Here is a 57,671-nt window from a genome sequence, read left to right as displayed (position 1 = left end):
GGATCAGCCAGGCAGCCGGATCAGTCGTCCTCCGGCTCCGGCCGGCCGAGGACCCCGCGCACGAAGGCGTCGAACTCGTCGCCCCACCCGGCGCGGTCCGTGCGGGCCAGGCCACCGAACTCCACGCGGGTGGCCGTGTCCGACACCGGGTGCAGGCGCACCCACAGGCGGCGGCGCTTCACGGCCAGCGACACGACCAGGCCGGCGAGCATCGCGATCGACGACCACAGCACCCACACCTGCGTCGGATCGTGCGACACCTGCAGGTTGACGAACTCCTTGGCGCCGAGGAACTCGATCTTCGTGCCGTCGTCGAGGGTGACGTCCTCGCCCTCCTTGAGGTTGACGCGGTCGATCTTCTCCAGCTGGCCGGAATGCATCAGGTCGCGGTCCAGCGAGAACAGCTGCTGGCTGCGGCCGGTGTCCAGGCCCGCGTCGCCGCGGTAGACGTCCACGGCCACGGCCGGGTCGTTCATGGCCGGGTACACCGACGTCAGCAGCGCGCCGGACTCGCCGGTGAACTCGGCGGTCGGGGCGAACAGGCCCTCGATGGCGATCTGGTTCTGGCGGCGCTCGTACAGGTCCGGGTACATGCCGGCCGGCGGGTCGAAACGCATCGCCCCGGAAGACAGGAAGAACGTCGGGTCATCCGGGCGGAACTGCACGATCGACGTCCGCGACTCGCCATTGGGCCACGTCACCCGCATGGCCGGGGCGAAACCGTGGCCCTGCAGGTACACGCGATCACCGGCGACGCGCAACGGGTGGTTGACGCGCAGCGTCTGCTCGTTCCACTCCTCCGTCGGCTCGCGCATGGTGTCCTCGTCTGCCCAGCGGATGTTCGACGTGAACATCTCCGCCTGGCCGTTGGGCAGGTAGTCGGCCACGAAGTCCTCGACCTGCACGCAGAACGGGTTCAGGCCGGTGCCGTCGAAAAGCAGGCCCGGGCGCAGCGAGTCGAAGTTGGCGGGCGCGGTGTTGCAGAACGGGGTGTTCACCGCGCCCTGCACGGCCTCGTCCTGGATCTCGGTGCCGGTGTCCGTGATCAGGATGATCTGGCCCTCGTAGTACAGCAGCTTGCCCGCGGCGATGGTGATCAGCAGCGCGACCAGGCCCAGGTGGAACACCAGGTTGCCGAACTCGCGGAAGAACCCGCGCTCGGCGGAGAACGACAGGGCGCCCGCACGGTCCTCCGCCGCCGGCGTCTCCGTCAGGTGCCACCGCTTGAGGCGGGAGGACACGTCCGCCTTGACCTCGTCCAGGGGCTTGTCGACGACGCCGTCGTCGTTCATGGGCAGGCGGCCCAGATTCTTCGGCGCGCGCGCCGGCGGCGTGCGCATCGCCTTCCAGTGCTCGATGGTGCGCGGGATGATGCAGCCCACCAGCGACGCGAACAGCAGCACGTAGATGGCGGTGAACCACACCGACGAGAAGACGTCGAAAAGCTGGAGCTTGTCGAAGATCTCCGCCATCGTGCCGTTGTTGGCCAGATACTCGTCGACCTTCGACTCCGACAGCGACCGCTGCGGCAGCAGCGCGCCCGGGATCGCCGCGAACGCCAGCAGGAACAGCAGGATCAGCGCGGTGCGCATGCTGGTCAGCCACCGCCACGCCGCGCGCACGGGGCGCATCGCCTTCGCGCCGGCCGTGCTTCGCGTGCCCTGCCCCTGCGGGGTAGTCGCCATCGTCGCTGCCATCTCCTTAAATCGGCGTCACCGTGTCGGTGATGAACGCCACCTGAATCCAATTGACGAACATATCCCAGAGGCCCGTGACCAACGCGATGCCCACCAGCACCAGCATCGCGCCGCCGACCATCTGGATCGTGCGGGAATTGCGGCGCAGCCAGTCCACGCCCTTCATGGCGCGTGCCGAGCCCAGCGCCACCAGGATGAACGGCAGGCCCAGGCCCATGCAGTACGCCACGATCAGCGCCACGCCACGGGCGGCGGTGAGCCCCTCCGTGCCGGCGGACACCGAAATGATGGCCGTCAGCGTCGGGCCCAGGCACGGCGTCCAACCCAGCGCGAACACCGCGCCGAGCATCGGGGCGCCCAGCCACGTGGTCCACCGCTTCGGCGCCATGCGGGTGTCGCGCTGCAGCGCCGGGACCATGCCCATGAACACCAGGCCCATGATGATGGTGACCACGCCGCCGACGACGGTCAGCGTCCGCGCCTCCACCCGCAGCGTCGACACCAGGCCGAACACCGACGCGGAGCCGAGGACGAAGATCACCGTGAAACCGGCGACGAACAGCAGCGCCGCCAGGCCCACCCGGGCGCGGACCTTCTTCTGGTTGGCCACCGCAGTGGCTCCGCGCGGGCCGTCGTCACGCGAAGGCGCACCCGACGGCGACGTGGCACCCGCCTCCCCCGCCGCGCCCGAAATGCCCGTCAGATAGGACACGTAACCGGGGACCAGCGGGATCACGCACGGGCTGGCGAAGGACACCAGGCCCGCGGCGGCGGCCGCCAGCAGCGCCAGCAGAATCGGGCCCTGGGACGCGGCGTCCGCGAAAGCGTCGCCGATGCCGGAGGCGAGGAGCATCTAGGCTCCCCCTCCCTCATCGGCGACCTTGCTCACGGCGTCCCACAGCTCCGACTCGCTGACCTCCTTGAGGAAGACCACCGCCGGGCGGTGCTCCCGGTCCAGGATGATCGTCGTCGGGATCACCGACGCCGGGATCCCGCCGAGCGCCACCGCGTTGACGAACGGCGGATCGTAGATCGACGGGTAGCTCAGGCCGTTGTCCTCGACGAAGTCCCGCGGCGCGGAAATGACGTTGTCGCGGACGTTGATGCCCAGCAGCGTGCCCAGGCCATCGGCCTGCATCTTCTCGTGCACGGCCTGCAGATCATCCGACTCCGAGCGGCACGGCGCGCACCACTGGCCCCACGCGTTGAGCACCACCATCTCGCCCTCGAAATCCGACAGGCGGATCTCCCGGCCCTCGTCCATCAGCGATTCGCCGAAGACCTCGCCGACGGGGGCGCGGTCCTCCGGCGCGTACTCGATGGTCGTCTGGCCGCCCGGCGAGACGAACTCGAACGTGCCGCCGATGGCCACGGCGTCATGGCCGACGGTGTCGTCGGAACAGGCCGCCAACGACGCGGTCAGGGCGATGCCCGCCACGGCGGCGATGGTGCGGAAGAGGGGGCGCATGCGAAGGGGCCGTCCATTCGTGTTCTGGGTTTACTGCAATCTAACGAAAAGAGGGGCCGGGAAACGAATCACGGCTCCCGGCCCCGGACCGGTCACAGATGCGCGGCCGGCTCCGCGTAGCGCACCTCGACGATCGTGTCGCCCAGGAAGACCAGCGAGGTCACCGACGACAGATCGCACTGGCGGTCCGCCGGATTGTGGGCCAGCGGCAGGTCGCGGGCGCGGCGGGCCGCGGCGACCACGCACAGCTGGTGGGTGACGATGACCGCCTCCCGGCCCTCCGCGGCCTCGCGCGCGCGGTGGATCGCCGTGAACATGCGGTCGGCGATCTCCTCGTAGGGCTCGCCCCAGCTGGGCACGCTCGGCCGGCGCAGCCGCGGCCAATAGCGGGGATTCCACAGGTCGGAATCCCAGCCGCGCACGTGCAGGCCCTCGAAGGAGTTGCCGGCCTCCAGCACGTCCGGATCGATGACCGGGTCCAGGCCGGTCACCGCGGTCATCGGCTCGGAGGTCTCGCGGGTGCGCTGCAGCGGCGAGCACGCCAGGTAGGCGACGTCGTGGCCCGCGAAGGAGCGGGCCGTGGCCTCCGCCTGCGCGCGGCCCCGGTCCGACAGGCGGTAGCCCGACAGTCGGCCGTAGAGGATCTTCGTCGGGTTGTGCACCTCCCCGTGGCGGACCAGGTGGACGATGGTGCGCGGCGAATGCACGGGCGTGCGCCCGTCGTCCGGCCCGGTCACTGGCCGGGCTCCGGGGTCGCGGCCGCGGCGGCCTTGGCGGCGACGCGAACGGCGGACTCGATGACCTCGAAGTCGGCGTCGGTCAGGGCCGAGGACACGAACCAGGTCTCGAAACAGCTCGGCGGCGCGTAGACGCCGTTTTCCAGCAGGGCGTGGAAGAACGCCGGGTAGCGGAACGTATCGGCGGCCTTCATGTCCGCGAAGTTGCGGCCCTCGCCCTCGGCGAAGCGCGGCGAGAAGAACGTGGCGGCGCGCTGGATGTGGTGGGCGACGCCCTCCGCGGTCAGCGCGTCCGACAGGATGCCGGCCATGCGGTCGGCGTTGGCGGACACGGCGGCGTAGACGGATTCGTCGGCGGCGCGGAGGCTGGCCAGCCCCGCGGCGACGGACACCGGGTTACCGGACAGCGTGCCCGCCTGGTAGACGGGGCCCTGCGGGGCAAGGTGCTCCATGATGTCGCGGCGGCCGCCGAAGGCCGCGGCGGGCAGGCCGCCGGAGACGACCTTGCCGAAGGTGGTCAGGTCGCCGGCGACGCCGTCGACGCCGTACCAGCCCTTGGCGGAGGTGCGGAAGCCCGTCATCACCTCGTCGAGGATCAGCAGCGCGCCATCGGCATTGGCGATGGCCTTGAGCTCCGCATTGAAGTTCTCGCCCGGTGCGACGGTGCCCATGTTGCCCGCGGCGGCCTCGGCGATCACGCAGGCGATCTCGCCCGGGTTCTCGGCGAACGCGCGGCGCACGGCCTCCAGGTCGTTGTAGGGCACCACGATCGTGTCGGCGGCCGATGCGCCGGTGACGCCCGGCGAATCCGGCAGGCCGAAGGTGGCCACGCCCGAGCCGGCCGACGCCAGCAACGCGTCGACGTGGCCGTGGTAGCAGCCGTCGAACTTGACGATCTTGCCGCGGCCGGTGAAACCGCGGGCCAGGCGCACCGCGGACATGGTGGCCTCGGTGCCGGAGTTGACCAGGCGGACCTCCTCGACGGAGGTGCGGTCGATGATCTCCTGCGCCAGCTCGGTCTCGCCGGCGGTCGGGGCGCCGAAGGACAGGCCACGGCCGGCGGCCTCGCGCACGGCGTCGACGACGGCCGGGTGGGCGTGGCCCATCAGCATGGGGCCCCAAGAGCAGACCAGGTCGACGTACTCGTTGCCGTCGACGTCGGTCAGGCGCGAACCCTTCGCCGATTCGATGAAGCGGGGGGTGCCGCCGACGGAGCCGAAGGCGCGCACCGGGGAGTTCACCCCGCCCGGGGTCACCGCACGGGCGCCGTCGAAGAGGCGCGCGGAGTTGTCCGTCTGCTGTTTTGAGGTCCGCTGGGGTGTAGTCACGCCGCCCATCGTAGGGAAACGCCCTCGCGGCGGGCCAACCCGCCCCCGGGGTCAACCACCCCGGGAGAAGCGGCGGGTCAGCGCGGGGCGGATGCCGCCGCGGCCCATGATCCGGTTGAGTCGGCGTGAACGCCATTCGATCCACAGCCCGGAGGCGACCATCAGCAGCGCGGCGATGAGCGGGTGCAGCACGCCGGCTACGGATAGCACCAGCACGGCGATGTTGTAGCCCCAGGCGAAGGCGATGTTGCCGCCCATGGTCCGGGTGACGTCGCGGGCCAGCGAGATGGCCTCGGGGATGGAGGAGACGCGGGAGCGCAGCGACACCACGTCCGATTCCTCGATCTCGAGGTCGTCGACGCCGGCGTCGGCGTCCATCATCACGCCCACGTCGGCGACGCGGAGGCATTCGGCGACGTCGGAGCCGCCGACCATGACCACGGTTTCGCCGCCGGAATGGACGCCGCGCACGGCGGCGGCCTTCCGGCCGGGCACGATGCCGGCATAGACGCGGGAGATGCCCAAACGGTCGGCGAAGCGCCGCGCGACCGGGTAGGGGTCGCGGGTGATCATGATCGTGTCCACGCCCATCTCCTCCAGTTCGTCGATGGCCTCGACGGCGTCGGGCTTGATGTCCTCGCCGACGGTGATCACGCCGCGGACCTTGCCCCGCCAGCTTATGACCAAGGGGGTGCCGCCGCCCATGGCCGCGACGGCCATCCGCTCGTCGAGGGCGGACATGTCGCGGGGCCGCCACAGGCTGGCCTCCACGAATCGCTTTTCGACGTCGCCGTCGGACGTGACCACCGGCAGTTCCGCCTGGCCGATGAACGCGCCATCGTCGTCGATTTCCACGTGGTGCACGTCGATCCAATGGGGCACGTCCCCGCCCGGGTCGGTGTCGCGGGAGACGCGGCAGGCACGGACGATGGCGGCGGAGACCGGATGGTCGCTTTCCATCATCAACGCGCCGGCGACGCGGAGGACCAGCTCGGGGTTCTCGCCCTCCACGGCCGCGACCTGCAGGACGTGCATCTCGCCGGCGGTGAGGGTGCCGACGCGGTTGAACATCACCGAATCGGCGCCGGCCAGCGACCGGAAGGCCTCCGCGTCGCGGATGAGCAGTCCCCTCTCGGCGGCCGACAGGATGCCGATGCGCAGCGCCGTCGACGTGGACATGGCCAGCGCCACCGGGGCGATGCCGATGAGGATGGCCAGCGCCACGGCGAAAGCCCCGCCCGCCCCGCCGGAGACCAGCCACCAGATGCCGAACGCCACGAGCGCGAGCAGCATCGACCAGGGCACCAGCACCGACGCGGAGCGGACCGCCACCTGGTGGGCGGCGTCCTCCTCGCGGATCGCCGCCTGCACCCAACGCTGGATCGCCGCGGCGCGGGTCTTCGACCCGGTGCGGGCGACGCGGACCTTCAGGCGCTGGTCCAGGTTCAGGGAACCCGCCCACACGCGGGAGTTGACCTTCATCTCCTTGGGCACCGGCCCGCCGCCGACCACGCGGGAGTCGACCCGCGACGCGCCGCCGACGACGACGCCGTCGACGGGGATGATCTGCCCGGGAGGCACCAGCACGTCCTCGCCGATGTTGAGTTCGGCGATGGGCACCCGCCGCTTCTCGGGCTTCGAGGCCTTGCCGGCCTTGCGGACCACCGTCACGTGACGGTCGGCGGGGATGCGCAGCACGTTCATGGCGGCGCCGGTGCGGACCCGGTTGTAGCGCGTCGCCAGTCGCCCACCCAACAACAGGACGGTCACGCCGCAGGCCACGTCCAGGAACAGCTCCGCCGGGGAACTGCGTTCATAGTGGAAGGCGAACCACGTCGGCGTCGTCGTGAAGCCGATCTTTCCCGCATCGCCCAGCACGATCTCCCCGAGGGACCACGCCCACGCCAGGAGGATCGCCGCGGCGCTGGCACCGTCGAGCGCGGACATCCGCCGGCGCATCGACGCCAGCATCGCCCGGTGGAACGGCCACCCGCCCCACAACGCCACGATCGTGGTCAGGCCCGCGCACACCCACTGCCACCAATCGAATTGCCACGGCACGTGGAGCGACAGCACCAGGACGGGGATGCTCAGCAGCAGCGACACGACGAACCGGGTCTTGGTCACCAGGGCGCGGGCGGTGAACAGGGCCTCGTTGGAGCCCTCCCTACGCTGCGTCGCTTCGCGGCGCCGCACCCGCGCCTCCGCCATCTGCTGCGCCGCGGCGGGCACCGCCGGGCGACGGCGCGGGGAGGCGTCGAGGCGGGTCGCGCGGCGCCGCAGCGAATTGCGGGTCAGGTACGCCCCGATGCCGTGCTCGGCCAGCGCCGCGATGAGGACGTCGGGGGCGATGTCGTCCGGCGCGGTGACCCAGGCACGGCCCGGCTGGTAGACGACCGTGGCGCGCACGCCCGGGAAACCGGCGAGGATGCGCTCGGCCTCGTCGGCCTCCAACGCGGACTCCAGGCCCTCGAGCACGAGGCCGAACGAAGTCAGACCGGTGCCCGTGCGGCGGGCCAGACGCTGGTGCAGGCTCTCATCGCCGTCGGCGCGGCCCCGCGGGCGGACCAGCTTCGCCGCCGCCAGCTTCGCCTCGTCGATGGCCCGCGTGACGCGCTCGTCGGTCTCGCGCAGATCGCGCGCCCGCTCCTGTTCCGGGGTGGAGCCGCGCGATTCCGCCGGCTCCGGATCCTTCGGCGCGGCCGGCACGCGCGAATTCGTCGAGGGGCTCATCACGCCTCGCCGTCCCCGCGCCCCCGGATGTCGCGGTAGAGCAGCACCAGACCCAGGATCATCACGCCGGCCGGCACCACGGTCCACGCGGTCACGGCCATGGCCATCGCGCCGGCCAGCGACACGAAGGTCATCAGCACCACCGCGCCGATGAGGACGCGGCGCACGGTCTTCGACGTCTCCGCCGACGGCGCCAGCAGCGCCACGAGGATCGCCACCACAATGCCCAGCACGCCGACGATGACGATGTCGCGCGCCACCTCGGGGCGGATGCCGGACCGGTCCCCCGTCAACAGCAACATGGACACCACCGCCTGCGCGATGGCCCCACCGACCAGCGTCAGGCTCCACGCCGGTCGGCCGATCCGTGCCTCAGCGGCCATCCCCGCCATCCTTTCCGCGGCCCTTGCGGGCGCCGTCGCCCGCATCGGGTCCCGGACCATCGCCGGAACCCTTTCCTCCGGCGCCAAAATACTCCATGGCGGCGCGCCCCGACGCCAATGCGACCGCGGCACCCGCCGCCGTGGCCGACGCGATGGCCAGCGCCCCGTCGCCCAACTGCAACGGAACCGGGGCCTGCGACCACGGTCCCGCCGGGCCACCGAGAAACAGGGTGAGCATCCGCACGATCAGGTACGCCGAACCGACGACCAAAACGAACCGGGCCCACTTGTTCCCGCGCTTCATCAGGAAGGCCAGGAACGCGAAGATGCCCGCGAAGACCAGCGTGATCAGCATGGTCATCACCGCCGAGCCACGGGCAACGAGAAGCTTGTCGTCGGCCCCCAGCTCGGGGAACGCGTCGCCCACCGACTGCCCGCCCATGCCGGGGACCTCCAGGAGCGCACCCGGGTTGAGCAGGTTGATGGCCAACGTGGTCAGGGCCCCCGCCACCTGCAGCACGCACGTGGCGAGCCACGCTTGCCAGGCGCCGACGATCTGCTCGGGCGGTTGGGGCCGTGCGCTCATCGGTCCGCGAGCTTCCGGGCGACGTCGACGGCGAAGTAGGTGAGCACCTGCTCGGCGCCGGCGCGGCGGATGCCCAGCACCGATTCCATCATCGCCGCCTCCAGGTCGATCCACCCGCGCTCCGCGGCCGCGTGGATCATCGCGTACTCGCCGGAGACCTGGTACGCCGCCACCGGCACCGGGGACATGTCGGCGACTTCGCGGACGATGTCCAGGTACGCCATGGCCGGCTTGACCATGACGAAGTCGGCGCCCTCGGCGATGTCCAGCTCGACCTCCAGCAGGCTTTCGCGGCGGTTCGCCGCGTCCTGCTGGTAGGTGCGGCGATCGCCCTGCAGCGAACTGCCGACGGCTTCGCGGAACGGCCCGTAGAACGCGGACGCGTACTTCGCGGAGTAGGCCATGATCGCCACGTCGACGTGCCCGGCGGCGTCCAGCGCGGCGCGGATGACCTCGATCTGGCCGTCCATCATCCCCGACGGCGACACGATGTGGGCTCCGGCGTCGGCCTGCGCGACCGCCATGCGGGCGTAATTGGCCAGCGTCGCATCGTTGTCGACGATGGTGCGGCCCCACCGGTCCTCGCGCAGGACGCCGCAATGGCCGTGGTCGGTGAACTCGTCCAGGCAGGTGTCCGCCATGATCAGCACGTCATCGCCGAACTCTCGGCGCAGACGGGACAGAGCCCGGTTGAGCACCCCGTCCTCCAGCCACGAGCAGGTGCCCTCCCCGTCCTTGTCGGAATCCAGCGGCACGCCGAACAGGTCGACGGCCGGGATGCCGAGCTCGGCGGCCTCCTCGACCGCGCGCACCAGCGAATCTTCGGTGTGCTGCACCACCCCGGGCAGCGAGGTGATCGGACGGGCCTCGTCCAGGCCATCCGCCACGAACATGGGCAGGATCAGATCGTCGACCGACAGCGACGTCTCCGCCGTCATCCGCCGCATCACGGGGTTGGCGCGCAGGCGCCGGGGCCTGCGCACGGGGCCGGGGACGTTGGCTGGGGTGTTACCGGAATCCGTCATGCCCCCAGGGTACGGTCGCCCGCCCCGAAACGGGCACCGGGGTCGGGCTCGCCGCCCGGCCCCGGGGCGCTACTCCGCGGGCTCGGCCGATGCGTCGGAAAGCGACTCGGCGGCGACCCCCGCCGGCTTGTCGTCGGCGGCGCGCTTGCGGCGCTTCTTGCGCGGCGGCGGCAGCTGGCCGGCGGCTCGCAGCGCGGCGACGTGGTCGGCCAGTGCATCGACCAGATCAGTGATGCCCGCGCGCTCCGGCATGACGTCGACGCGCAGCCCGTACTCGCGGGCGGTCGCGGCGGCCATCGGACCGATGCACGCGATGATCGTGCGGGCGTGCGGCTTGCCGGCGATGCCGACCAGGTTCTTCACCGTCGAGCCGGACGTGAAGCAGACCGCGTCGAACCCGCCGGTCTTGATCATGTCGCGGATCTCGGCGCTCGGCGGGGCGGCGCGGACGGTGCGGTAGGCGGTGACGTCGTCGACCTCCCAACCCAGGTCGATGAGGCCGTCGACGAGGACGTCGGTGCCGATGTCGGCGCGCGGCAGCAGCACCCGGTTGACGGGGTCCATGCCCTCGATGAATTCGGGGAAGACCTCGACGACGCCGGCGGCGTTCTGGCGGGCCTCGTCGGGAAGCAGCTCGGGGGTGATGCCCAACTCGCGGATGGCGGTGGCGGTCTTGTGGCCCACCGCGGCGATGCGCACGCCCGCGAACGAACGCGCGTCCAGGCCGAACTCGGTGAACTTGTCCCACACCGCGTTGACGGCGTTGACGGAGGTGAACACCACCCACTGGTACCGGCCGTCGACCAGGCCCTTGACCGCGCGTTCCATCTGCGCGGGGCTGCGCGGCGGCTCGATGGAGATCGTCGGCACCTCGATCGGGATGGCGCCATGGGCGGCCAGGCGGGTGCGCATCGGGCCGGCCTGGCCCTTCGCGCGCGGCACCAGCACGTTCCAGCCGTAGAGCGCGCGGTTTTCCCACCAGCTGTACTTCGAGCGCTTGTCGACGCCCTTGCCCAGCGTGACCACCAAGGGGCCGGACAGATCACCGGAGAGCTGGGCCAGCGTGCCCAGCGTGACGTCGTAGGTGCGCTGCAGGCGGGTGGTGCCGTGCACCGTCACCGACGTCGGCAGCGAATCCGGCAGGCCGCGATCGGAGAGCTCCTTGGCGATGGCCGCCAGATCGTCCTCGACGGCCTGCAGCACCAGCGGCTGCGGCGCGGCGGCCAGCTCGTCCCAGTCGACGTCGGCGCGGCCGAGGTCGGTTTCGGTGTACGTCGAGCCCAGGGCGATGCCGGCGAACGCCGGGACCGTCGACGGCACGGACATGCCCGGCACGATCTGGAACTCGATGTTGTTGCGTGACACGGCGTTGATCTCGGCCAGCACGTCATCGCTGGTCAGCGGGTTTCCCGCAACCAGGCGCACGACGTCGTGGCCGCGGCGGGCCTCGGCGACGAGCAGACGGCTCATCTCCGTGGCGTCCCCGACGGGCTCGCGGATGTCGGCGGCGGTCGGCGGCGCGGGGCGCTGCGGCTTGCGGCGCGACCCCGAGGCCTTGGCGTCGGCGCACAGGCGCTCGTACTCTTCCTCGGCGGCGCGCAGGACCTCCTCCGGGACCGGGAGATCAGCGGCGACGAGTTCGCGTACGCCCGGCATGACGTCCGGGTCGACGTAGGCGACGGACGTGCCGGCGAGGACTTCGCGGGCGCGCAGCGTCAGCAGATCCGGGTTGCCCGGGCCTGCGCCGACGAACAGGATGCGTCCGGCGGGCGTCGTGCGGGGGGTGCTCATCGTGGTGGAGTTGCTTTTCTTCTCGGTGAATCGGGGCGGGAACGGAGGCGGGGACGCCGGCGCGCGGGAGGCGCCGGGATCCCCGGGGGTCAACGGAGGGTGTCCCCCATGACGTCGTGGGCGCCCTGCTCCAGCAGGCGCTCGGCGACGCTGCGGCCGATGTCCTCGGCGTCGGCGGGGTCACCGGCGGCGGACTCGACCAGGCGGCGCGAGCCGTCCAGCGCGAACACGCCGGCGGTCAGCTCCAGCTGGCCGTCCTCGCCGATCTCCGAGTGGGCGGCGACCGGGGCGGTGCAGCCGGCCTGCAGCACCGACAGGATGGTGCGTTCGGCGGTGGCGCGGGCGCGGGACGCGGCGTCGTCCAGGCGGCCGACGATCAGCGCCAGGCGCTTGTCGGCGGCGCGGCACTCGACGGCCAGCGCGCCCTGGGCGGGCGCGGGCATGAGCACGTCGACGTCGAGCGATTCGGCGGCGCGGTCGAGGCGGCCGGTGCGGTCCAGTCCCGCGCGGGCCAGCACGACGGCGTCGAGGTCGTCCTCGACGCGGCCCATGCGGGTCTCGATGTTGCCGCGCAGCGGGCGGATGTCCAGGTCGGGGCGCACGGAGCGCAGCTGGGACACGCGGCGCGGGGCGGAGGTGCCCACCTTCGCGCCCTCGGGCAGCTCGGCCAGCGGCACGTTGCCGCGGGAGACCAGCACCTCGCGCGGGTCGACGCGCTGCGGCACGGCGGCGAGGACCAGGTCCTCCTCCGGCGCGGTGGGCAGGTCCTTGAAGGAGTGCACGGCGATGTCGCAGACGTCCTCGCGCAGCGCGTGGCGCAGCGCCTGGGTGAACACGCCGATGCCGATCTTCTCGACCGGGTCATGGCGGTTGGCGTCGCCCTCGGTCTTGACGATCACCAGCTCGGCCTCGTGGCCCATGCGGATCAGCGCGTCTCGCACGTGGCCGGCCTGGGTGGTGGCCAGCTCGGAGCCGCGGGTGCCGATGCGGATCACCGGGCGGTCGTCCCCGGCCACGCCGGCCGGCGAACCGTCGCCCTGGATCTCGTTGCCATGGACGTTGCTGCCCTGGATGTCGTTGTCAGCCACGGTTTCCTCCGGTTCCGGGTCGCAGAATGCCCTCGATGTCGGCCGGGCCGCTCATGCGGCCCATGCGGTTGCCGACCATCAGGTCGGCGGGGATTTCGGTGTCCGCGTACAACGCCTGGGGCGTCGACAGCGGCAGGTCGAACAGGCGCTGCAGCGCCTGCGCGTAGGACGTGCCGCCGGGCTCGCCCGACAGCTTCTTCACCTGAACGGTGGGCACGTGCAGCAGCTTGTCGACGACCCGTCGCACGGTGCGTCCGACCTCCTGCCGCTCACGGTCGGTGAGGCCCGGGGTCTTGGCCTCCAGGCGCAGCAGCTCGGCCGAGACGACTTCCGAGGCGCGCTCGCGCAGGGCCTTGACCGTCGGGGCGACCTCCAGGGCGCGCTGCGCCTGCAGGTAGCCGTCGAGTTCCTGGTCGACGATGGCGCGGGCGGCGGTTTCGTCGTCTCGGCCCAGCTCGCGGGTGGACGTCATCTGCAGGTGCTCGATGTCGAACAGCGCGATGCCCTGCAGTTCGCCGACGCCTTCCTCGACGTCGCGGGGCATGGACAGGTCGGCGATGGCCAGCGGGCCGGCGTCGCGGACGTCGTCGGCCAGCACCACGGGGCTCATGGCGCCGGTGGCGGTTACCAGGATGTCGACGTCGGCGAGGATGTCGCGGAAGTCGTCGAGCGCGATGGCGCGGGCGGGGATGCCGGCCTCGATGGAATGCGCGGCGAGGTTCTCCGCGCGGTCGACGGTGCGGTTGGCCACGGTGATGTGGGAAACGCCGGCGCGGCCCAGGTGAGTGGCGGCCAGCGAGCTCATGGCGCCGGCGCCGAGGATCAGTGCGTTGCGCCCGGCCAGGCCGTCGGCGTCGCCCGGCTGGTAGTCGGGGTTGATGGCGCGGATGGCCTCGTCGACGGCGACGGAGACCATGGAGGCGCCCGCCTCGTCGATGCCGGTCTCGGTGTGGACGCGCTTGCCGGTGTGCAGCGAACGCTGGGCGAGGTCGTGGAGGGTTCGCCCGACGGCGCCGTGCTCGTCCGCCTCCTGATAGGCGGTGCGGATCTGCCCGATGATCTGCTGTTCGCCGAGGACCATCGAATCCAGGCCCGACGCCACCGACAGCATGTGCTCGGCGGCGCCCTCGGCGTAGCGGACGTAGAGGTGGGGCGTCAGTTCGTCGACGTCGAGACCGGAGCGGTCGACTATTTCGCGGACCACCGCCGACAAACCGGCGTGGAAGCCGCGGGCGGCGACGTAGTACTCGACGCGGTTGCAGGTGGAGACCAGCATCGCCTCGGAGACCGCGTCCTCGGAGAGGAGGCGGGCGAGGGTCTTGGGCTGGTCCGTATCGGCCACGGACACGCGCTCCAGCATGGACACTGGGGCGGACCGGTGCGACATCCCGACGAGCAGCACACTCACGGCATAACCACCGCTATCCGTTCCTCCTCCATCCGGCGTCCGAATCGGCGGCCGGATCTCGATTTCCGCGGGGTCCCGACGGCCCTCGCCGTAGCAACGCGGATCTGGATCGAGGTGAAAACGGCGCGAACCGGGGCGCCGACGCCGAGCGCCGACCCCGGTGCGGGTGCCAGATCCACCGTGCCTTAGGCTCAGGACAGGCGTTGTGCGCCCTGCCCCCGGCCGTGGGCTCATTTTCAACAACGGTAGACCGTGGCGGGGATATTCCACAAACGCGCGCATCCCCCATGAAGCCCCGATCACGCCCATGCGGGGCGCTTATTCGCCGCCCACCCGGGGGAAGCGGGGGTCGATGCCCCCACCCCTATCCGGGCGCCCGGCGGCTCAGCGCAGGGCGTCGATGAGATCCTCGTCGTCGATCTCCCAGCAGGCGATCTCCTCGCCGTCGACGAGCACCACCGGCACCCGGTCGCCGAACTCCACCGCGTCCGAACCGTCTCCGGCATCGACGTCGACGATCTCCACCTCCGCGCCGAATCGCGCGGCGATGGGGCGGATCTGAGCCTCCACGCGGGCGCAGGAGCCGCAGGTTGCGCGGGTCATGAGCGTGACGACGGACATCGCGGTTCCCCTTTTCGTTGTTCGGTGGCGTCCCGGCCGTTCTCCCCGGCGGCGCGGTCGAAGGCAGCATACGATGAACGGGCACCCGGACGAACCACCGCGGGGGCCGATCGCCGGGCTCGACCGGCCGCAGATCCCGAGCTGCGCGGCGCATCTGAAGCATCTGAAGTACCCGAATCACCCGACGTACCCGAAGTACCCGAACTCACCGAACACCACTAGGACAGGCCCGTGCCCAACCCAGGATCCGATCGTCCGCCCCTGTTGCCGGGCGACATCTTGGCCGAACTGATCCCCTCGCACGGCAACGTCCGCCATTTCCTGGAAACCGTCGCGCTGCACCCGCTGGACCAGGAGTCCCAGCGGGCCGCCGGAGAGGCCGCCGCGCTGGCCGCGCTGGGCGAGCTGTACGGCATCGATTCGGACGAACTGCTCGTCGGGTTCCGGTCCGTGCACGGCGCCTCCCACGCGGCCGGCGGCATCGATCGCCTGTCCGAGCCCCACCCCGACATCCCGCAGGACGCCGGGGCCGCCGCCTTCTTCGACGTGGACAACACCCTGGTGCAGGGCGCCTCCATTTTCCTCTTCGGCGCGGGGCTGGCGCGGCGCGGGTTCTTCGACCGCGGCGAGCTCGCCGGGATGCTGTGGAAGCAGATCAAGTTCCGGGTCTCCGGGTCGGAAAACCCCGAAGACGTCGCGGAAGCGCGCGAGCAGGCGCTGGCGTTCGTCAAGGGCCACCGGGTCGACGACACGGTGGAGATGGCCGAGGAGATCTTCGACGAGATCATCGGCGACCGCGTCTACGGCGGCACCCGCGAGCTGGCGGACCTGCATCTGCAGGCCGGCCAGGAGGTGTGGCTGGTGACGGCGGCGCCGGTGCAGCTGGCGCAGGTCATCGCGAAGAGGCTGGGCCTGACGGGCGCATTGGGCACCGTCGCGGAAGTCGAGGACGGCGTGTTCACCGGCCGCCTGGTCGGCGACATCCTCCACGGCCCCGGCAAGAAGCACGCGGTGGCGGCGCTGGCGGCGTCATCCGGCCTCGACCTGTCCCGCTGCGCGGCCTACTCCGATTCCGTCAACGACGTCCCGATGCTGTCCATGGTCGGCACCGCCGTCGCCATCAACCCCGACCGGCGGCTGCGCCGCGTGGCCACCGAGCGCGGGTGGTCGATCCGGGACTACCGCAGGCTGCGGCGCAACGTGTTCACCGTCGCGCGGTGGACGGTTGCCGCAGGGTCCGTGTCCGCGGCCACCGCCGGCGCCTACCTGGCGTGGACGATGCTGCGGTCCCGGCGAGACCGGCCCCGGTAAGCGGCAGACGGACGCGCGGCCCTAATAGAAGGCGCTCTTCCGGTTGCGCAGGTTGCGCAGCAGCTGGGACTGGATCCGCCCCTTGACCTCTGCGGACAAACCCAGGATCGACACCGGGTCGTCGTCAAGCGAAGCAGGGGACGGCACTGCCCCGGAGCCCGGCCCGGGGGCCTCCATGAACTCCCCGCGGTAGCCCTCGGCCCACTCCCGCGGATCGATGGGATCGAGGACGTCGATGCGCCACTTCGACGGCAGCGGCACCGCGCCCACCGCACCCAGCCACGGGAAAAACGGCGTCGTGGGAATGTACGGGATGCCCAGGCCACGGGCGATGGACAGCACGACGTCGCGCATCAACTCCACCAGCGCCTTGCGCTCGGCCGCGCCCTCCGCCCCCAACGCCCACCCCGGCAGATCCCGCAGCGGCGTCGACGCCCCCTCGGCGAACACGTCGGCCATGCCCCACACCAGGGACTCCAGGGCCTCGTCGATCGGCGCCGCGCCTTCCGCCCGGCCGATGTTCGAGGCGTTCATGCCCTCGGCACCCAGCAGCGCCGACCCGCGCAGCACCGAACCGAGCTGCGGATAGATCTCCTCCGCACCCGTGATGGCCACCGGCACGATGGGGGCGCCGTTGCGCAGGGCCGTCGCCGCGAAACCGCCGCGGCCGAACGCCTGGAGCTGATAACGCTGGGTGTACGGCTTGCCCAGGCCGCGGTAGCCCTCGGGGAACACGCCGACCATCTCGCCGGCCCCCAGCAGATTCGCGGCGGCGTCCCGGCTCGCCCGCACCGCGCCGACCTTCACGGCCAGATCCGACACCACCGGCAGCGAAAACGCCACGTCGCCGGCCAACAACCGCAGCAACCGCCCCGACGCGCGGTGCAGCGACAACTGCGCCATGATCGCGTCGGCCGGCAGATTGCCGGAATGGTTGGCCACGATCATCGCCGGGCCGTCGGCGGGGATGCGGTCCCTGCCGTGCAATTCCACGCGGAACCAATGGTCGTGGAGCGGCGCGAGGGCGGGGAACCACGTCTCCTCGACGAACGCGAGGTCGGGGTCCGGGATCATGCCCACGACGATACCGGGGCGGGTCGGCGGCCACCGCCGCACGGCGAAGCTTCCGGACCGAGGCTCCGAAACCGCCCCCGGAAACGGCGAAACGCCCGCCCCACCGAGGTGGAACGGGCGCTGTGGGCCCTCGGGACGGGAGTACCCGCCGCGACGACCTACTTGCCGAGCTTCCGGCGCTGCACTCGGGTGCGTCGGAGCATCTTGCGGTGCTTCTTCTTCGACATGCGCTTGCGGCGCTTCTTGATGACGGAACCCATCGGCTCGACCTCGCTATTCGTTGACTTCTGTGCTGGTTATCGCGACCGACGCGTCGCCCCGGGCGCTACCACCGCGGCAAGCGGCGGGCGATGCATGGGGCGCGTCGGGCGCCAATCGGGTCAATCATAGCGGGGAGCCGGGTGCCGGGGTCAAACGGCCCCGGGCCCGCCACCGTGCGCGACGTGCGTCGAACGACCCGGGGTCCGACTATCCGGCGTCGTAGAAGGACGAATCCAGGTACGTCTTGACCGCGCTTTCGTGCACGCGGAAGGAACGCCCGACGCGAACTGCGGGCAGTTCGCCGGCGTGGACCAGGCGGTACACGGTCATCTTCGACACCCGCATGATCTCGGCGACCTCGGCCACCGTCAGAAACGTCCCGTTCTCGGCATTCGTCATTATCGTTTTCCCTTCAGCGCACTCCGCGCGCTGCAGGCTTCCCCTCCTGCAGAGACTGTGAACACGCGGTTGCTTGCTCAACCTTACCGTTATCGATGGTGCTAATGCGATACAAGGGCGCGAATGGGGCAACCGTTGCACTTGTTGCTGGTGCGCATTGCGCCCGGGGTCGGGCCCGGTCCCGCCCCTCAACTGCGAAAACCCCTCCGTCGCGTCGGGAGGGGTTTTTTCCGGCGAAATTCCGGGAGGGTGGCGCCGGGGGCGGCGGCACGGGCGTGCCGGGCCGCAGATCCCCTACCCGCCAATGCTTTACGACGGGCCGGCGTGGCCTACTTGGCGGCCGGGCGGCCCATCGAGGCGGATTTGTCGTGGCACGCGCGCATGGCGCGGATGACCGCGCGGCGCAGCCCCTCCTCCTCGAGGGTGCTCGTCGCCGCGGCCGTCGTGCCGCCCGGGGAGGACACGTCGGCGCGCAGGGACACCGGATCGGCGCCCTCGGCCATCATCATCTCCGCGGCACCGGCGGCGGTGGCCGTGGCCAGACGCTGCGCCTGATCGCGCTTGAGGCCGAGCATCACGCCCGCATCGACCATGGACTCGACGAACTGGAAGAAGTACGCCGGGCCGGAGCCGGACACCGCGGTGACGGCGTCCATCTGCTTCTCCTCGACGACCTCGACGTGGCCGACCTTCTCCAGCAGCGACTCGACGTGGGCGACGTGCTCCTCGTTGGCGAAGCGGCCGGGGGCGATGGCGTTGACGCCGCGGCCGACGAGCATCGGGGTGTTGGGCATGACGCGCACGACGGGAGTGCCCACCGCGCACACGGACTCCAGCTCGTCCAGCGTGATGCCGGCGGCCATCGAGGCGACGATGGTGTCGCCCTCGCCTTCGTCGATGACCCCGGAGATGTCCTCCAGCAGCCCGACGATGCCGTGCGGCTTGACGCACAGGAACACCACGTCGGCGCCGTCGACGGCCTGTTCCGCGTCGTCGGCGTCGACGATGCCGTACGTGTCGCGCAGCTCCTTGCGGCGCTCGGGCGATCGCTGCACCAGGTAGATGGACTTCGGGTCCACTCCCCCGTCGATGAGCCCGCCGATGAGCGCGCCGCCGATCTTGCCTCCGCCGATTACCGCAATTCGTGTCATGGTCGGCCAGTGTGCCAAAAGCGCCCCGCGTTGGCTAACCAAGGCGGGGCGCTTCGTGTGCGGCGTTCGGTCACGCCGGTGCGGTCGGGCCGATCACGTCGACCGAGTCGGCAGTGCCGACTACTGCGATCACATCATGGTGAGCACGTACGGGGCGAAGGAGACGACCAGGCCGACGACGCCGGCGAGAATCGGGGTCAGGCGGTCGCGCTCGCGGCGGAGCAGATTGACGATGATCACCAGGCCGAAGGCGAAGGCCACGGCGATGACGGCGACGACCGCCGTCGGCAGCACCATCCACAGCAGCATGAACAGCGCGAAGACCAGGCCGCCGAAGAGCAGGCCGACGATCGTCTGCGCGATCAGCAGGCCGATGCTCAGGGTGTTGTCCTCGGAGTAGTCCTCGCGGGACTTCTTGGTCGCCTTCGGGCTCGGATCGCGCTCCGGCTCCCGCTGCGGTTCGAACTCCGGCTCCCGTTCCCGCTCCTGCTCCGGTCGGGAGTCCCACGTCGCGGGGGCAGCGGCGGCGGGTGCGGCGGCGGCCAACGGATCGACGCCGCGATCGTGGGCGTCGTACTCGTGCGCGTCAAACTCTGGCGCGTCATACTCGTGCGCCTCGTGCTCGTGCGCGGCGAATTCCTCGTCGCGCTCGCGGTAGGCGGCGGGCACGTCGTCGGCGTGATCGGCCATGGCGCCGGCGCCACCCGCGGCGAAGGCGCCGCCGGCGATCGCCGAACCGTCGAAGGCCCGATCGTCGTCTCCGGAGGCGATTCCCGTGCAGTCCTCGTCGGCCGGCGCGATGTCCGTGCGCTCGCCGTCGCCGATGCCGTCACCGGCTCCGGCCTCGTCCAGGTCCTCGCCCTCGACGACGGGGATGATGTTCGTCGGACGATCGTCGTAGGCCAACGATCCCTCGAGGACCTCGCGGGCCATCGGCCCGGCCTCGGCGACCGGCTCACTGGCGGTGCGGGCGTCGTGGAACTTGGTGAACGTGAAAGTGATCTCGCCGGTTTCGTCGTTGGCCATCACGGCACGGGGGTCGACGGGAACGGCGGACGGGACGGAGAAGGGCTCGCGGGGCTCCACGGGCTCGACCGGCTCCACGGGCTCATCGGCGGGCTCCGCGGCGGCCAGTTCGTCGGCGTACTCCGCCTCGGCCGCCTCCGCGTCCTCGCCGGACTCGGCGACCGGAGCGGGCTCGTCGGCCTCGATCTGCGCGGGGTCGGCCGACTCGATCGGCTCGTCCCCGAACTCCTCGGCGGCGGCCAATTCGTCGGCGTACCCCGTCTCCGGGGCCTCGGGGGTCTCCGGGAGCTCCGCCGACGCGGTCTCCTCGACGGGAGCCTCGGCCGGAACCTCGACCTGATCGTCGTCATCGGCGACCGCATGAGCACCGCGACGCGGGCCCTCGGCCTCCACGCGCGGGATCGACCCCGTCAGCTCGGCGACGGAAACGCCGCCCTCTTCCAGGCTGCGGCGCCGCCGGCGCGGACGCTCGGCCGCGCCGTCGGAGTCACCGCGCTCCTGGTTGCGGCGCGCCAACAACTCGGCAACGGTGAGCTTTTCCTCGCTCATCTCATCCCTTTCCGTACAGGTTGCCGTCGAGTCGACGCAAAATCACGCCCTCGCGCAGCGCCCACGGGCAAATCTCCACCTGCTCGAGACCCAATGCTCGCATACTCGCCTCCGCCACGAGGGCACCGGCGACGATCTGGTGGGAGCGATTCGAACTGACGCCCTCCAATTCGGCGCGGTCCGCGGCGGTCATGCGCGAGATGAAAGCGATCAATTGACGCAGGCCCGGGGCAGTCAGCGTGCGCTTGACGCGCGGTCCCGCGGAGCTCGGCGCGGCGCCGGTGAGGCGGGCCAGCGTGCGGAACGTCTTCGACGTCGCGACGGCCAGATCCGGCTCGCCCAACGTCCGCAGATGACGGGCGGGCTCGACCAGCTCGGCGTCGATGTAGTCGCGCAGCAGATCGATCTTCTTGCGCTCCGGCGGATCGGTGTCGAACCACTCGTGGGTCAACCGGCCGGCGCCCAGCAGCAGCGAATACGCCGCATCCGGGTCCTCGTCGGTGCCCGACGTCAGCTCCAGGGAACCGCCGCCGATGTCCAGGTTGACGATGCGCCCGGCCGACCAGCCGTACCAGCGGCGGACCGCCAGGAACGTCAGGCGGGCCTCGTCCTCGCCGGAGAGGATCTCCAGGCGGATGCCGGTTTTCTTCTCCACGTGATCCAGCACGTGGTCGGAATTCCGGGCATCGCGGACCGCCGAGGTGGCGAAGCTGATCATCTCTTCGCACCGCATCTGGTCGACGAGGCCCTTGGCCTCGGCGACGTAGCCCGTGAGCTTGTCGATGCCCTTCTTCGACAGATCATTGTCATCGTCGAGGTACTCGACCAGCTTCATCGTCGACTTCGTATCGCTCATCGGGGTGGGGTGCCCGCCACGGCGGGCATCGACCATCACCAAATGAACGGTATTGCTGCCAACGTCCAATACACCTAATCGCACGAGTCTCAGGGTAGACGGTCTACCGTGATCCGGTGTGAATCAGCTCCACCCCCGCGCCGGACGCGGAACCGCTCCCTCGCCCGCGGAAGTCGCCCCCGATTTCCCCCGCGAGTGGTTCGAGTTCACCAACCCGGACGACCCCGACCACGTGATCAGCTGCGACCTGACGTGGCTGCTCTCCACCTACGCCTGCGTTTTCGGCACCGACGCCTGCCGGGGAATCGATTCCGGCAACGCGGACGTCGGCTGCTGCGGCCATGGCGCGTTCCTCTGCGACGAGGACGACCGGGACCGTCTCGTCGCCACGGTCCGGGCCATGGAGGCCGACGCCGGGGACGGGCCGTCGGAAAGCGGATGGTGGCAGAACCGGCCGTCCGCCGTCACCGGCTGGCTCCGCGACATCGACTCGGACGCGGAAGAACCGCTCGAACCCTGGCTGGAGTGGGATGAGCTTGACGACGACGACGGAAACCCCGAGCCGGCGCTGAAGACCCAAGTGCTCGACGGCGCCTGTATCTTCGCCAATCGCGCCGGGTGGCCGGGAGGGGCCGGCTGCGCGCTGCACCAGTGGGCGGTCGCCCACGACGTCGACCACGTCAAGGCCAAGCCCGACGTGTGTTGGCAACTGCCCCTGCGCCGCCTGGAGGCCTACGAGGAGCGGCCCGACGGCCACGAGATCCTGCGCACCACCATCACCGAATACGACCGGCGCGGCTGGGGCGGTGGCGGCGAGGACTTCGACTGGTACTGCACCGGGGATCCGGGCGCGCACGACCACGCGGACGCCATCTGGAAATCGCACCGGTCCGAGCTCGTCGAGCTCATCGGCGAGGCCTGCTACGCGGTGCTCGCCGACCACTGCCGCGCCCGCGAAGCCGCCGGTCGCGCGAAGGCCTTCGGGCCGTCGGGCTATCCGCTGCTGTCCATCCACCCGGCGACGCGGGCGGCAAAGGAGGGGCTGGCCGCCGACGAGGTCTGACGGCATCCGGGGCCGTGGATCATGCAACGGCCCATTGCAGCCCCCACCGCTGCCCGCCCGCTGCCCGCCCGCTGACCGCCCGCGGACCGCCCGCGGACCGCCCACCGCTCGCCCGACTATGGCTCTACGGCTCCCGTTATTCTTCGAACTTGTAGCCCAAACCGCGGACGGTCACCAGGTGGCTCGGGCGGGAGGGATTGACCTCGATCTTCGAGCGCAGGCGCTTGATGTGCACGTCCAGGGTCTTGGTGTCGCCGACGTAATCGGCGCCCCACACCCGGTCGATGAGCTGCCCGCGGGTGAGCACCCGCCCGCTGTTGCGCAGGAGGTACTCCAGGAGATCGAACTCCTTCAGCGGCATGGACACCGGATCACCGTCGACGGTGACGACATGACGCTCGACGTCCATGACCACGCGGCCACCGCGCAGGACGTCCTCCTCCAGCTCCTCCTCCTCGAACTCCGGCTCGCCGCCGCGGCGCAGCACTGCGCGGATGCGGGCGATGAGCTCGCGGGAGCTGTACGGCTTGGTCACGTAGTCGTCCGCGCCGATCTCCAGGCCCACGACCTTGTCGATTTCGCTGTCGCGGGCGGTGACCATGATGACCGGCACATTCGAGCGCAACCGGATGTTCTTGCACACCTCGGTGCCGCTCATGCCCGGCAGCATCAGGTCCAGCAGGACGATGTCGACGTGATTGGCCTCGAACTCCGCCAGCGCGGTCGGGCCGTCGCCCGCGATGCGGACCTCGAACCCCTCCTTCTTCAACAGGAACGCCAGGGGTTCGGCCAGGGCCGCTTCGTCTTCGACGATGAGAACGGAGGTCACGGGTGGATCATCCTTCCTTCTTCAGGGCCGGCAGCTCGAGGGTGAAAGTCGAACCCGTGCCGGGCCTGCTCCAGATCTTAATGGCGCCCTTGTGGTTGGCCACGACGTGCTTGACGATGGCCAGCCCCAGGCCGGTGCCGCCGGTGGAACGGGAACGGGCCTTGTCGACGCGGAAGAAACGCTCGAAAATGCGCTCCTGGTCGGCCAGCGAAATGCCGATGCCGCGGTCGGTGACGCGGATGGCGACGGTGTCCCCGTCCATCATCTTCACCGACACGCTCACCGGCGTCTGCTCCGGCGAATAATTGACGGCGTTGGTGATCAAGTTGGACACCGCGGTGATGAGCAGCGAACGATCGCCCATCACCATCAGCCCCTCCTCGCAATCGGTGCCCACCGCGATGCCGGCCTGATCCGCGAGGATCTTAGTCCGGTGCACCGCCGCATCGACGATCTCCGCCACCGACAACGGCTCCATGTCCGGCAGCGCCTCGGCGCCCTGCAGCTTCGACAGCGAAATCAGCTCGGTGATCATCATGGACAAGCGCTTCGCCTCGCCCGTCAGGCTCTCGCTGAACCGCTCCACGGCCTCCGGATCGCCCTTGGCCTCCGCCAGCGCCTCGACCAACAGGCTCATCGCGCCGACCGGGGTCTTCAGCTCATGCGAGACGTTGGCCACGAAATCGCGCCGCGCCGCCTCCATGCGCACCAGCTCCGACTCGTCGGTGGCGTACAGCACCACGAACCTGTCGTCCGCCAGGGTCAACGGGCTGACCAGGCAGCGCACCGACTTGTCCGGCGCACCGGACCGGCGGGCGGGGATGACCAGGTTGAGCTCCTGCTCCTCCTGCGTGTCGAACACCCGCAGCGCCGCCTCCCAGCCGAGATCGTGGAGCACGCGCTCGTGCATGAGCCCCAGCTGATGGGCCTGCGGATTGGACAGCAGCACGTCGCGCGAAATGTCGACGACGACCACGCCGGTCGGGGCGCCCTGGATGGCCAGGTGCAGGACCTGGGCGATGGTGGTCACCCGCTCCTCCGCGCCCGACCTCTTCTTCGACACCGATTTCACCACCCCCGCGACGGCACCGCCCCCGATGAGAATCGCGGCCATGACGGCCGCGCCCACTAGCGCCGCGAGAATGGTAGATGTCACGCGAACCACCATAACCCCGATCACAAACCCCCGCCGAGTGAGCGAAAGTCACCGATTCCGCGGCACCCGGACGCCACGCGGGCCGACGCAAAGCACCCGGACGCGCGAAAGGGCCGCACCCGCCATGCGGGCGCGGCCCCCAACGGGCTCTCGGAAGAAACCGGCGTTACTACTTGTTGCCCTGGTTGGCCACGGCGGCGGCGCCGGCGGCGGCGGCCTCCGGGTCCAGGTAGGTGCCGCCCGGGTTCAGGACCTTGCCGTCGGCGTCGAACTCGTAGATCAGCGGGATGCCGGTCGGCACGTTGACCTCGGCGATGTCCTCCGGCGTGATGCCGTCCAGGTACATCAGCATGGCGCGCAGCGTGTTGCCGTGCGCGGCGAGCATGACCGTCTCGCCGTTCTTCAGGCGGGTCATGATCTCGGCCTCGAAGTACGGGATCAGGCGCTTTTCGACGTCCTGCAGGCACTCGGTCTTCGGCGCGTTCTCGACGTTCGCGTAACGCGGGTCGTTGGCCTGCGAGTACGGCGAATCATCGGCCAGCTCCGGCGGCGGGGTGTCGTAGGAACGGCGCCACGTCATGAACTGCTCCTCGCCGTACTTCTCCTTCGTCTCCGCCTTGTTCAGGCCCTGCAGCGCACCGTAGTGGCGCTCGTTGAGGCGCCAGTCGCGGACGACGGGGATCCACAGGCGGTCGGCGACGTCCAGCGCGATGTGCGCGGTGTTGATCGCGCGGCGCAGCAGCGACGTGTACAGGATCGTCGGCTCGAGGCCGGCTTCGACCATCATTTCGCCGGCGCGGACGGCCTCGGCGCGGCCCTTGTCGGTCAGCGGGACGTCGTACCAGCCCGTGAACTGGTTGGATGCGTTCCATTCGCTCTGGCCATGGCGGACGAGAATCAGTTTTCCGGTGCTCATGACCCCAATTGTGCCCTATCCCGGCAGCTCTCGCCGCCGCTCCCCCTGATCGGAGAGCGCCCGGCGCGCCCGCCCCGGTACGCCGCGCCCCACTCCCTGCGCACCGCGCCCTACTCCCCGGCCAGGTGGCGGAACTGCTCGAGATTGGCCAGCGATTCGCCCCGGTCGACGCGCCACTCCCATTCCTTCTTGATGGACGACGCGAACCCGCGCTCGAGGATCTTGTTGAAGTCCCCGTCGGAGGCCTCCAGCACCTGCCCGAGCAGGCGATCGAGGTCCTCGTCGGCCAGCGACGGCGGCAACTGGCCCACCAGATAAATGTCGCCCTGCGCGTCGACGGTATACGCGATGCCGAACAGGCGGCGATTGCGCTGCAGCAGCCATTCGTGCACCCCGGCGTGGTTCTCCTCCGGATTGCGGCACACGAAGGCCTCGATGCGCAGGGAATCCGGCGCCGGCGTCAGCAGGCACACGGTCTTGAGCTTGCGGGTTCCCGGCAGCACCACGATCGCCGAGCTCTCGGCGGTCTTGTGCTCGACGCCCATGCGCTCCAGCTGCGCGGTCAGCGCGGCCAGGCCCCCGGCGGTCGCCCCGGTCGTTTCGTCGGCCATGTCAGCGCGTCCCTTCGGCTTCGCGGGGTTCGCAATCGTCGTCGTCGATCCCCGTCAACGCCCGATCGTAAACGGACAAGAGCTTGTCGACGGTGCGTTCCCACGAGAATTCCTCCGCATGGGAGGGAGCGGCCGAGGCCATCTCGAGGCGCCGGGCGTCATCGTCGAGAAGCGATTCCAGCGCGTCCGCCCACGCATCGGGCGCGTGCCCGTCGACCAGGACCCCCGTCTCCCCGTCCGCGACGGCGATGGGCAACCCGCCCACGCGCGCGGCGACGACCGGGGTGCCCGTCGCCTGCGCCTCCATCGCCACCAGGCCGAAGGACTCGTTGTAGCTGGGCACGGCGACGACGTCGGCGGCGCGGTAGAGGCTGACCAGCTCCTCCGGCGGGCGCGGCAGCAGGAACCGGACGACGTCGCCGAGCTGCAGCTCTTCGGCGAGTTCCAGGAACTCGTCGGGGCGCTCCAACCCGGTGCCCGACGGCCCGCCGCAGATGATCACCTTCAGGTTGTGCCGCGGGCGACGGCGCACCAGTTCCGCCACGGCGCGCAGCAGGATTTGCGGGCCCTTGAGCCGCTGCAGCCTGCCGACGAAGAGAACGACCTTCGCATGCAGCGGGATGCCCAGTTCACGACGGCTGCGCTCCGTCGCGCGGTCGCTGCCCGGGCCGTACATGTGCACGTCGACCCCCGGCGGGATGACCTCGATGCGGGAGGCGTCGGCGTCGTAATGCTCCGTGAGATTGCCCTTTTCCTCGTCGGTGTTGACCACCATGACGTCGGCGTTGTCCGAGATCTGCTGCTCGCAGATGCGGCGCGACTCCGGCTCCGGGGAATCACCCTCGGCGAGGTGGAGGTTCTTCACCGCGGCCAACGTGTGGGCGGTGTGGACCAGCGGGACGCGCCACAGGTCGCGCAGCAGCCAGCCGACCTGGCCGGAAAGCCAATAGTGGGAATGGACCACGCAATAGCGCAGGCCATGGCAGCGCGCGAAGGTGAGGACCCCGCCGGTGAAAGCCGCGAGCTGAGTGGGCAGCTCCGACTTCGCGATGCCCTCGTACGGCCCGGCGACGACGTTGATCACCCGCAGGCCCGGCGCGACCTCCACGATCTCGCCCTGGCTGGGACGGGTGGCGCGGGTGAACACGTCCACCTCGACGCCCCGCGCCGCCAATTCGCGGCAGGTGCGCAGGACGTAGACGTTCATGCCGCCGGCGTCGCCGGTGCCCGGCTGCTCCAGCGGCGACGTATGCATGGAGATCACCGCGACACGCTTGGGCAGGACCCCGGCGTGCGCCTCGTTGTGGCCGTTCATGGCTCCACAATGCCCGTCGTAAAGCAGGGTCCGCAAACACCCTTCACCGGGAGGGCGCCCGGGATTTCACTTCGGGTGCACTCGCCGCGGCCCGCCCGCGTCGGCGCCGGCCCGAATTCTGGGACAGTTGAGGTGAACGGCGGCGCCGTGCGCTGTGCGGCGCCGGCGGCAGCGCATCACGCGAACGGCGGCAGCGCAACTGCGTCGATATTGAAATGATGATAAGTTACGCTCCAGTAAGTTACGAAGGAGGCACCTCATGAGCGCATCGGCCAACAGGACCTGGCTCGAGCATTATCCGGAGTGGACCGACCACCACCTGGACTACGGCGACACCACCCTCATCGACGTCTACGACCAGGCGGTCGAGCAGTACCCGGATCGCATCGCGCTGCGGTTCTTCGGCCGCGGCTGGACCTACACGGAACTCGACGAGCAGGTCCGCCGCGCCGCCGCCGGACTGCGCGCCCTCGGCGTGCGCCGCGGCGACCACGTCGCCCTGGTGATGCCCAACTGCCCGCAGCACGTCATCGCCTACTGGGCGGTGCTGCGCCTGGGCGCCATCGTCATCGAGCACAACCCCCTCTACACCGCCCACGAACTGCGCCACCCCTTCAACGACCACGGCGCCCGCGTCGCCGTCTGCTGGGACAAGGCCGTGCCGGTCCTGGAGGAGCTGCGCCGCGACACGCCGCTGGAGACGATCATCGGCGTCGACATGCGCCGCGACCTGCCGTGGGTGATGCGCACCGCACTGAAGCTGCCGATCCCGGCGCTGAAGGCCTCCCGCGACAAGCTCCACGCCCCCGCCCCGCAGGTCATGGGCTTCGACGCCGTGCTCGGCGACGCGGTCGGCGGCGACGGCCGCGACATCGAGTCACCCACCGACGTCGGCATCGACGACGTCGCGGTGATCATGTACACCTCCGGCACCACCGGCACCCCGAAGGGTGCGCAGCTCAAGCACCGCGGCCTGGTCGCCAACATCATCATGGGCAGGGCGTGGGTGCCGGGCCTGGGCGAAGAGAAGGAAACCGTTCTCGGCGTCCTGCCCCTGTTCCACGCCTACGGCCTGACCATCGTCAACAACCTGGCCATGCTCATCGGCGCCGAGCTGGTCCTGGTCCCGGCGGCCGAGATGGACCTGATCATGAAGGTCATGAAGTCGCACCGCCCGACGTGGGTGCCGGGCGTGCCGACGCTGTACGAGAAAATCATCAACGCCGCCGAAGAAAAGAACATCGACATCACCGGCGTGAAGTACTCCTTCTGCGGCGCCTCGACGCTGCCCGTGTCGATCGTGGAGAAGTGGGAGCGCCTGACCGGCGGCCGACTGGTGGAGGGCTACGGCCTGACCGAGACGTCGCCGATCATCGTGGGCAACCCGATGGACGGCAACCGCCGCCCGGGTTACGTGGGCATCCCCTTCCCCGACACCGACATCGCGGTCGTGGACCCGGAGAACCCGACCGAGCACGTGCCGGACGGCAGCGAAGGCGAGGTCATCGTCCGCGGCCCGCAGGTCTTCGCCGGCTACCTCAACCGCCCGGAGGACACCGAGGAGTCCTTCACCGACGGCCCCGACGGCGCCGCGGAGGGCCGCTGGTACCGCACCGGCGACGTCGGCGTGCTGGAGGAGGACGGCTTCCTGCGCCTGGTGGCGCGCATCAAGGAGGTCATCATCACCGGCGGCTTCAACGTCTACCCCGCCGAGGTCGAGAGCGTGCTGTTGGAGCACCCGGACATCGTCGACGCGACGGTGGTGGGCCTGCCCCGCGAGGACGGCTCCGAGCTGGTCATCGCGGCTGTGTCCCTGGCCGAATACGCGAACCTGGACATCGACGCGTACCGCCAGCACGCCCGCGCGAACCTGACGGGTTACAAGGTGCCGCGCGCGTTCTTCCACCTCGACGAGATGCCGCGCGACCAGATGGGCAAGATCCGCCGCCGCGACGTCCGTGACGTGCTTCTCGAGCAGCTCGAGGAGTCCGGCCGCAGCGTCGAGTCGCTGATGAAGCGCCGCTGATCCGCCGGGGCGCCCGGCCCCACGGCCAAACCCCGAAATCAAAACCCCGACATCACCTCCGATGTCGGGTTTTTCACGGCGTTAACCGGCTCCTTTCGGGGTATTGATGTCGGGGTTTGCGATAAACGCGGAATCCGGTGCACTGATGTCGGGGTTTCGATGCCGGGATTTCGGAGCACCGTCGCCCCAACCACGGGGTCGGCCGGCAATCCCCAGCGCCGCCGGAGCGCCGCCCGCTAATCCAGCTCGGCGCCGATCCACACGGGCTCGGGCACCAGCGAAACGCCGAAGGCATCGCGGACGCCGTCGCGGATCTCGCGGGCCAGGGCGATCAGGTCGGCGGCGGTGGCGTCGCCGCGGTTGGTCAGCGCCAGCGTGTGCTTGGTCGACAGCCGCGCCGGGGCACCCTCCCCCGGATGCCCCTTGGGGAAGCCGGCCCGCTCGATCAGCCACGCCGCGGACAGCTTCCCGCCCGGGTAGGACGGCATCGACTGCGCCACGTCGTCGCCGCACGTGGCCGCCACCCGCTCGCGGACGCTTTCGACCTCCGCCTCACCGACGATGGGGTTGGTGAAGAAGGAACCGGCGGACCAGGTGTCGTGGTCGGCGTCGTCAAGCACCATGCCCTTGCCGCGGCGCAGCGCCAGCACCGCCTCGCGGACGTCGGCGACGGGCCGACGGGCCTCGCCGGACGCCCCCTCCTCCGGACCAACGCCCAGGCGCTTGGCCAACTCGCCGTAGCGCAGCGGCGCCGACAGCCCGTCGACGGTCAGGCGGAACCGCACGGCCAGCACCACCGCGCGCGCGGTGAACTTCAGGTTCGAATACCGGTAGGCCAGGTCCAGGGACTCGGGCGACACCCACTCGTCGACGCCGGTCCGGCGGTCGTAGAGGCGCACGCCCTCCAGGGTCGAGGACACCTCCGCCCCGTACGCCCCGACGTTCTGCACCGGCGTCGCACCGGCGGACCCGGGGATCCCCGACAGGCACTCCAGGCCGCCGAACCCGGCGGCGACGGACATCTCCACCACGTCGTCCCACACGGCCCCGGCCTCCGCCTCGACGGTCGCGCCGTCGACGTCGAGCCCGTGGCCGGAGGTGCCCAGCACCACGTCGTCGGCCTCGATGACCACGGCCACCAGGTCGCCCGGCTCGTCGGCGACGACCAGGTTGGATCCGCCGCCGACGATGAGCAGCGGCACGCCGGCGTCATCGAGGATGCGGACCACCTCGACCACGGCGCCGACGGTCGCGCAGCGCACGGCGGCGACGGGCAGCCCGCCGAGGCGGAGGGTCGTCAGGTCGCGGAACGCCACGTCGTGGTCGATTTTGGCCCCGGAAACACCGGAGATTCGCGTCAAGGCTGATTCGTGCACGTCCCCCACGTTAGTATCGGGGGCATGGCTTCCCACACCGAGATCACCGCCAACGTCAATTACGCCCCCGATAAGGTCCACGCCGCGCTGTCCGACAACGCGTACTGGACTTACCTGGCCGAGAACCTGTCCACGCCGGCGGGCGAGGTCGTGTCCTTCAGCAACGAGGGCGACCGCATCGACGTCGAGCTCAAGCAGACCCTGTCCACCGACGCGCTGCCCGACGCCGTCAAGTCCCTGATCAAGAACGACCTCATCGTCGTTCGCCGCATTTCCTGGGGCCCGCTGGCCGGCGATTCCGCCGACGCCACCGTCGACGCCGACGTCACGGGCATGCCGGTGACGTTCTCCGGCACGCAGAAGCTGACCCCGGCCGGCGATGGTTCGGCCATCGTCACCGGCGCCGACGTCACCGTCAACGTGCCCATGATGGGCGCGATCCTGGAGCCGAAGGTCGCCGCGGCGGTCGATGGCCTGTTCCAGAAGGAAGCCGGCATTCTGCAGGAGTACCTGGCCAAGAACGCCTAGTTCCGGCTTTTCCCGCTTTTCCGGTCGTTGCTTGACGACGGCCCGGCCCGCACGCCACCCGGCGTGCGGGCCGTTTTTTCGCGCCGCGGGCTTCGCGGCATAATCGGCGCATGGCCAACCACGCCCACAATCTCCGGACCGGTTCGTGGACCGGCCGGGGGCCGCGCGGCGTGGTCACCAGGGGGACGACGAACGTCAACCGATTGCGCCGGTGCGACCGCTGGGCGGTCCACGACCCGGAGATCCGCGCGCTGCTGCGCCGCGCCGAGGAGCCGCTGGCGGTGGACGTGGGCTACGGCGCCAGCCATGCCACGACGTGCGAGTGGGCGGCGCGGCTGCGCACGGTGCGGCCGGATCTGGCGGTGACGGGGCTGGAGATCGAGCCGGAGCGGGTGCTGCCGGACCGCGACGGGGTGCATTTCGCCCTCGGCGGTTTCGAGTTGGCGGGGCTGCGGCCGCATCTGGTCCGCGCGTTCAACGTCCTGCGCCAGTACGACGTCGCCGACGTCGACGATGCGTGGCGGGAGGTCACCGGCCGGATGGCCGACGGTGGCCTGTTCATCGAGGGCACCTGCGACGAACTGGGGCGCCGGTCGACGTGGGTCCTCCTCGATGCGCGGGGGCCGAGGTCGTTGACGGTGGCGTGGGATCCGATGGACGTCGACAAGCCGTCCGACCTGGCCGAACGCCTGCCGAAAGTGCTCATCCACCGCAACGTGCCGGGCGAGCCGATCCACGATCTGCTGACGCGCCTGGACCGGGCGTGGGAGACGTGCGCCGGATGGGCGCCGCACGGGCCGCGGATCCGGTGGCGGCGGACGATGGCGATGCTGGCGGGCGAAGGCGTGCCGCTGACCGGTCCTCGCCGCCCGGTGCGCGACAACCTGTTCACCGTGCCGTTCGGCTACGTCGCCCCGGAGTACGAGGCCGGATTCGCCTGATCCGGGCGAGAGTCCCGCGACAGCCCGGCAGCAGACAGGCAGCAGTCCTACGGCCTTCCGGCGGCGGCCGTTGGCTCTGCCGCGCGAATTCCGCCATGCTGTGAGGCGTGAACGCGAAGAGGAAAAGGACCAAGAAGCGCGGCAATCCGCTCGGGGTGATCGTCGGCGTCGTGCTGGTCGTCGCCCTGGTGCTGGTCGTCGGCGAGATCGCCCTGCGCATGTTCCTGGGCAAGGAGATCTCGGACGGTTTCCGCGAGGCGGAGCAGTCGCGCGGCGCGGTGGTGTCGGAGGACGTGCAAACGTCCTTCGGGTCCAACCCCGTGCTGCTGGCGCTGCTGACCAGCGAACTCGGCGGCATGAACCTGAGGACCCCGTCGACGCTGCAGATCACCGACCCGCGCGCGGAAAACGGCGCGCCGCAGATCATCGGCTCCCCCGCCGCCGACGTGACGCTGACCGACGTCGACATCTCCAACACCAGCGACCCGGTGGCGTCGCGTGTCGAGGTGGTCGCGGAGCTGCCGTCGGACCTGATGATCGCTGAGGCGAACATCCGCGTCTCCGACGCCACGGGCGGTTCGGGCAACATCTTCGAGGATCTCGTGTCCTCGGCGGTGCGGCTGACGGCCCTGACCCCGCATCCGGATCGCGGCGTGCTCACCGCGGAGTTCTCCGGTGGCCTGGCCACCGCCGATCTTCGGCCGGTGGTGCGCGACGGCGGCATCGCGGTGGAGGTCGAGGGAGGTTCGGTGCTGGGCGTTCAGGCCGACGGGCTGATCTCCCGCTTCGCCGACGCCGCCGTGACCGGCCCGGCCCAGCAGATCGGGCACGGTTTCACGGTCGCCGGGGTCGAGGTGACCGACGGGGGCATGGCCATCACCCTCGACGGCCGCGACATCGCGCTGTCGAGCGTGTCGGCCATCGAGTACCGCTAGGTCCCCCGGCTTTTCGCTTGGCGACGGCCCGCGCCCCGCGCGACCGCCGCCTACCCCGGAAGGCGCCGCAGCTGCACGACGTGTGCCCCTGCGGCCATCGCCTCCGCCGCACGCGCGGCGGAGGCGTCGTCGTCCGCGGGGCCGGGGCCGCCGCCGTCGATGACCGCGATGATGCCGATGGACCCCGACCCCGCTCCGGCCCCGGGCCCTGCGGCGGCTCCGGCTGCGGCGGCGATCCTGCGGATCTGCTCCGGTCCCCCGACGCCGTCCGGGTGCCATCCGGTGGCCGTGGCGATGGCATCGGCGCCGCCGGCGGCCACCGCGCCGATGATCGCGTCGAACGCGTCATCGTCGATCCGGCCAGACGCGTGCAGCGCCGATTCCACGACCACCGTCAGCTGCGTCGGGGCGGTCACCGCGCCCCGCAGGGCCACGACCTCCGACAGCACCGCATTGGCGTCGCCGGCGGCCACCGCCGCCCGGTCCAGGACCACGGCGACGTCGTGGGCGCCGCGTTCCGCCGCCAGGCGGGCTTCGGCGGCCTTGACCAGGATGTGCGACCGGCCCGTCGGAAAGCCGCAGACGACGCCCACCCGCAGACCCGCCGCGGCGCTGCCGCCCGGGCCCAACTGATCGAGCATCGGCGGATGCAGGCGGACCCCCGCGCACCCGGCCTCCGCCGCGGCCGCCACGGCCGCCCGCACCTCGTCGGCCGTCAGCTCCGGATCGAGGATCGCCGCATCCACGGACGACGCGGGCACCGGGGCTCCCGCGGACCGGGACGCGGCGGAAGGCGCGGAAGGCTCGGACGCGGCGGCGGGCCCGGAGTTGGGCGGCAACGGCTGGCTCATGGCGTCCAGCGTAGGCCGGACGGCTAAAATCCCGGGAATGACCCGTTCACCGTTGGCCCAACCGAAGCAGGCCCCCCAGGAGCGCCAGTACATCCTCACGCTGGGCTGCCCCGACTCGACCGGCATCGTCTCGCACCTGTCGTCCTTCCTGACCGGAATCGGCGCCTGGATCACCGAGGCCCACTTCTTCTCCGACCCCGAGAGCAAGTGGTTCTTCACCCGCCAGGCCGTCCGCGCCGACGAGCTGGACATGACGCTGGAAGAGGTCCGCGAGGCCTTCCAGCCGATCGTCGAGCAGCTCGGCCCCGAGGCGAAGTGGAAGATCTCCGACAACGGCGTGCCCAAGCGCGCGGTGATCCTGGTGACCAAGGAAGGCCACTGCCTGCAGGACCTCCTCGGCCGCGTCGACCAGAACGATTACCCCATGGAGGTCGCCGCGGTCATCGGCAACCACGACAACCTCGAGCCGCTGGCCCGCGCCCACGGCATCCCGTTCCACCACGTGCCCTTCCCCAAGGACGCCATCGGCAAGCGCAAGGCCTTCGACGAGGTTGCCCAGCTGGTCAACGCCGAGAACCCCGACGCCATCGTGCTGGCGCGTTTCATGCAGATCCTGCCCGCGGATCTGTGCGAGATGTGGGAGGGCCGGGCCATCAACATCCACCACAGCTTCCTGCCGTCGTTCATGGGCGCCCGCCCGTACCACCAGGCGCACAAGCGCGGCGTGAAGCTCATCGGCGCCACCTGCCATTACGCGACGTCGGACCTCGACGACGGCCCGATCATCGAACAGGACGTCATCCGCGTGTCCCACAAGGACACCCCCCGCGACATGCAGCGCGAGGGGCGCGACGCCGAGAAGCAGGTGCTGGCCCGCGGCCTGCGCTGGCACCTCGAGGACCGCGTGCAGGTCTACGGCAACCGCACGGTGGTCTTCGACTAGATCGCCCGCGCAGCCGAACGCGCGAAAGCCGGCCCCACCGCCAAGGTGGTGGGGCCGGCTTTCGGCTTTGCGACGCCCGCGTGAACGCGATGCGCTGCGTCCGGGGCGGGCTACCAGCCGCCCTGGGCGTTGTCCAGGATGCCGCGGATCTGCGGCCGCACGTCGAGCCAGTAGATGCCGGTGATCACCAGCGCCGCGATGATCGGGATGCCCAGCATCATCCAGCCGAGCCAGGGGAACGCCAGGAACATGGCGGACCCGCCCAGCATCGCCGCCCACACGCCCTTGCTCTTGCGGTCGGCGGCGTCGAAGGCGTCGGCGCGGGTCGTCAGCACGATGACCAGCCCGGCGACCGATGCCAGGGCGACGATCATCGGGATGACGATGCGGAAGGCGATCTCGATGGCGCCGTAAATCTGGATGATCATCGGGCGGAATCGCCCTTCCCGGACTCGTCGCCGGCGCGCTCCTCGGCGTCCGCGGCGGCCGCGTCGCCCTCGGTGACGGCGTCCTCCGCGTCGGCCGCCTCATCGGCGGCGTCGACGTCGGCGGCCATCCCGGCCACGTTCTCCGAGCCGTCGAGATCCACGACCTCGCCGTCCACGACGTCGGGGGTGGCATCCGGGTCGGCGTCGACGACGTCGCCCTCGGCGGCGGTGGTGCCGGAGGCGGTGGCACCATCCTCGGCGCGCAGGGCGCCCAGCAGCTGCTCGGTGACGTCGGCGGCCTGGTGCAGCAGCGACTCCACGCGGGTCGACAGCTTCTCCTGGTCGAACCTGCCCAGGAACTCCTGGCCGGCGTCCTGCAGCGGCTTCACGGTCTCGCGGGCCACGTCCTCGAGGGAACCGGTGACGCGCTCGGCGGCGGCGCCGGCGAACGGCAGCTTGCCGAAGATCGCCGACACGGGGTCGGTGGCACGGCCGGAGCCCTTGCCCTCGCCGTCGGCGTCATCGGCGGTGCGGCCGCCCGGGAACCCGGCGGCGTCGAACGACGCGCCGCGCTCCTTGGCCACGTGCACGCCCTCGTCGACGGCCTGCTCGCCGCGGGCGGCCAGCTCGCGGTAGATCTTCGACGCGGCCTCGAGGTAACCGTCGGCGACGACGCGGAGCTGCTCCGGCTTGAGCTGCTCGGCACGCGCGGCGACGTCCTCCGGCAGCGCGTGCGCGGAGGCGAAGGCGCGGTCGCCGCCGGCCTGCGCCTTGGTCAGGGCGTCGTTGAACGCCAGCTGCGCGGCGTCGAGGGCCTTGAGGAACGCATCGCGGGACTGCTCGCCCGCGTTGTCCCCGAGGTCGCGGACCTTCTGGCGCGCGTCGCGGACACGGCCGGCGACGCCGTCGGCGATGCCCGCCGACGTCTGGCCCTCGGCCGTTCCGGCGTCCGCGGCAGCGTCGTCAAGCGAATCGGCGGCCCCGTCCCGGGCCTCCTCCTCGGCGCGGACCCGGGCCCCGATGTCGCCGAGGATCTCGACCGTGCGCACGCCCGCGCCGATCCATGCGTAAAACGGGGTCTTCACCAGATCGAGGGCCTGGCCGAGTTTCTCGTCGCGCTCGGTGCGCTCGGTGCGGCCGGTGTCGCCGGTGTTCTCGGTGCGATCGTCGTCGGACATCTCTGCTCCTCAGGGGTAGTCGTCGCCAACAGTCTACGTCCCGTCAACGGCGCACGTCCGCCCAATGTTCCGGCCACGCGCGGACCGGTGCCCCCGCTTGCTGCGCGCACGGCGCCGGCACTGTGCCGGCTCGCCGCCCACCGGCCATTGAGCTGCGATCAGCCACCGAAGATCAACGTGGAGAACGTGTAGATGGCCAGCCCCGCGAGCGACCCGACGAGCGTGCCGTTGACGCGGATGAACTGCAGGTCGCGGCCGACCATCAACTCGATTTTCTTCGACGCCTCGTCGGCGTCCCAGCGCTCGACGGTCTCCGAAATGATCGACGTGATCTCGCCGGCGTAGTTCTCCGCCAGGAACGTGGCGCCCTTTTCGATGCGGTCGTCGATCGACGCCCGCAGCTCCGCGTCCTCGTTGAGGCGGTGCCCGTAGCGCTCCGCCGCCTCCGCGATCTTGCGGCGGATCAGCGAATCCGGATCGCGCGACGCCTCGATGAGCGACTCCGACGTCGACTTCCAGATCGCGCCCGGCGCCGCCACGACCGCCTGCGAACCCAGCAGGTCCGCCTTCAGCTCCTCGACCCGGGCCATGGTCACCGGATCCTCCCGCAGGTCGTGCGCCAGCTTCTTCATCCCCCGGCGCAACGCCTGTCGGGCCTCGTGGTTCCGGTCCGACTGGACGTGCCACGTCCACTCGACGATCTCGCGGTGCACCCGGTCGCCGATCATGTCGTTGACGAAGCGCGGCGCCCACGTCGGCGCCCGCTCGCCCACCATCGAATCGATGAGGTCGTGGCTGGTCTGCGCCTTGCGGTGCAGCCACTCCGCGAGCTGCTGCACGATCGGCTCCGTGCGCCCCTCCTCGATGAGCTGCTCCAGGATCCGCCCCGCAGGCGGCCCCCACTCGGGCTCGGCGAGCTTGTCCACCACCGCGGACTTGATCACGGCCTCCGCATCGGCCGGGTCGACGGCCTCCAGCGCGTTGCCGATGAACTTGCCCACGTGTTCCGACACCCGGTCGCCGGAGCCCGGCTCGACCAGCCACGTGCCCACGCGGTCGGTGATCTGCAGGGAACGCACCTTGTCCACGACCAGCGCCGGATTGAGGAAGTTGTCGCCGATGAAGCTCGCCAGCGACTGCCCCACCTGATCCTTCTTGCGGCGCACGATGGCCGTGTGCGGGATGGGGATGCCCATCGGATGGCGGAACAGCGCGGTCACCGCGAACCAGTCCGCCAGCGCGCCGACCATGCCGGCCTCGCTGGCCGCGCGGACGTAGCCGATCCACGTCGCCGGGATCTCCCCGTCCGACATCGCGTCGGCCTCCAGCCACCGGCAGACCAGGTAGATGACCGTCGCGAGGATCAGCAGTCCCGTGGCGAACGCCTTGGAATTGCGCAGTTCCCGTCGCTTCCGCGCCTCGGTTTCCGGCGATGGCCCCGGGACCGCCAGTGGCGCCGCGTCAAGGGCGGGCACGGTGGCGGAGGCGACGGGTCCGGCGGTGGCGGCGGGTGCCGCGCCGGTTGCGTCGGCACGGTGCCGCCCGGCTGCGGGCAACGCGGCTTGCTTGGCGACGGCCGGCGGCGGAGCGGTTCCGTCGCCCCGTCGGTGGTTCTGGGGTTGGGCTGACATGTCTACGATTATGGCCCTTCGGGCCCCGGGCATGGGAAAGGGCACGTCCCCGCCGCCGCGTGATGCGGTGGCGGGGGCGTGCCCCGGAGGTGCCGGACGGGTCCGGCGGAGTCGGCCGTCTGCTAGTGCTTGACGCCGAACTCGCGGCGGTACGCGAGGTACTGCTTGCGTCCCGCCAGGATCAGGAGGAAACCGACGACGTCCATCACGATGGCCGCGATCAGGCCGCCCCACATGAAGTAGGACGGGTTGAACGAGCCCGCCTCGGAGGCGGTGCGGACCGTGTCGCCGAATGCGACGTGGCCGACCTCGTGAGCCGCGGTGGTGTCCATGTTCATCACGGCCAGGCCGAAGATGAAGCAACCCCAGCCCGCCAGAGACGCGAGCCACAGGCCGGCGCCGATCCAAGTGGCGGAACGGTGCAGGGACGAGTACTCGGCGTTCATGCTCTGCGGCACGTAGCCGTCGATGAAGTGCTCTTCGCCGCGGTAGCGCTTGGCGGTAGACGTAGCCATTTCTTAATCCTTCCTGAGAGCCCTGTTAGTGGGTTCCCAGCTTAGTCTTCCTTGGAGCGGAATGCCGCACGGGCCCGCTCCTTCGTGATGGCGGCAACCGCGGTCAGGGGGATGCCGGCCGGGCAGACGTCGGCGCACTCGCCGAACAGGGAGCAGGGACCGAAGTTGGTCTCCATCTCGTCGACCATCTTCACGGCGCGACGGCCGCGCTCGTCCTTGCCCATCGGCAGCAGCGAAAGGTGCACCAGCTTGGCGCCGGTGAACAGGTGCGCGGCACCGTTCGGGCAGGCCGCGACGCAGGCGCCGCAACCGATGCACGCGGCATGGTCGAGGGCCAGCTCGGCGGTCTGGTGGTTGACGTGGAGGGTGTCGGCGTCCGGGGCGGTGCCGGCGGCGACGGAGACGTAGCCGCCCTTCTCCATGACGCGGTCCAGAGCGGAACGGTCGACGACCATGTCGCGGATGACCGGGTACGCGGCGGAGCGCATGGGCTCGATCTTCAGCGTGTCGCCGTCGTTGTACTGGAACAGGCGCTGCTGGCAGGTCGGGGTGTTCTTGCCCGGGCCGTGCGGACGGCCGTTGACGTTCAGGCCACAGGTGCCGCAGATGCCCTCGCGGCAGTCGGAAGCGAACGCGAACGGCTCCTTGCCGGACTCCACGTACTTGGAGTTGACGTGGTCGAGCAGCTCCAGGATGGACATCTCGGCGACGGCGTCATCGACGTCGACGCTCTCGAAGTGCCCCTCGGTCTGAGGACCGGCCTGGCGCCAGATTTCAAGGTGCAGTTTCATTACTTGTAATTCCTTGTCATGAGCGGGACGGCCTCGAACGTGAGCGGCTCGGCGTGGCGGATCAGGGTGTTGCCCTTCAGATCCCACGCGGGGCCGTTGTCGCCGCGCTCCCACGCGGAGACGAAGCACCAGTTCTCATCGTCGCGGCGGGCCTCGCCCTCGTCGTCGATGTGGTCTTCGCGGTAGTGCGCGCCACAGGACTCGTCGCGGTCCAGGGCGTCGACGCACATGAGCTCGCCGAGGTCCAGGTAGTCCGCGACGCGGTTGGCGTACTCCAGCTGCTGGTTCATCTCATCCGGGTTGCCCGGGATGAACAGGTCGGACCAGAACTGCTTGCGCAGCTCGCGGATCTTCGCCAGCCCCTCGGCCAGATCCTCCTTGTTGCGGGCGACGCCGCACACGCGGTACAGCTCCTCGCCCAGCTGGCGGTGGAAGTACTCGGCGCCGTGGGTGCCGCCGATGCTCATCAGCTTGTCCAGGCGGGCCTGGGCACGGTCGAGAGCCTCGGTGACCTCGGCGGCGTCCTCGGAGAGACGATCCTGGCCGAGCAGCGGGCCGAGGTAGTTCGGGACCGAGAACGGCAGGGTGAACCAGCCGTCGACGGAGGCCGACAGCAGCGAGTTGGCGCCCAGGCGGTTCGCGCCGTGGTACGTCCAGGAGCACTCGCCGCCGGTGAACAGACCCGGAATCGAGGTCATCTGGTTGAAGTCGCTCCACAGGCCACCCATGGTGAAGTGGCAGGTCGGCGCGATTCGCATCGGGACCTCGTACGGGTCCTCGCCGATGGCCTCCTCGTACATCTGGATGAGGTTGGAGTAGCGCTCCTTGATGGTGTCCTTGCCCAGACGCTGGATGGCGTCGCGCAGGTCCAGGTACACGGAGTTGTTCAGCGGGCCGACGCCGTAGCCGGCGTTGATCTGCTGAGCGTTGGCGCGGGACGCGACGTCGCGCGGGACCAGGTTGCCGAAGGCCGGGTAGCGGCGCTCCAGGAAGTAGTCGCGCTCATCCTCGGGGATGTCGTTCGCGGGGCGATCGTCGCCCTTCTTGGCCGGCGTCCAGATGCGGGCGTCGTTTCGCAGCGACTCCGACATCAGGATGGTCTTGGACTGCCACACGGCGTTGACCGGCAGGCCGGTCGGGTGGAACTGGATGAACGACGGGGACGCGAAGTAGGCGCCCTGGTCGTACGCGCGCATGATGGCCGACGCGTTGGAGTTAATCGCCAGCGTGGACATGTGGTACACGTTGCCGTAACCGCCGGTGGCCAGCACGACCGCGTGGGCGGTGTGGGCCGTCAGCTCGCCCGTGATCAGGTTGCGCATGACCGCTCCCTGGCAACGGCCGTCGGCGACGATGACGTCGACCAGCTCGTTGTGGGTGAACATCTCGACGTTGCCCAGGCCGACCTGGCGCTGCAGGGCCGACGCGGTCGACAGCTGCAGCTGCTGGCCCGTCTGGCCGCGGGTGTAGTACGTGCGGGAGACCTGCACGCCACCGAAGGAACGGGTGGCCAGGGCGCCGCCGTACTCGCGCGCGAACGGCGCGCCGATGGCGTTCATGTGGTCGATGACGCGGGTGGACTCGATGCCCAGGCGCCAGCAGTCGTTCTCGCGGCAACGGAAGTCGCCGCCCTTGACGGTGTCCTTGACCAGGCGGTACGCGCTGTCGTTGTCCACCTTCTTGCCGCGGGCGGAGTTCACGCCACCCTGGGCGGCGATGGAGTGCGCGCGGCGCGGGGCGTCGTGGTACGTGAAGGCCTTCACGTCGTAGCCGAGCTCACCGAGGGCGGCCGCGGCGGCGCCACCGGACAGGCCGGTGCCGACGACGAGGATGCGGAACTTGCGGCGGTTCAGCGGGGAGACCAGGTTGTAGTGGTCCTTCTGGTACTCCCAGTGATCGCGCATGGGGGCCTTGTCGCCCGGCGAGTTGTCGCCGATGACCTTGCCGATGACAACGCCATCGACGACGGACTGGGGCGCCTGGAAATCGGTGGCGCCAGTCTGCATTTCAGTGTTCGTCATTATCGAATACCCTTCTCGACCTAGCCGACCAGTCCGGTAAGAACAGCGACCGGGATGGCGATGTTGCCGACCACGACCAGGAGCGGGATCAGACCCGACAGGAACAGCATGACCTTGCGCCAGCGGGCGCCGGTGATGCCGAGGTCGCTGGTGGCGGTCCACAGACCGTGGGACAGGTGCAGCAGCAGCGCCAGCTGGGCGATGATGTACCAGATGGCGACGAGCGGGCGGGAGAACGACGCGACCAGGTTGGCGTAGGCCTCACCATGGACGAAGTTCTCCGGGGCCACGGCGGCGCCGATGGTCAGGTCCAGGATGTGGAAGACGATGAACGCGAGCAGAACGACGCCCGTGATGATCATCGTGCGGGCTGTGAACGTGTTCCAGCCGCCGACCATGCCCTGGCGGCGGAACTTGCCGCGGGACTGGCGGGCACGGCCGTGCAGCGCGAATGCGCCGTACACGTGCAGGATCACGGCGACGAGCAGCACGATGCGGAAGATCCACAGCACGCCTTCGTTCGGGATGGCCGGGTAACCGACGGTACGCAGGAACGCGGCGTACGCGTTGAAGTCCGACTCGCCCATGAAGATCTTCATGTTGCCCACCATGTGGACAATGACGTAGAGCCCGAAGATCAGGCCGGTGACGGCCATAATCAGCTTCAGGGCCCAGGACGGGAACTTGGGCCGCTCACGCAGCGGCTCAAAAGTGATTTTTCCGTGAGCGATCGCGTCACGGTTGGAACTAGTAACAGTCATGGCACCTCCAGTGTCACGTTCACTTTAAAGTCACTGAGCCCACTGTCACCATTTATCCCCCATCCGGGTGAGGTGTTTCACAGGTTTCGCCACCCCCGCCCAAGGTAACTCTCAGATTTGGGGATTTTCGCAGGTTTTCCGCGCATAATTCCCCACCCGCTCCACCCGCGATCCGGGCACCCGGGCTCCGAAACGCCGAAAGCGGGCGGAATCCTCGATTCCGCCCGCTTCCGCCCGGCTTTACGACGGGGCAGGTGCTAACGCGATAGACCGGCAACCGGGCTTCGGCCGTAGTTGGCCGGCCGTCGCTTCTTCGCCGTCACTTCTTCGCCGTCTGGGACTCCGCAGGGCCCCCCTGCATGCCGGTGCCCTTCGGGGCAGCGGGGGGACTGGCGTCCGACGGGGAGTCGGCCTGCTCGGCGATGCGCGCCAGGTCCTCCTCGTCGGGTTCGGATTCCGCCGGCGGCTCGTGCTCCGGGCGCTCGCCGACGACGATGGTAATCGGCTCGGCCCCGACGATCACCTCGTGGCCGGCGATGTTGATGGGACCGAGGGCGTGGTCGCCCTCCTCCACCACGACCTCCACCGTGCGGCGGCGCACTGTCACGCGAAGGCGGCAACCGTAGATGGTGACCCGGTAGGTCAGCCCCTCCCACTCGTCGGGCAGTCGCGGGTCGATGGTGAAGGCACCGCCGTAATCGCGGAATCCGCCGAACCCGTAGACCAGCGACTGCCACACGCCGCCGGCCGATGCGACGTGCACGCCGTCGGCGGCGTTGCCGTGGAGGTTCGCCAAGTCGACGTAGAGGCCACGGATGAAGAAGTCGATGGCCTTTTCGCCGTAGCCGAGCTCCGCGGCGACGATGGACTGGACGACCGCCGACAGCGAGGAGTCACCGGTGGTCAGCGGATCGTAGTAGTCGTAGTCCGCGCGCTTTTCCTCGTCGGTGAACTTGTTGCCCTGCAGGAACAGGGCAAGCACGACGTCGGCCTGCTTGATGATCTGGTGCCGGTAGATGGTCAGCGGGTGATAGTGCAGCAGCAGCGGGCGCTTCGGCCCGGCCTCCGGGTCGTCGAGGTTCCAGCGCTTGCGCAGCAGGAACTGGTCGTCCTGCGGATGGATGCCGAGTTCCTCGTTGAACGGGATGTACATCTTGGCCGCGGCCTCTTCCCATTCCTCGACCTCGGCCATCTCCAGGTTGTAACGGTGGCACACCTCGCGGAAGGCCTCCGGGCGCTCCGTCATCATCTGGCGGATCACGTCGGCGGCGGCGTCGAGGTTATATTGCGCCATCACGTTGGTGTACAGGTTGTTGTTCACCACCGTGTTGTACTCGTCGGGGCCGGTCACCGAATGAATTTGGAATTCCTTGCGCTCGGCATCGAAGAAGCCCAGCGACATCCAGAATCGGGCCGTGGACAACAGCAGGTCCGTGCCCTCGCGCAGGAGGAAGTCGACGTCGCCGGTGGCGTAGACGTACTTCATCAGCGCATAAACGATGTCCGCGTCGATGTGGTACTGCGCCGTTCCGGCCGCATAGTACGCCGACGATTCCATGCCGTTGATCGTCCGCCACGGGAACAGCGCGCCGTCGTGGGCCAGCTCATCCGCCCGCGACCAGGCCGCTTCCAGCATGTCCCAACGGAACCGCAGGGCGTTGCGCGCGAAAGACGGCGACGTATAGGAAAGGAAAGGCAGGACGTAGATCTCGGTGTCCCAGAAGTAGTGGCCGCCGTAACCGGTGCCCGTCATGCCCTTGGCGGGGATGCCCTGGAACTCCGCGCGGGCGGAGGCCTGGATCAGCTGCCAGATGTTCCAGCGCACGGCCTGCTGCAGCTCGGGCTGGTTGTGGATGACCACGTCGGAGCGGTCCCAGAAACGCTCGAGCCATTCTTTCTGGTTCTCCTGCAGGGTGCGCAGGCCGATCCGGCGGACGCGGTTGAGGGTCCGGGCGCAGCGGAAGGCCAGTTCCTCGCCGCGGACGTGGCGCGACGAGTGGTAGGAGACGAACTTCTCCAGCCGGATGACGGTGCCCTTCGGCGCGTTGACGTGGTAGAGCACCTGCGCGGAGTCCTGCTCGGTGCGCTGGTCGATCTCGATGAACGGCGCCTCGCCGTCCGGGGTCGTCACCGTGTATTCGTGGTCCATCGCGCAGGCGACCGTCATCTTGGATCGGGCGCAGCGGAAGGCCAGCGTCGAGCGCTCCGATCCCGATTCCGCCTGGAAGGTCGGGTTGAGCACGCGATCGTGGAGGGTTTCGGCGCGGCGGGGGTCCAATTCGGAGCCCTGCGCGGCGTCGGAATCGTGGTATTCGTCCTCGCCGTCCTGGCGGTTGAGTATCTGCGAGTTGATGGCGACGGCGGCGTCCGAATCGAGGAGCTCCACCTCCAGCGACATCACGGCGACGTGCTTCTCCTGGAAGCTGACCATGCGTTCGCTGGTGACACGGACGTTCTTGCCGCCCGGGGTGCGCCAGGTGAAGCGGCGGCGCAGGATGCCGTCGCGGAAGTCGAGCGATCGCTCGTAGTCGTGGACCTCGGCGTTGCCCAGGCGCAGCGGCTCGTCGTCGATGTACAGGCGCATCGCCTTGGAATCGGGCGCGTTGATGATCGACTGGCCCTCGCGCGCCAGGCCGTAGGCGTCTTCGGCGTGGCGGATGTGCCACGTCTCGTGCAGCCCGTTGATGAAGGTGCCGTGCTCCGCCGAATCGCGGCCTTCCGCGGGGTTGGCGCGCATGCCGATGTACCCGTTGGACTGCGCGAACAGCGTCTCGGCGACGCCCAGCGGGATGCCGCCCGGCTTGGCCTCGATCAGCCGCCATTCGTCCACCGGCGTGACGTCGCGGTCCATCATCCCCTCGGCGTCGACGAGGTGGTGGTGGATGTCCGCGCGCGTCGGCTCGAACTCGCGGCGCCGGCGGCGCCGCTCCTCGGAGGTCTTGCTTCCGGGCGTGACCTTGCTTTCCGACGGGTCGGCGCCCGACCCCCCGCTGACGGTCGGGACTCCCGCGCCGACCTTCGCCGCGTCCTCGCCGTTCATCGGATCAGCTCCGCCAGGTCGTCGACGACCTCGTCGGCGCCGTTGGCCAGCAATTCGTCGCGGCCGGCGCCGCGGTCGACGCCGACGACCAGGCCGAACCCGCCCGCGGCGCCGGACTTGACGCCGGAGATGGCGTCCTCGACGACGACGGCCTCGGACGCCGGCACGCCCAGCTGCTCGGCGGCGTGGAGGTACGTGGCGGGCGACGGCTTGCCGTCCAGACCCAGCTCATGGGCGACGTTGCCGTCGACGATCAGCTCGAACCGATCGAGCATGCCCGCGGCCTCGAGCACCGGGCGGGCGTTGCGGGAGGAGCTGACCACGGCCAGCTTCGGCGCACCCGCCCCCTCCCCCGCCGCAACGGCGTCGAGATGGTCGAGGAACCGGGCGGAACCCTCGTACGGCGCCACGCCCTGCTCGACCCGGCGCAGGAAGTCCTCGTTCTTCCGGAGTCCCAGGCCGGTGACCGTGTCCTCGGCCGACGTATCGGACGCCGAGCCGTCGTCAAGCGAAATGCCCCGCGACTCGAGCAGCGCGCGAATGCCCTCGTCACGGCGCCGCCCGTCGAGGTGGGCGAAATAATCGGCGTCGGTGTACGGCTCCGCGCCCCGCTCCTCGAGGAAGGCGCGGAACATGTCGCCCCACGCCTGCTCGTGAATGTCGGCGGTCGGGGTCAGCACCCCGTCCAAATCGAACAACACCGCCCCGAATCGGGCGGGGTCCGTCACTCCGGCCTGGTTGGCTCCCATGCGGCGGCCTCCTCGTCGTATCGCGGTCGGCGCACCGTCGTCGAATCGTGCGCCACATCGGTTCACCAGCCTAGCGGTTGGCGGGGGGCGGGCCGGACCGTACGCGACGACGCGGCGGATAAGCCGCCGAAACGTTATCGCCCACGCGAAAACGCCCCCGGCCCGCCCGCGGGAAGCGGGTGGGACGGGGGCGTTCGGCGGGCGCCCGGGACAGACCGGGGACTAGCCCTGGTCGATGCCGTGGCGCTTCTTGAACTCCAGGCGGGCGCGGTGCAGGATCGGCTCGGTGTAGCCCGACGGCTGCGCGGTGCCCTCGAGGATCAGCTCCTTGGCGGCCTGGAAACCGATGGAGGCGTCGAAGTCCTTCGCCATCGGCAGGTAGGCGTCGTCGCCCTCGTTCTGGCGGTCGACGATCTCGGCCATGCGCTGGAGCGAGTCGATGACCTGCTCCTCGCTGACCACGCCGTGCAGCAGCCAGTTGGCCAGGGTCTGCGACGAAATGCGCAGCGTGGCGCGGTCCTCCATGAGGTCGACGTCGTTGATGTCGGGGACCTTGGAGCAGCCGACGCCCTGCTCGACCCAGCGGATGACGTAGCCGAGGATCGACTGGCAGTTGTTGTCCAGCTCGTTCTGCTTGTCCTCGTCGGACCAGTCGGCGCCCGGGTCTCCGGCCTTCGCGGCGGCGATCGGCGGGGTCAGCAGGTCCTCGCGGGTGTCGCGGCGGCCGTCGGTGATCAGCTTGTCCTGGACCTCGAACACGTCCACCTGGTGGTAGTGCGTCGCGTGGAGCACGGCGCCGGTCGGCGACGGCACCCACGCGGTGGAGGCGCCCTGCTTCGGCTGGCCGATCTTCTGCTCCAGCAGCTCGGCCATCAGCTCGGTCATGGCCCACATGCCCTTGCCGATCTGCGCCTTGCCCTGCAGGCCGTGCGCCAGGCCGGCGTCGACGTTGTTGTCCTCGTACGCCAGCATCCACGGAGCAGTCTTCTGCTCGGCCTTGCGGAACATCGGGCCCGCCTGGATGGAGGTGTGGATCTCGTCGCCGGTGCGGTCCATGAAGCCGGTGTTGATGAACACCACGCGCTCGGACACGGCCTTGATGGCGGCGTCGAGGTTGACCGAGGTGCGGCGCTCCTCGTCCATGAGGCCGACCTTCATGGTGTTGCGGTCCAGGCCGAGCAGGTCCTCGACGGCCGTGAACAGCTCGTTGGTGAAGGCGGACTCCTCCGGGCCGTGCTGCTTCGGCTTCACGATGTAGATGGAGCCGGTGCGGGAGTTCTTGCGGTCGTTGTTCTGATCCAGGCCCGGGATGGCGCAGATCGGGGTGATGACCGCGTCCATGATGCCCTCGTAGATCTCCTCGCCGTTGCGGTCGAGGATGGCGGGGTTCTGCATCAGGTGGCCGACGTTGCGGACCAGGTTCAGCGAGCGGCCGTGCAGCTTCTGCTCGTTGCCCTCGAGGTCGGTGTAGACGCGGTCGTCGTTGATGACGCGCTTGGCGGGCTTGCCGCCCTTGGTGATGTCGATGGCCAGGTCACCGACGTTGAGGCCCAGCCAGTTGGTGTAGCCGAGCACCTTGTCGGCGGCGTCGACGGCGGCGACGGAGTCCTCGAGGTCCATGATGTTGGTGACCGCGGCCTCCAGGACGATGTCCTTGACGCCGGCCTTGTCGGTCTTGCCGATGGGCGACTCCGGATCGATGAGGATCTGGATGTGCAGGCCGTTGTGCTTGAGGTAGATCGAGTCCGGGTTGCCGATCTCGCCGGTGTAGCCGACCAGGACCTCGGGCTCGCGCAGGCCGACCTGCTGGCCGTCGATGGTGGCGAGCAGACGACCGTCGACGATGTCGTAGGAGGTCACGTCGGCGTGGCTGCCCTCGAGCAGCGGGACGCCCTTGTCCAGGAAGTCGCGGCCCCAGGCGATGACGCGGTCGCCGCGCACCTTGTTGTAGCCCTTGCCGTCCTTCTCGGCGCCGCCGTCCTCGGAGATGGCGTTGGTGCCGTAGAGGGCGTCGTACAGCGAGCCCCAACGGGCGTTCGCGGCGTTGATGGCGAAGCGGGCGTTGAGCACGGGCACGACCAGCTGCGGGCCGGCGGTGCTGGTGATCTCGGTGTCCACGTTGGCGGTGGTCACCTCGTACTCGCCCGGATCCTCGACGAGGTAGCCGATCTCCTTGAGGAAGGCGACGTAGGAGTCCTGGTCCTGCTTGCCCGGGTTCTCGCGGTAGTAATCGTCGAGCTTGGCCTGCAGCTCGTCGCGCTTGGCCAGCAGTTCGACGTTGCGCGGCGTGTACTTCTCGACGATGTCGCCGAAGCCCTGCCAGAAGGCGTCCTTGTCCTCGATGCCCGCGGCGGGAAGGGCGGTGTCGTTGACGAAGTCGTAGAGGACCTTGGCGACCTGCAGGCCGCCGGCGGTGATGCGCTCGGTCATTGCTCTCCTTAATTAAAGGTTCGGTTTCACGCTCGCTGCACGTGCCGTTGCGGCGCGTGGCGGAATGGGGGTCGGGGGTGGAGGGGGTCCCGCTTTGCGACGGGCCGGCCACGGCCCCGAGGCGCGGTGGCCGACGAAGGCCGCCGCGTCGGACCGTCTTCCGCTGGCGATGCACCAACCATATGTGATGCGCGTCTCGCGCGGCGCGGTTCCGCGACGGAGTTGCCCGCGGATCGCGGGCCCTCCCCCGGACCACCGGGGCGCGGCCCTGCGTACGGCCACCCCCGGAAACGGAGGAAACGGAACCCCACCCCTTCCGGGATCGGGAATAGGGGCTGACCACGACATTGCCGACACACCCGGGCCACCCCCGACCACCGTTAGCCACGGGCCCCAGGGGGAGTGACGGGCGACATAGAAACCGGCGACCCCGACCACCCCAAAGCGGGGGGTGATCTTCACCGCCTTGTCATGCTCACGGGCGTTAACCACGAACGCATGCAGGCCGACCTGCGACGGAAGTTCACTCACGCATCACATCACACTCTTTGCAATCTTTGCTGATTCGCCAAAAAAAAGCGCTTAAATTTACAAGCCTTTTTGCTTGACGTAATCCATACCGTCCCCCATGATGTGAACCACGGCACGCGAAAGCGGGCAGTGACCGGAACCGGCCGTTGGGTGCATTCCACCCGGCGGCGGCTTTTTACGGGACACGTCCGCCCGCCGTGTATTTCAAACTCCCGGATGCCGAATGCCGCGCACTGCATCGAGTGACGCGAGCGGCCCCCGGATCCCCGCAGTCCTAGTTAAGGAAGTGACCCGGATATGTCGAACGTCGGCAAGGCCCGTACCGCCCAGGAAATCCAGAAGGATTGGGACGAGAACCCCCGCTGGAAGGGCATCAAGCGCGAGTACACCGCCGAGCAGGTGGCCGAGCTCCAGGGCAACGTCGTCGAGGAGCACACCCTCGCCCGCCGCGGCGCCGAGATCCTGTGGGAGGGCGTCAACGTCGACGACGACTCCTACATCAACTCCCTGGGTGCCCTGACCGGCAACATGGCCGTCCAGCAGGCCCGCGCCGGCCTGAAGGCCGTGTACCTCTCGGGTTGGCAGGTCGCCGGCGACGCGAACCTCTCCGGCCACACCTACCCGGACCAGTCCCTGTACCCGGCCAACTCCGTGCCGAACGTCGTTCGCCGCATCAACAACGCTCTGCTGCGCGCCGATGAGATCTCCCGCATCGAGGGCGACACCTCCGTCGACAACTGGCTGCTGCCGATCGTCGCGGACGGCGAGGCCGGCTTCGGCGGCGCGCTGAACGTGTACGAGCTGCAGAAGGGCATGATCCAGGCCGGTGCCGCGGGCACCCACTGGGAGGACCAGCTGGCCTCCGAGAAGAAGTGCGGCCACCTCGGTGGCAAGGTGCTGATCCCGACCCAGCAGCACATCCGCACCCTGACCTCGGCCCGTCTCGCGGCCGACGTCGCCAACACCCCGACCGTCATCATCGCGCGCACCGACGCCGAGGCGGCCACCCTGATCACCTCCGACGTCGACGAGCGCGATCAGAAGTTCATCGAGGGCGACCGCACCGCCGAGGGCTACTACCGCGTCAAGAACGGCCTGGAGCCCTGCATCGAGCGCGCCAAGTCCTACGCCCCGTACTCCGACCTGATCTGGATGGAGACCGGCACCCCGGACCTGGAGCTGGCCAAGAAGTTCGCCGAGGGCGTCCGCGAGGAGTTCCCGGACCAGCTGCTGGCCTACAACTGCTCCCCGTCCTTCAACTGGTCGGCGCACCTCGAGGCCGACGAGATCGCCAAGTTCCAGAAGGAGCTGGGCAAGATGGGCTTCAAGTTCCAGTTCATCACCCTGGCCGGCTTCCACGCCCTGAACTACGGCATGTTCGACCTGGCCCACGGCTACGCCCGCGAGGGCATGCCGGCCTTCGTCGACCTGCAGAACCGCGAGTTCAAGGCCGCCGAGGAGCGTGGCTTCACCGCCGTCAAGCACCAGCGCGAGGTCGGCGCCGGCTACTTCGACCGCATCGCCACCACGGTCGACCCCAACTCCTCCACCACCGCCCTGAAGGGCTCCACCGAGGAGGGCCAGTTCCACTAGGCCGCATCGCCGCCGCGCGCGTCGCTTGACGACGTGCCGGCGTGATCGGTTGGAACGGCGGGGCGGCTCCTTCAGGGTCGTCACGTGGCCACGGTCAACAACCCCGCCCGGATTTTTCCGGGCGGGGTTTTCCCATGCCCGGGGCCCGTAACTTGGCGAAATTAGCGTCCGGGGGAGCTAGTTTTGCCAGGGCTGCTAATCTTGCCGCATGGCAAAGACGTATGTGGGTTCCCGGCTGCGGCAGCTGCGGCGCGAGCGGGACATGAGCCAGGCGGCCCTCGCTCAGGCGCTGGGCCTGTCGGCCAGTTACGTGAACCAGATCGAGCATGACGTGCGCCCGCTGACGGTCCCGGTGCTGTTGAAGATCACCGAAACGTTCGGCGTCGACGCGACGTTCTTTTCCCGCGACGACGACTCGCGCCTGTTGGCGGAGGTCCAGGATGTGGTCCTGGACAAGGAGGTCTGCCCCGAGCCGGTGGATCTGCAGGAGATTTCGGACATGGTGCGCAACCATCCGGAGATCGCCCGCGCGATGGTCGATGCGCACCGAAGGTACCGCAACGTCACCGACAAGCTGTCGCTGGCCACCGACGACCGCAATTTCCAGGGTGACGGCGGCGGCGCCGCGTCGAGGGCGCTGACCATGCCGCACGAGGAGGTCCGCGACTACTTCTACACCCGCCAGAATTACATCGATTCGGTGGATTTGGCGGCGGAACGCCTGGCCACGGAGCTGGGCACCACGGACGACAACCAGGACGTCGAAGAAGTGCTGGCCCGGCGACTGACCGAGCGGCACGGCGTGAAGATCCGCACGCGCTCGGACATGGGCGACACCCAGCATCATTTCGATCCGACGACCGGCGAACTCGACCTGGCGCGGGGCCTCTCCCCCGGGCAGCGGGCCTTCCGCATGGCCACGGAGCTGGGCTACTTCGAGTGCGGCGACCTGATCCGCGAGGAGGTGTCGGCCGGCCACTTCACGTCCGACGATTCCCGCGAGCTGGCCCTGCGCGGCGTGGCCACGTATTACGCGGGCGCGTTGATCTTGCCGTACGAGAAGTTCCATGCGCTGGCGGAGTCCAACCGCTACGACATCGAGTTCCTGTCGCGCCACACGGGCGTCGGCTACGAGACCATCTGCCACCGTCTGTCGACGATGCAGCGCCCGAGCCTCCGGGGTATCCCTTTCACGTTCGTGCGCGTCGACCGCGCGGGCAACATGTCCAAGCGCCAGTCGGCGACGGGGTTCCACTTCACCAATTCCGGCGGCACGTGCCCGTTGTGGAACGTGTACGAGACGTTTTCCTACCCGGGCAAGATCATGCGCCAGGTTGCGGTGATGCCCGATGGCCGCTCGTACCTGTGGATTTCCCGGACGGTCGAGCACCACACCGCGCGGTACAACCAGCCGGGCAAGACCTTCGCCATCGGACTGGGCTGCGAGGCCCGCCACGCGCACCGCACGGTGTACTCGGAAGGGCTGGACGTCAACGACGAGAAGGCGGCGACGCCGATCGGCGCGGGTTGCCGCGTGTGCAGCCGCGACGACTGCCCGCAGCGCGCGTTCCCGCCGATCCACCGCGCCATCGACGTCAACGCCCACCGCTCCTCGGTGGCGCCGTACTAGGGCCCTCCCCACTGGGGCGCAGCACTAGGCGCGATCCCGAGTGCCGCACTGGGACGCAGTCCCGGGCCCGGCATCCCGGAAACCACCCCGACATGCGCGAAGGGGCCGACCGCGGATGCGGCCGACCCCGTCGTCAAGCAGTCTTTACTTCTTGTCGCCCGCCAGCAGCAGGGCGGCACCGAGGCCCAGCAGCCAGGAATCCTTGGCCAGGGACATGCCGTCCTGGGTCGGGGCGAGCGAGCCCTCCTGGCGCTGGCCGGGGGCTCGCAGGTACATGGACATGAAGCCGGCGCCGAAGGCGGTCAGCGCGGCACCGGCGACGCGGTTGGGCACGACCGGGGCGAGCAGCGCCGCACCGGTGGCGATCTCGCCGGCCGAGAGCATCTTGCCGAAGGTCTTCGGGTCGAGCTTGGTCACGGCCGGGATGCCCGTGGAGGCGAAGCCCTGCAGGCCGGCGGCGGACTCGGCGTCGAGCTTGCGCTTGCCCAGGCCGGAGTTGAGCAGGATCAGGCCCGGGAAGAGGCGGGCGGCGAAGCTGGCTGCGTTGATCATGGGAGGGGTCCTTTCGGGCTTTGCGACGATCCGCGGGCGGCGTCGGAGGCCCGCGTTGTTGATACATCAACTATGGCACATCGTTGACATGACCGCAACCCCCTTTTTTCAGGGGTCCCGAAAAGGCGCCTCTCCCATTCGTCCACATGGCCGCTCCACGCCTCAACCATGCGGCCCCCGCACCACCGCGACCGCACCCTCATCCAGGTACACGTCCACTGGACAGAAACATCCGTCCTGCCACATGTTTTTGTCCAGCAGACGTGTATCTGGCTACGCGCCTCCGACCTGCGGGCACCACCTCGAGAAACTTGCGGGCTCCATCCCGGGAAAGAAGCACCGCCGAAACACGATCGGGACGCAACGGCCGGGGTCGCGCGAAAAAGCGGCGCGGGGCCGGCCATCGCCGACCCCGCGCCGCGGAGAACATGTGCGGGACGTCCGGGAAGCCCCGGAGCCCCGGCGAAGCGCCGGGCCGCGGAAAACCCGCGACCCGGCGCCGACACCGCAAAATCGATCGATCTAGAGGTTGATCATCTCGCCCATCAGGCCCTCGGCTGCTTCCTTCATCGCCTCGGACATGGTCGGGTGGATGTGGGTGGTGCGGCCGATCTCCTCGGAGGTCAGCTCGTACTTCTGCGCCAGCACCAGCTGGGGCATGAGCTCGGAGACGTTGGCGCCGACCATGTGGCCGCCGACCAGCTCGCCATGCTCGGCGTCGGCGATGAGCTTGACGAAGCCGGTGGCCTCCGCCAGACCCTGCGCCTTGCCGTTGGCGGAGAACGGGAAGGTGGAGACCGTGATCTCGCGGTCGTTCTCCTCCGCCCACTTCTTCGCCTGCGCCTCGGTCTTGCCGAAGGACGCGACCTGCGGGTTGCAGAACGTCGCGCGCGGCATGTTGAGGTAGTCCTCGATGACGTCGGTCTCGTGGCCGGCCATGTGCTCGGCGGCGATGACGCCCATCGTCTCCGCCACGTGGGCCAGCTGCAGCTTCATGGTGACGTCGCCGATGGAGTAGATGTGGTCGACGTTGGTGCGCATGTACTCGTCGATCGGGATCTCACCGCGCTCGCCGAGCTCGACGCCGGCCTTGTCCAGGCCGATGCCCTCGGTGCGCGGGGCGAAGCCGATGGAGACCATGACGCGGTCGACGGTGAGCGTCTCGGAGTTCTTGCCGTCCTTGGATTCGACGGTGACCTCGACGGAGTCGCCCTTGTCCTCGATGGCGGTGGTCTTGTGGCCGGTGAGCAGCTTGACGCCGAGCTTCTTGTACTCCTTGGCGATGACCTTGGAAACGTCCTCGTCCTCGTTCGGCAGGACGCGGTCCATGAACTCGACGATGGTGACGTCCACGCCGTAGTTGGCCAGGACGTAGGCGAATTCCATGCCGATGGCGCCGGCGCCGACGATGACCATGGAGTCGGGCAGATCGGAGGAGAGGATCTGCTCCTCGTAGGAGACGATGTTGCCGCCGAGCTCGACGCCCGGCAGGGAGCGCACGACGGAGCCGGTCGCGATGATGGCGTTGTCGAACGTGAGCTCCTTGCCCTCGTCCTTGCCATCGGCGACGGCGATGGTGTTGGCGTCGGTGAATTCGCCCCAGCCGTCGACCTCGTCGATCTTGTTCTTCTTCATCAGGTAGTGGACGCCCTTGACGATGCCTGCGGACACCTTGCGCGAGCGGTCGTGCGCCGCGCCGAAATCGAAGGACGCATCGCCCGAGATGCCGAAGGTCTTCGCCTGGTGATTGAAGATGTGCGCCACTTCGGCGTTCTTCAACAGCGACTTGGAGGGGATGCAGCCCACGTTGAGGCAGACACCGCCCCAGTACTGCTTCTCCACGACGGCGACCTTCAGGCCGAGCTGGGAGGCGCGGATGGCGGCGACGTATCCGCCGGGACCGGCGCCGAGGACAACGAGATCATAATGTTCAGCCACGGAGACAAGATTACGCGGCGATGTGGCGTCAGTCATCCCCGGCCCGGCCCCGGGGGGCGGCAGGTCGGCAAGGCCGAGGGCGGAGGGCCGGCAAGGCCGACGGCGGCGGGTCAGTAGATGCCGAGGGCGACGAGGATCTCGCCGAGCGACAACGAGCCTTCGTTGAGGGAGACGCCGAACATCTCGAAGAAGAGCACGAGCAGCGTTTCATGCGGCAGCATGGCGGGTCCTTTCGGGCCGCGGGGGGATTTCCCCCGGGGAAATTTCAGTTCACTTTAGTCACAACCTTAACTTGCGTAACTCCAGTTCACATCCCCCGCAGCGCCGCGACGGACGCCGCACGACGCCTCGATCGGTGAAAACTCCCACGTCCCCCGGCTTTCGCCGCGTCTCCGGCTGGGGTAATCTGCCATGTGATTTACGCGTACGCCCGATTTTGAGCGCCGCCCCGGGCACGCGTGCCGCGACGAACCGATCCTCATGACCGCCGCCGGTCGACTGGAGCCCACGATGAAGAACACCCGCAAGCGCCGCCTGATGTCGGCCACCGCCGCCGCGATGGTCGCCCTGATGCCCGTCACGCTGGCTCCGGCGTCCACCGCCCAGCCCGCCGCCGAGGCCCCGGCCCCCAATCCCGTCGCCACCCCGATCGCGGACGCGGCCGGGGTCACCCCCGCGCCGGTCCAGCTCGCCCCGATGGAGAATGTCAATCCCCACTGGCGCGAGCAGATCGCCGGCCACGACAACGTCGAGGAGGTCTGGGCCGGTTCGGTGTCCATGGACCGCGCGGTGCCGCTGGTGTGGATCCGCCCGAAGGGCGCCGAGCGTTTCGCGCCGCGCCCGACCCTGTACGTGCTCAACGGCGCCGATGGCGGCGAGGGCAAGGCGTCGTGGCTGTACCAGACGGACATCATCGATTTCTTCTCGGACAAGGACGTCAACGTCGTCATCGTCCAGGCCGGCGAGTTCTCGTACTACACCGACTGGGTGGACCCGAACACCGCGCTCGGCGCCCAGACCTGGGAGACGTTCCTGACCAAGGAGCTGCCGGAGTCGTTGGAGGCCAAGATCGGCGCGACCGGCAAGCGCGGCATCGTGGGCATGTCCATGTCTGCGACGTCGGTGCTCAACTTCGCGCAGCACAGCCCGGACCTCTACGACGGCGTGGGCTCGTTCTCGGGTTGCGCCCAGACGTCGGACGAGATCGGCGCGCAGGCCATCAAGCTGGTGCTGGACCGCAAGGGCGTCACGGGCGAGCAGATGTGGGGCCCGCGCCCCAGCGAGCGCTGGACGGCGAACGATCCGCTGGTCAACGCCGAGAAGCTGCGCGGCCAGGAAATGTACATCTCCAACGGCACCGGCCTCTGGGGAGAGTGGGACACCACGGCGCACCCGGCGGTCGACCACGAGTCGCAGCTGATCGCGCAGCGCACCACGGGTTCGGCCATCGAGGGCGGCACGAACTTCTGCACCAACGTCTTCAAGGCCAAGCTGGACTCGCTGGGCATCGACGCCCACTGGGACCTGGGCAACGCGGGCACGCACTCGTGGGGCTACTGGCAGGATGACCTGCACGATTCCTGGGACCAGCTCTTCTCGCGCGTGCTCTACTAGGTGATCGCCGGGCGTCGCGGCCCGCTTTCCGCCGGGTTCGGCCCGGGGGATCCACCCCATGACCTAAATTCGGGTCATGGGGTTTTCCTTTTCCGACGCCACCGCCACCGCCACCACCGCCGACGCCACCACGGACACGGCCGCCGCTGCCATCCGCACCGAATCCGCGCGCACGGCCCGGTTCCTGCCGACGGACGGCGTTCCGGAGTGGCTCGACGACATCGCCGGGGGCCGCGCGCTGGACTGGGCGCGGGAGCGCAGCGCGGAAACGGAATCGCTTTTCGACGGCGACCCTTCCCGCGATGCGCTGGAGAAGGACATTCGCGCCGCCCTCGACACCGACGCCCGCATCCCCTATCCCGTGCGCCGCGGCGAGCACCTGTACAACTTCTGGCGCGACGGCGACCACCCGCGCGGCCTGTGGCGGCGCACGTCGCTGGCGTCGTTCCTGTCCGGCGCGGCCGAGTGGGAGGTGCTGCTCGACGTGGATGCGCTGGCGGCGTCGGAAAGCGAGAACTGGGTGTGGAAGGGCGCGCAGTGCCGGTACCCGGACTACGACCGGGCTCTGGTGCATTTGTCCCGAGGCGGGGCGGATGCGTCGGTGATCCGCGAGTTCGACCTGGAAACCCTGGAGTTCGTCGATGATCGGCCGTTCCAGTTGCCCGAGGCGAAGTCGGACGTGTCGTGGGTGGGCCGCGACGAGATCCTGGTGGGCACGGACATGGGGTCGGGCAGCCTGACGGCGTCGGGGTACCCGAAGCAGGTGTTCTCGTGGCGGCGCGGGCAGGCGCTGCGGGAGGCGGAACTGATCTTCTCCGGCCATGACGACGACGTCGCCGTCGGCGGCTGGTTCGACGCGACGGAGGGCTTCGAGCGGCTGTTCGTGGAGCGGGCCATCGACTTCTACAGTTCGCGGCGCTTCGTGCGAACCGATGGGGGTTTGCAGATCATTGAGGTTCCCGATGATTGCCGGGTGAGCGTACATCGCGAATACCTGCTGCTCATGCCCCGAACGGCGTTCAACGGCGTGCCGGCCGGCGGCCTGGCGGTCGCGCTTTTCGACGACTGGCTGGCCGGATCGCGCGACTGCCGGATCCTGTTTGCGCCCGACGAGCGCACGTCGTTGCAGTCGGTGGCGTGGACCAAGAGCCACCTGGTGCTGACGCTGCTGCATGACGTGGCCACCCGGCTGGTGACCCTGTCCATCGGGGATTGGGCCGAGGGGTCGATCCCGGGGCTGCCCGAGTCCGCGTCGGTGTCCGTTGTGGGCACGTCGTCCACGCGCGA

General features: G+C 69.6%; 48 protein-coding genes and 1 pseudogene (1 of these 49 cut by a window edge). 11 read left to right on the top strand and 38 right to left on the bottom strand.

What is annotated here, in order from left to right; genetic code table 11:
• Window positions 1-20 precede the first annotated feature (20 nt).
• From CX1_RS08290 to CX1_RS08230, 13 genes are all read right to left on the bottom strand, one after another.
• Entirely contained in the window at window positions 21-1,685 is a 1,665-nt protein-coding gene (locus CX1_RS08290) for a cytochrome c biogenesis protein ResB (protein WP_082719253.1), read from the bottom strand.
• A 16-nt stretch (window positions 1,686-1,701) separates the two neighbouring features.
• Window positions 1,702-2,550: a cytochrome c biogenesis CcdA family protein gene (locus tag CX1_RS08285; RefSeq protein WP_046651137.1), complete on the bottom strand. Its 849-nt coding sequence runs from the start codon at window positions 2,548-2,550 to the stop codon at window positions 1,702-1,704.
• A complete protein-coding gene (locus tag CX1_RS08280; protein WP_046651138.1) occupies window positions 2,551-3,165 on the bottom strand; it encodes a TlpA disulfide reductase family protein in 615 nt (204 codons plus the stop codon).
• A gap of 92 nt (window positions 3,166-3,257) precedes the next feature.
• Complete coding sequence (locus tag CX1_RS08275) at window positions 3,258-3,902, bottom strand: histidine phosphatase family protein (RefSeq protein WP_244465529.1); 645 nt, start codon at window positions 3,900-3,902, stop codon at window positions 3,258-3,260.
• Window positions 3,899-5,239, bottom strand: coding sequence for a glutamate-1-semialdehyde 2,1-aminomutase (gene hemL, locus CX1_RS08270; RefSeq protein WP_060925517.1), 1,341 nt, complete (start codon window positions 5,237-5,239; stop codon window positions 3,899-3,901). The genes CX1_RS08275 and hemL overlap by 4 nt, the downstream gene beginning before the upstream one ends.
• Window positions 5,240-5,281: 42 nt before the next feature.
• Window positions 5,282-7,963: a heavy metal translocating P-type ATPase gene (locus CX1_RS08265; RefSeq protein ID WP_082719238.1), complete on the bottom strand. Its 2,682-nt coding sequence runs from the start codon at window positions 7,961-7,963 to the stop codon at window positions 5,282-5,284.
• A complete protein-coding gene (locus CX1_RS08260) occupies window positions 7,963-8,346 on the bottom strand; it encodes a hypothetical protein (protein WP_046651139.1) in 384 nt (127 codons plus the stop codon). The genes CX1_RS08265 and CX1_RS08260 overlap by 1 nt, the downstream gene beginning before the upstream one ends.
• Window positions 8,336-8,932 (bottom strand): hypothetical protein, encoded by a 597-nt coding sequence (locus CX1_RS08255; RefSeq protein ID WP_060925516.1) that lies wholly within the window; start codon window positions 8,930-8,932, stop codon window positions 8,336-8,338. Before CX1_RS08255 ends, CX1_RS08260 begins: the two co-directional genes overlap by 11 nt.
• A complete protein-coding gene (gene hemB / locus CX1_RS08250) occupies window positions 8,929-9,957 on the bottom strand; it encodes a porphobilinogen synthase (protein WP_046651143.1) in 1,029 nt (342 codons plus the stop codon). Before hemB ends, CX1_RS08255 begins: the two co-directional genes overlap by 4 nt.
• A gap of 69 nt (window positions 9,958-10,026) precedes the next feature.
• Window positions 10,027-11,748 carry a bifunctional uroporphyrinogen-III C-methyltransferase/uroporphyrinogen-III synthase gene (locus CX1_RS08245; RefSeq protein WP_082719237.1) on the bottom strand — a complete coding sequence of 574 codons (1,722 nt, stop codon included), beginning with the start codon at window positions 11,746-11,748 and terminating at the stop codon, window positions 10,027-10,029.
• Between the two features lie 89 nt (window positions 11,749-11,837).
• Complete coding sequence (gene hemC, locus CX1_RS08240; protein ID WP_060925540.1) at window positions 11,838-12,743, bottom strand: hydroxymethylbilane synthase; 906 nt, start codon at window positions 12,741-12,743, stop codon at window positions 11,838-11,840.
• Between the two features lie 85 nt (window positions 12,744-12,828).
• On the bottom strand, window positions 12,829-14,244 hold the full coding sequence (locus CX1_RS08235; protein ID WP_046651144.1) for a glutamyl-tRNA reductase: 1,416 nt from the start codon (window positions 14,242-14,244) through the stop codon (window positions 12,829-12,831).
• A 384-nt stretch (window positions 14,245-14,628) separates the two neighbouring features.
• Entirely contained in the window at window positions 14,629-14,865 is a 237-nt protein-coding gene (locus tag CX1_RS08230; protein WP_046651145.1) for a glutaredoxin family protein, read from the bottom strand.
• 231 nt (window positions 14,866-15,096) lie between these two features.
• Between CX1_RS08230 and CX1_RS08225 the strand changes: the two genes are divergently transcribed.
• Window positions 15,097-16,176 (top strand): HAD family hydrolase, encoded by a 1,080-nt coding sequence (locus CX1_RS08225; protein ID WP_046651146.1) that lies wholly within the window; start codon window positions 15,097-15,099, stop codon window positions 16,174-16,176.
• Between the two features lie 21 nt (window positions 16,177-16,197).
• Here the strand turns inward: CX1_RS08225 and CX1_RS12680 are convergent, their stop codons facing one another.
• The 6 genes from CX1_RS12680 to CX1_RS08200 form a co-directional block, all read right to left on the bottom strand.
• Complete coding sequence (locus CX1_RS12680) at window positions 16,198-17,250, bottom strand: lysophospholipid acyltransferase family protein (protein WP_060925515.1); 1,053 nt, start codon at window positions 17,248-17,250, stop codon at window positions 16,198-16,200.
• Window positions 17,251-17,408: 158 nt separating this feature from the next.
• Complete coding sequence (locus tag CX1_RS12070) at window positions 17,409-17,510, bottom strand: 30S ribosomal protein bS22 (RefSeq protein ID WP_003855542.1); 102 nt, start codon at window positions 17,508-17,510, stop codon at window positions 17,409-17,411.
• Window positions 17,511-17,718: 208 nt separating this feature from the next.
• Window positions 17,719-17,910, bottom strand: coding sequence for a helix-turn-helix domain-containing protein (locus tag CX1_RS08215; protein ID WP_035120050.1), 192 nt, complete (start codon window positions 17,908-17,910; stop codon window positions 17,719-17,721).
• A gap of 329 nt (window positions 17,911-18,239) precedes the next feature.
• Window positions 18,240-19,061, bottom strand: coding sequence for a pyrroline-5-carboxylate reductase (gene proC, locus CX1_RS08210; protein WP_060925539.1), 822 nt, complete (start codon window positions 19,059-19,061; stop codon window positions 18,240-18,242).
• A gap of 129 nt (window positions 19,062-19,190) precedes the next feature.
• Window positions 19,191-20,636, bottom strand: coding sequence for an Rv0497 family membrane protein (locus CX1_RS08205; RefSeq protein ID WP_046651147.1), 1,446 nt, complete (start codon window positions 20,634-20,636; stop codon window positions 19,191-19,193).
• A 1-nt stretch (window position 20,637) separates the two neighbouring features.
• The gene (locus CX1_RS08200) at window positions 20,638-21,576 is read right to left on the bottom strand and encodes a Ppx/GppA family phosphatase (protein WP_082719236.1); all 939 of its coding nucleotides are present in this window, start codon (window positions 21,574-21,576) and stop codon (window positions 20,638-20,640) included.
• Between the two features lie 34 nt (window positions 21,577-21,610).
• Between CX1_RS08200 and CX1_RS08195 the strand changes: the two genes are divergently transcribed.
• Window positions 21,611-22,555 carry a DUF3109 family protein gene (locus tag CX1_RS08195; RefSeq protein ID WP_046651149.1) on the top strand — a complete coding sequence of 315 codons (945 nt, stop codon included), beginning with the start codon at window positions 21,611-21,613 and terminating at the stop codon, window positions 22,553-22,555.
• A gap of 136 nt (window positions 22,556-22,691) precedes the next feature.
• Here the strand turns inward: CX1_RS08195 and CX1_RS08190 are convergent, their stop codons facing one another.
• The 5 genes from CX1_RS08190 to mshA form a co-directional block, all read right to left on the bottom strand.
• The gene (locus CX1_RS08190) at window positions 22,692-23,384 is read right to left on the bottom strand and encodes a response regulator transcription factor (RefSeq protein WP_046651150.1); all 693 of its coding nucleotides are present in this window, start codon (window positions 23,382-23,384) and stop codon (window positions 22,692-22,694) included.
• A gap of 7 nt (window positions 23,385-23,391) precedes the next feature.
• The gene (locus tag CX1_RS08185) at window positions 23,392-24,540 is read right to left on the bottom strand and encodes a sensor histidine kinase (protein WP_046651213.1); all 1,149 of its coding nucleotides are present in this window, start codon (window positions 24,538-24,540) and stop codon (window positions 23,392-23,394) included.
• 169 nt (window positions 24,541-24,709) lie between these two features.
• Entirely contained in the window at window positions 24,710-25,456 is a 747-nt protein-coding gene (locus CX1_RS08180; RefSeq protein ID WP_046651151.1) for a phosphoglyceromutase, read from the bottom strand.
• Between the two features lie 110 nt (window positions 25,457-25,566).
• On the bottom strand, window positions 25,567-26,067 hold the full coding sequence (locus CX1_RS08175; RefSeq protein WP_052753305.1) for a type III secretion system chaperone family protein: 501 nt from the start codon (window positions 26,065-26,067) through the stop codon (window positions 25,567-25,569).
• Between the two features lies 1 nt (window position 26,068).
• Window positions 26,069-27,382 carry a D-inositol-3-phosphate glycosyltransferase gene (gene mshA / locus CX1_RS08170; protein WP_046651152.1) on the bottom strand — a complete coding sequence of 438 codons (1,314 nt, stop codon included), beginning with the start codon at window positions 27,380-27,382 and terminating at the stop codon, window positions 26,069-26,071.
• A 259-nt stretch (window positions 27,383-27,641) separates the two neighbouring features.
• Here mshA and CX1_RS08165 point away from each other — a divergent pair, with 259 nt between their 5' ends.
• On the top strand, window positions 27,642-29,408 hold the full coding sequence (locus CX1_RS08165) for a long-chain-fatty-acid--CoA ligase (RefSeq protein WP_060925514.1): 1,767 nt from the start codon (window positions 27,642-27,644) through the stop codon (window positions 29,406-29,408).
• Between the two features lie 236 nt (window positions 29,409-29,644).
• Here CX1_RS08165 and CX1_RS08160 read toward each other — a convergent pair whose 3' ends face one another.
• Window positions 29,645-30,784, bottom strand: a complete 1,140-nt coding sequence (locus CX1_RS08160) for a UDP-N-acetylmuramate dehydrogenase (protein ID WP_046651215.1) — start codon at window positions 30,782-30,784, stop codon at window positions 29,645-29,647.
• Window positions 30,785-30,808: 24 nt separating this feature from the next.
• Here CX1_RS08160 and CX1_RS08155 point away from each other — a divergent pair, with 24 nt between their 5' ends.
• The 3 genes from CX1_RS08155 (at window position 30,809) to CX1_RS08145 (ending at window position 33,188) form a co-directional block, all read left to right on the top strand.
• Entirely contained in the window at window positions 30,809-31,312 is a 504-nt protein-coding gene (locus CX1_RS08155) for a DUF2505 domain-containing protein (RefSeq protein ID WP_046651153.1), read from the top strand.
• Between the two features lie 110 nt (window positions 31,313-31,422).
• A complete protein-coding gene (locus tag CX1_RS08150; RefSeq protein ID WP_046651154.1) occupies window positions 31,423-32,253 on the top strand; it encodes a hypothetical protein in 831 nt (276 codons plus the stop codon).
• A gap of 107 nt (window positions 32,254-32,360) precedes the next feature.
• Complete coding sequence (locus CX1_RS08145; protein ID WP_046651155.1) at window positions 32,361-33,188, top strand: hypothetical protein; 828 nt, start codon at window positions 32,361-32,363, stop codon at window positions 33,186-33,188.
• Between the two features lie 50 nt (window positions 33,189-33,238).
• Here the strand turns inward: CX1_RS08145 and CX1_RS08140 are convergent, their stop codons facing one another.
• Window positions 33,239-34,039 carry a hypothetical protein gene (locus tag CX1_RS08140; RefSeq protein WP_060925513.1) on the bottom strand — a complete coding sequence of 267 codons (801 nt, stop codon included), beginning with the start codon at window positions 34,037-34,039 and terminating at the stop codon, window positions 33,239-33,241.
• 37 nt (window positions 34,040-34,076) lie between these two features.
• Between CX1_RS08140 and purU the strand changes: the two genes are divergently transcribed.
• Window positions 34,077-34,982, top strand: coding sequence for a formyltetrahydrofolate deformylase (gene purU, locus CX1_RS08135; RefSeq protein ID WP_046651156.1), 906 nt, complete (start codon window positions 34,077-34,079; stop codon window positions 34,980-34,982).
• Between the two features lie 110 nt (window positions 34,983-35,092).
• On the opposite strand, the gene CX1_RS08130 is transcribed toward purU, so the two are convergent.
• The 10 genes from CX1_RS08130 to CX1_RS08085 all read right to left on the bottom strand — a co-directional run bounded on the left by CX1_RS08130 (window position 35,093) and on the right by CX1_RS08085 (window position 48,526).
• A complete protein-coding gene (locus CX1_RS08130; RefSeq protein WP_046651157.1) occupies window positions 35,093-35,410 on the bottom strand; it encodes a DUF2516 family protein in 318 nt (105 codons plus the stop codon).
• Window positions 35,407-36,588, bottom strand: a complete 1,182-nt coding sequence (locus CX1_RS08125; RefSeq protein WP_060925512.1) for a hypothetical protein — start codon at window positions 36,586-36,588, stop codon at window positions 35,407-35,409. Before CX1_RS08125 ends, CX1_RS08130 begins: the two co-directional genes overlap by 4 nt.
• A gap of 158 nt (window positions 36,589-36,746) precedes the next feature.
• On the bottom strand, window positions 36,747-38,219 hold the full coding sequence (locus CX1_RS08120) for a DUF445 domain-containing protein (RefSeq protein ID WP_082719235.1): 1,473 nt from the start codon (window positions 38,217-38,219) through the stop codon (window positions 36,747-36,749).
• 122 nt (window positions 38,220-38,341) lie between these two features.
• The gene (locus tag CX1_RS08115) at window positions 38,342-38,734 is read right to left on the bottom strand and encodes a hypothetical protein (protein WP_046651159.1); all 393 of its coding nucleotides are present in this window, start codon (window positions 38,732-38,734) and stop codon (window positions 38,342-38,344) included.
• Between the two features lie 41 nt (window positions 38,735-38,775).
• Window positions 38,776-39,525, bottom strand: coding sequence for a succinate dehydrogenase/fumarate reductase iron-sulfur subunit (locus CX1_RS08110; protein ID WP_046651160.1), 750 nt, complete (start codon window positions 39,523-39,525; stop codon window positions 38,776-38,778).
• Window positions 39,525-41,546, bottom strand: coding sequence for a fumarate reductase/succinate dehydrogenase flavoprotein subunit (locus tag CX1_RS08105; RefSeq protein WP_046651161.1), 2,022 nt, complete (start codon window positions 41,544-41,546; stop codon window positions 39,525-39,527). The genes CX1_RS08110 and CX1_RS08105 overlap by 1 nt, the downstream gene beginning before the upstream one ends.
• A gap of 20 nt (window positions 41,547-41,566) precedes the next feature.
• Window positions 41,567-42,307, bottom strand: coding sequence for a succinate dehydrogenase cytochrome b subunit (locus CX1_RS08100; RefSeq protein ID WP_046651162.1), 741 nt, complete (start codon window positions 42,305-42,307; stop codon window positions 41,567-41,569).
• Between the two features lie 319 nt (window positions 42,308-42,626).
• Complete coding sequence (locus tag CX1_RS08095) at window positions 42,627-45,161, bottom strand: glycoside hydrolase family 65 protein (protein ID WP_084828029.1); 2,535 nt, start codon at window positions 45,159-45,161, stop codon at window positions 42,627-42,629.
• Window positions 45,162-45,343: 182 nt separating this feature from the next.
• Window positions 45,344-46,096 carry an HAD family hydrolase gene (locus CX1_RS08090; protein WP_046651163.1) on the bottom strand — a complete coding sequence of 251 codons (753 nt, stop codon included), beginning with the start codon at window positions 46,094-46,096 and terminating at the stop codon, window positions 45,344-45,346.
• Window positions 46,097-46,318: 222 nt separating this feature from the next.
• On the bottom strand, window positions 46,319-48,526 hold the full coding sequence (locus tag CX1_RS08085; protein ID WP_060925511.1) for a malate synthase G: 2,208 nt from the start codon (window positions 48,524-48,526) through the stop codon (window positions 46,319-46,321).
• 828 nt (window positions 48,527-49,354) lie between these two features.
• Here CX1_RS08085 and aceA point away from each other — a divergent pair.
• Entirely contained in the window at window positions 49,355-50,650 is a 1,296-nt protein-coding gene (gene aceA, locus CX1_RS08080) for an isocitrate lyase (RefSeq protein WP_046651025.1), read from the top strand.
• A 208-nt stretch (window positions 50,651-50,858) separates the two neighbouring features.
• Window positions 50,859-52,280, top strand: a complete 1,422-nt coding sequence (gene ramB, locus CX1_RS08075; protein ID WP_046651024.1) for an acetate metabolism transcriptional regulator RamB — start codon at window positions 50,859-50,861, stop codon at window positions 52,278-52,280.
• A 144-nt stretch (window positions 52,281-52,424) separates the two neighbouring features.
• Here the strand turns inward: ramB and CX1_RS08070 are convergent, their stop codons facing one another.
• Entirely contained in the window at window positions 52,425-52,832 is a 408-nt protein-coding gene (locus CX1_RS08070; protein ID WP_046651022.1) for a hypothetical protein, read from the bottom strand.
• Window positions 52,833-53,354: 522 nt separating this feature from the next.
• Window positions 53,355-54,770: a dihydrolipoyl dehydrogenase gene (gene lpdA / locus CX1_RS08065; RefSeq protein WP_046651021.1), complete on the bottom strand. Its 1,416-nt coding sequence runs from the start codon at window positions 54,768-54,770 to the stop codon at window positions 53,355-53,357.
• A gap of 510 nt (window positions 54,771-55,280) precedes the next feature.
• Here lpdA and CX1_RS08060 point away from each other — a divergent pair.
• Both CX1_RS08060 and CX1_RS08055 read left to right on the top strand, forming a co-directional pair.
• The gene (locus tag CX1_RS08060; protein WP_046651029.1) at window positions 55,281-56,384 is read left to right on the top strand and encodes an alpha/beta hydrolase; all 1,104 of its coding nucleotides are present in this window, start codon (window positions 55,281-55,283) and stop codon (window positions 56,382-56,384) included.
• Window positions 56,385-56,460: 76 nt separating this feature from the next.
• Window positions 56,461-57,671 (top strand): annotated as a pseudogene (locus tag CX1_RS08055) (prolyl oligopeptidase family serine peptidase) (it continues 977 nt past the right edge of the window).

The sequence above is a fragment of the Corynebacterium xerosis NBRC 16721 = ATCC 373 genome, from assembly GCF_001552415.1.
Taxonomy (GTDB): Bacteria; Actinomycetota; Actinomycetes; order Mycobacteriales; family Mycobacteriaceae; genus Corynebacterium; species Corynebacterium xerosis.
The sequence above is the reverse complement of the archived record's forward strand: the minus strand, read 5'-3'. Positions and strand labels throughout refer to the sequence as shown.

What these genes read in the sequence shown, in the direction of transcription:
- CX1_RS08255 (WP_060925516.1), bottom strand. Translation starts at nt 8,932, where the DNA reads ATGAGCGCACGGCCCCAACCGCCCGAGCAGATCGTCGGCGCCTGGCAA.
- CX1_RS08245 (WP_082719237.1), bottom strand. Translation starts at nt 11,748, where the DNA reads ATGAGCACCCCCCGCACGACGCCCGCCGGACGCATCCTGTTCGTCGGC.
- CX1_RS08085 (WP_060925511.1), bottom strand. Translation starts at nt 48,526, where the DNA reads ATGACCGAGCGCATCACCGCCGGCGGCCTGCAGGTCGCCAAGGTCCTC.
- CX1_RS08180 (WP_046651151.1), bottom strand. Translation starts at nt 25,456, where the DNA reads ATGAGCACCGGAAAACTGATTCTCGTCCGCCATGGCCAGAGCGAATGG.
- purU (WP_046651156.1), top strand. Translation starts at nt 34,077, where the DNA reads ATGACCCGTTCACCGTTGGCCCAACCGAAGCAGGCCCCCCAGGAGCGC.
- CX1_RS08285 (WP_046651137.1), bottom strand. Translation starts at nt 2,550, where the DNA reads ATGCTCCTCGCCTCCGGCATCGGCGACGCTTTCGCGGACGCCGCGTCC.
- mshA (WP_046651152.1), bottom strand. Translation starts at nt 27,382, where the DNA reads ATGAACGGCCACAACGAGGCGCACGCCGGGGTCCTGCCCAAGCGTGTC.
- CX1_RS08130 (WP_046651157.1), bottom strand. Translation starts at nt 35,410, where the DNA reads ATGATCATCCAGATTTACGGCGCCATCGAGATCGCCTTCCGCATCGTC.
- CX1_RS12070 (WP_003855542.1), bottom strand. Translation starts at nt 17,510, where the DNA reads ATGGGTTCCGTCATCAAGAAGCGCCGCAAGCGCATGTCGAAGAAGAAG.
- CX1_RS08105 (WP_046651161.1), bottom strand. Translation starts at nt 41,546, where the DNA reads ATGACGAACACTGAAATGCAGACTGGCGCCACCGATTTCCAGGCGCCC.
- CX1_RS08150 (WP_046651154.1), top strand. Translation starts at nt 31,423, where the DNA reads ATGGCCAACCACGCCCACAATCTCCGGACCGGTTCGTGGACCGGCCGG.
- CX1_RS08120 (WP_082719235.1), bottom strand. Translation starts at nt 38,219, where the DNA reads ATGTCAGCCCAACCCCAGAACCACCGACGGGGCGACGGAACCGCTCCG.
- ramB (WP_046651024.1), top strand. Translation starts at nt 50,859, where the DNA reads ATGGCAAAGACGTATGTGGGTTCCCGGCTGCGGCAGCTGCGGCGCGAG.
- CX1_RS08215 (WP_035120050.1), bottom strand. Translation starts at nt 17,910, where the DNA reads ATGACGAATGCCGAGAACGGGACGTTTCTGACGGTGGCCGAGGTCGCC.
- CX1_RS08060 (WP_046651029.1), top strand. Translation starts at nt 55,281, where the DNA reads ATGAAGAACACCCGCAAGCGCCGCCTGATGTCGGCCACCGCCGCCGCG.
- CX1_RS08100 (WP_046651162.1), bottom strand. Translation starts at nt 42,307, where the DNA reads ATGACTGTTACTAGTTCCAACCGTGACGCGATCGCTCACGGAAAAATC.
- CX1_RS08175 (WP_052753305.1), bottom strand. Translation starts at nt 26,067, where the DNA reads ATGGCCGACGAAACGACCGGGGCGACCGCCGGGGGCCTGGCCGCGCTG.
- CX1_RS08095 (WP_084828029.1), bottom strand. Translation starts at nt 45,161, where the DNA reads ATGATGGACCGCGACGTCACGCCGGTGGACGAATGGCGGCTGATCGAG.
- CX1_RS08155 (WP_046651153.1), top strand. Translation starts at nt 30,809, where the DNA reads ATGGCTTCCCACACCGAGATCACCGCCAACGTCAATTACGCCCCCGAT.
- CX1_RS08260 (WP_046651139.1), bottom strand. Translation starts at nt 8,346, where the DNA reads ATGGCCGCTGAGGCACGGATCGGCCGACCGGCGTGGAGCCTGACGCTG.
- hemL (WP_060925517.1), bottom strand. Translation starts at nt 5,239, where the DNA reads ATGGGCGGCGTGACTACACCCCAGCGGACCTCAAAACAGCAGACGGAC.
- CX1_RS08280 (WP_046651138.1), bottom strand. Translation starts at nt 3,165, where the DNA reads ATGCGCCCCCTCTTCCGCACCATCGCCGCCGTGGCGGGCATCGCCCTG.
- CX1_RS08140 (WP_060925513.1), bottom strand. Translation starts at nt 34,039, where the DNA reads ATGAGCCAGCCGTTGCCGCCCAACTCCGGGCCCGCCGCCGCGTCCGAG.
- CX1_RS08205 (WP_046651147.1), bottom strand. Translation starts at nt 20,636, where the DNA reads ATGAGCGAGGAAAAGCTCACCGTTGCCGAGTTGTTGGCGCGCCGCAAC.
- aceA (WP_046651025.1), top strand. Translation starts at nt 49,355, where the DNA reads ATGTCGAACGTCGGCAAGGCCCGTACCGCCCAGGAAATCCAGAAGGAT.
- CX1_RS08290 (WP_082719253.1), bottom strand. Translation starts at nt 1,685, where the DNA reads ATGGCGACTACCCCGCAGGGGCAGGGCACGCGAAGCACGGCCGGCGCG.
- CX1_RS08110 (WP_046651160.1), bottom strand. Translation starts at nt 39,525, where the DNA reads ATGAAACTGCACCTTGAAATCTGGCGCCAGGCCGGTCCTCAGACCGAG.
- CX1_RS08265 (WP_082719238.1), bottom strand. Translation starts at nt 7,963, where the DNA reads ATGAGCCCCTCGACGAATTCGCGCGTGCCGGCCGCGCCGAAGGATCCG.
- hemB (WP_046651143.1), bottom strand. Translation starts at nt 9,957, where the DNA reads ATGACGGATTCCGGTAACACCCCAGCCAACGTCCCCGGCCCCGTGCGC.
- CX1_RS08230 (WP_046651145.1), bottom strand. Translation starts at nt 14,865, where the DNA reads ATGTCCGTCGTCACGCTCATGACCCGCGCAACCTGCGGCTCCTGCGCC.
- CX1_RS08090 (WP_046651163.1), bottom strand. Translation starts at nt 46,096, where the DNA reads ATGGGAGCCAACCAGGCCGGAGTGACGGACCCCGCCCGATTCGGGGCG.
- CX1_RS08115 (WP_046651159.1), bottom strand. Translation starts at nt 38,734, where the DNA reads ATGGCTACGTCTACCGCCAAGCGCTACCGCGGCGAAGAGCACTTCATC.
- CX1_RS08165 (WP_060925514.1), top strand. Translation starts at nt 27,642, where the DNA reads ATGAGCGCATCGGCCAACAGGACCTGGCTCGAGCATTATCCGGAGTGG.
- CX1_RS08070 (WP_046651022.1), bottom strand. Translation starts at nt 52,832, where the DNA reads ATGATCAACGCAGCCAGCTTCGCCGCCCGCCTCTTCCCGGGCCTGATC.
- CX1_RS12680 (WP_060925515.1), bottom strand. Translation starts at nt 17,250, where the DNA reads ATGATCCCGGACCCCGACCTCGCGTTCGTCGAGGAGACGTGGTTCCCC.
- proC (WP_060925539.1), bottom strand. Translation starts at nt 19,061, where the DNA reads ATGACACGAATTGCGGTAATCGGCGGAGGCAAGATCGGCGGCGCGCTC.
- CX1_RS08125 (WP_060925512.1), bottom strand. Translation starts at nt 36,588, where the DNA reads ATGTCCGACGACGATCGCACCGAGAACACCGGCGACACCGGCCGCACC.